At 31.8% G+C, this 57,671-nt stretch carries 57 protein-coding genes, 2 pseudogenes and 2 riboswitches (2 of these 61 cut by a window edge); of the genes and pseudogenes, 12 read left to right on the plus strand and 47 right to left on the minus strand.

Annotated elements, in window-relative coordinates:
* The 18 genes from K8M07_RS05690 to K8M07_RS05775 form a co-directional block, all read right to left on the minus strand.
* A protein-coding gene (locus K8M07_RS05690; RefSeq protein WP_223376936.1) for a molybdopterin biosynthesis protein crosses the window boundary here: on the minus strand, nucleotides 1-202 show its start. Its footprint begins 1,694 nt before the window's first position; 202 of the gene's 1,896 nt are visible here — the first part of the coding sequence; the start codon lies at nucleotides 200-202; the stop codon falls past the left edge of the window.
* 88 nt (nucleotides 203-290) lie between these two features.
* Nucleotides 291-1,517 (minus strand): gephyrin-like molybdotransferase Glp, encoded by a 1,227-nt coding sequence (gene glp / locus K8M07_RS05695; protein ID WP_223376937.1) that lies wholly within the window; start codon nucleotides 1,515-1,517, stop codon nucleotides 291-293.
* Nucleotides 1,518-2,150, minus strand: a complete 633-nt coding sequence (locus tag K8M07_RS05700) for an ATP-binding cassette domain-containing protein (protein ID WP_223376938.1) — start codon at nucleotides 2,148-2,150, stop codon at nucleotides 1,518-1,520.
* Nucleotide 2,151: 1 nt separating this feature from the next.
* Complete coding sequence (locus tag K8M07_RS05705) at nucleotides 2,152-2,850, minus strand: ABC transporter permease (protein WP_223376939.1); 699 nt, start codon at nucleotides 2,848-2,850, stop codon at nucleotides 2,152-2,154.
* A 490-nt stretch (nucleotides 2,851-3,340) separates the two neighbouring features.
* Nucleotides 3,341-4,237: a substrate-binding domain-containing protein gene (locus tag K8M07_RS05710; RefSeq protein WP_223376940.1), complete on the minus strand. Its 897-nt coding sequence runs from the start codon at nucleotides 4,235-4,237 to the stop codon at nucleotides 3,341-3,343.
* 106 nt (nucleotides 4,238-4,343) lie between these two features.
* A riboswitch (molybdenum cofactor riboswitch) is annotated at nucleotides 4,344-4,463 on the minus strand.
* The gene (fdhD, locus tag K8M07_RS05715) at nucleotides 4,432-5,214 is read right to left on the minus strand and encodes a formate dehydrogenase accessory sulfurtransferase FdhD (protein ID WP_223376941.1); all 783 of its coding nucleotides are present in this window, start codon (nucleotides 5,212-5,214) and stop codon (nucleotides 4,432-4,434) included. Its footprint overlaps the riboswitch before it by 32 nt.
* Nucleotides 5,215-5,225: 11 nt before the next feature.
* On the minus strand, nucleotides 5,226-5,831 hold the full coding sequence (locus K8M07_RS05720) for a molybdenum cofactor guanylyltransferase (protein ID WP_223376942.1): 606 nt from the start codon (nucleotides 5,829-5,831) through the stop codon (nucleotides 5,226-5,228).
* Nucleotides 5,832-5,839: 8 nt separating this feature from the next.
* The gene (locus K8M07_RS05725; RefSeq protein ID WP_223376943.1) at nucleotides 5,840-6,328 is read right to left on the minus strand and encodes a molybdenum cofactor biosynthesis protein B; all 489 of its coding nucleotides are present in this window, start codon (nucleotides 6,326-6,328) and stop codon (nucleotides 5,840-5,842) included.
* 4 nt (nucleotides 6,329-6,332) lie between these two features.
* Nucleotides 6,333-9,011, minus strand: coding sequence for a formate dehydrogenase subunit alpha (gene fdhF / locus K8M07_RS05730; RefSeq protein WP_223376944.1), 2,679 nt, complete (start codon nucleotides 9,009-9,011; stop codon nucleotides 6,333-6,335).
* A gap of 33 nt (nucleotides 9,012-9,044) precedes the next feature.
* Nucleotides 9,045-10,937 carry an NADH-quinone oxidoreductase subunit NuoF gene (locus tag K8M07_RS05735; protein ID WP_263282465.1) on the minus strand — a complete coding sequence of 631 codons (1,893 nt, stop codon included), beginning with the start codon at nucleotides 10,935-10,937 and terminating at the stop codon, nucleotides 9,045-9,047.
* Nucleotides 10,938-10,954: 17 nt separating this feature from the next.
* The gene (locus K8M07_RS05740; RefSeq protein ID WP_411741957.1) at nucleotides 10,955-11,380 is read right to left on the minus strand and encodes an NAD(P)H-dependent oxidoreductase subunit E; all 426 of its coding nucleotides are present in this window, start codon (nucleotides 11,378-11,380) and stop codon (nucleotides 10,955-10,957) included.
* 287 nt (nucleotides 11,381-11,667) lie between these two features.
* On the minus strand, nucleotides 11,668-12,975 hold the full coding sequence (locus K8M07_RS05745; RefSeq protein ID WP_223376946.1) for a glutamate--cysteine ligase: 1,308 nt from the start codon (nucleotides 12,973-12,975) through the stop codon (nucleotides 11,668-11,670).
* Nucleotides 12,976-13,014: 39 nt separating this feature from the next.
* The gene (gene ybaK, locus K8M07_RS05750; protein ID WP_223376947.1) at nucleotides 13,015-13,491 is read right to left on the minus strand and encodes a Cys-tRNA(Pro) deacylase; all 477 of its coding nucleotides are present in this window, start codon (nucleotides 13,489-13,491) and stop codon (nucleotides 13,015-13,017) included.
* A 133-nt stretch (nucleotides 13,492-13,624) separates the two neighbouring features.
* Nucleotides 13,625-14,407 (minus strand): VIT1/CCC1 transporter family protein, encoded by a 783-nt coding sequence (locus tag K8M07_RS05755; RefSeq protein WP_223376948.1) that lies wholly within the window; start codon nucleotides 14,405-14,407, stop codon nucleotides 13,625-13,627.
* A 22-nt stretch (nucleotides 14,408-14,429) separates the two neighbouring features.
* Nucleotides 14,430-16,076: a hypothetical protein gene (locus K8M07_RS05760; protein WP_223376949.1), complete on the minus strand. Its 1,647-nt coding sequence runs from the start codon at nucleotides 16,074-16,076 to the stop codon at nucleotides 14,430-14,432.
* Nucleotides 16,063-16,869: an ABC transporter ATP-binding protein gene (locus K8M07_RS05765; protein ID WP_223376950.1), complete on the minus strand. Its 807-nt coding sequence runs from the start codon at nucleotides 16,867-16,869 to the stop codon at nucleotides 16,063-16,065. The genes K8M07_RS05760 and K8M07_RS05765 overlap by 14 nt, the downstream gene beginning before the upstream one ends.
* Nucleotides 16,870-17,010: 141 nt before the next feature.
* Nucleotides 17,011-18,258, minus strand: coding sequence for a hypothetical protein (locus K8M07_RS05770; RefSeq protein ID WP_223376951.1), 1,248 nt, complete (start codon nucleotides 18,256-18,258; stop codon nucleotides 17,011-17,013).
* Nucleotides 18,259-18,353: 95 nt separating this feature from the next.
* Entirely contained in the window at nucleotides 18,354-19,028 is a 675-nt protein-coding gene (locus tag K8M07_RS05775) for a YczE/YyaS/YitT family protein (protein WP_223376952.1), read from the minus strand.
* Between the two features lie 168 nt (nucleotides 19,029-19,196).
* Between K8M07_RS05775 and K8M07_RS05780 the strand changes: the two genes are divergently transcribed.
* From K8M07_RS05780 to K8M07_RS05790, 3 genes are all read left to right on the plus strand, one after another.
* Nucleotides 19,197-19,868, plus strand: a complete 672-nt coding sequence (locus K8M07_RS05780) for a response regulator transcription factor (protein ID WP_223376953.1) — start codon at nucleotides 19,197-19,199, stop codon at nucleotides 19,866-19,868.
* A 1-nt stretch (nucleotide 19,869) separates the two neighbouring features.
* Nucleotides 19,870-21,246, plus strand: coding sequence for a sensor histidine kinase (locus K8M07_RS05785; protein WP_223376954.1), 1,377 nt, complete (start codon nucleotides 19,870-19,872; stop codon nucleotides 21,244-21,246).
* 107 nt (nucleotides 21,247-21,353) lie between these two features.
* Nucleotides 21,354-21,929, plus strand: a complete 576-nt coding sequence (locus K8M07_RS05790; RefSeq protein ID WP_223376955.1) for a GerMN domain-containing protein — start codon at nucleotides 21,354-21,356, stop codon at nucleotides 21,927-21,929.
* A 32-nt stretch (nucleotides 21,930-21,961) separates the two neighbouring features.
* Here K8M07_RS05790 and K8M07_RS05795 read toward each other — a convergent pair whose 3' ends face one another.
* On the minus strand, nucleotides 21,962-22,846 hold the full coding sequence (locus tag K8M07_RS05795; protein ID WP_223376956.1) for a LysR family transcriptional regulator: 885 nt from the start codon (nucleotides 22,844-22,846) through the stop codon (nucleotides 21,962-21,964).
* 118 nt (nucleotides 22,847-22,964) lie between these two features.
* Here K8M07_RS05795 and K8M07_RS05800 point away from each other — a divergent pair, with 118 nt between their 5' ends.
* Entirely contained in the window at nucleotides 22,965-24,155 is a 1,191-nt protein-coding gene (locus tag K8M07_RS05800) for a coenzyme F420-0:L-glutamate ligase (RefSeq protein ID WP_223376957.1), read from the plus strand.
* Nucleotides 24,156-24,178: 23 nt separating this feature from the next.
* Here K8M07_RS05800 and K8M07_RS05805 read toward each other — a convergent pair whose 3' ends face one another.
* The 7 genes from K8M07_RS05805 to dapA form a co-directional block, all read right to left on the minus strand.
* Complete coding sequence (locus K8M07_RS05805) at nucleotides 24,179-25,054, minus strand: ATP-binding protein (protein ID WP_263282466.1); 876 nt, start codon at nucleotides 25,052-25,054, stop codon at nucleotides 24,179-24,181.
* A 63-nt stretch (nucleotides 25,055-25,117) separates the two neighbouring features.
* On the minus strand, nucleotides 25,118-25,744 hold the full coding sequence (locus K8M07_RS05810; RefSeq protein WP_223376958.1) for a TlpA family protein disulfide reductase: 627 nt from the start codon (nucleotides 25,742-25,744) through the stop codon (nucleotides 25,118-25,120).
* A 17-nt stretch (nucleotides 25,745-25,761) separates the two neighbouring features.
* Nucleotides 25,762-26,454: a cytochrome c biogenesis CcdA family protein gene (locus tag K8M07_RS05815; protein WP_223376959.1), complete on the minus strand. Its 693-nt coding sequence runs from the start codon at nucleotides 26,452-26,454 to the stop codon at nucleotides 25,762-25,764.
* Between the two features lie 97 nt (nucleotides 26,455-26,551).
* A complete protein-coding gene (gene tlp, locus K8M07_RS05820) occupies nucleotides 26,552-26,800 on the minus strand; it encodes a small acid-soluble spore protein Tlp (RefSeq protein ID WP_223376960.1) in 249 nt (82 codons plus the stop codon).
* Nucleotides 26,801-26,878: 78 nt separating this feature from the next.
* Nucleotides 26,879-27,685: a zinc transporter ZupT gene (zupT, locus tag K8M07_RS05825; protein WP_223376961.1), complete on the minus strand. Its 807-nt coding sequence runs from the start codon at nucleotides 27,683-27,685 to the stop codon at nucleotides 26,879-26,881.
* An 85-nt stretch (nucleotides 27,686-27,770) separates the two neighbouring features.
* Nucleotides 27,771-29,099, minus strand: coding sequence for a glutathionylspermidine synthase family protein (locus K8M07_RS05830; protein ID WP_223376962.1), 1,329 nt, complete (start codon nucleotides 29,097-29,099; stop codon nucleotides 27,771-27,773).
* Nucleotides 29,100-29,268: 169 nt separating this feature from the next.
* Nucleotides 29,269-30,150 (minus strand): 4-hydroxy-tetrahydrodipicolinate synthase, encoded by an 882-nt coding sequence (gene dapA, locus K8M07_RS05835; RefSeq protein ID WP_223376963.1) that lies wholly within the window; start codon nucleotides 30,148-30,150, stop codon nucleotides 29,269-29,271.
* A 148-nt stretch (nucleotides 30,151-30,298) separates the two neighbouring features.
* Between dapA and K8M07_RS05840 the strand changes: the two genes are divergently transcribed.
* The gene (locus K8M07_RS05840; RefSeq protein WP_223376964.1) at nucleotides 30,299-31,309 is read left to right on the plus strand and encodes an aspartate-semialdehyde dehydrogenase; all 1,011 of its coding nucleotides are present in this window, start codon (nucleotides 30,299-30,301) and stop codon (nucleotides 31,307-31,309) included.
* 11 nt (nucleotides 31,310-31,320) lie between these two features.
* Nucleotides 31,321-32,304, plus strand: a complete 984-nt coding sequence (locus tag K8M07_RS05845) for an aspartate kinase (protein WP_223376965.1) — start codon at nucleotides 31,321-31,323, stop codon at nucleotides 32,302-32,304.
* A gap of 35 nt (nucleotides 32,305-32,339) precedes the next feature.
* Here the strand turns inward: K8M07_RS05845 and K8M07_RS05850 are convergent, their stop codons facing one another.
* The 6 genes and pseudogenes from K8M07_RS05850 to K8M07_RS12640 form a co-directional block, all read right to left on the minus strand.
* Complete coding sequence (locus K8M07_RS05850) at nucleotides 32,340-32,918, minus strand: dipicolinate synthase subunit B (protein ID WP_223376966.1); 579 nt, start codon at nucleotides 32,916-32,918, stop codon at nucleotides 32,340-32,342.
* Between the two features lie 2 nt (nucleotides 32,919-32,920).
* Nucleotides 32,921-33,751, minus strand: a complete 831-nt coding sequence (gene dpsA / locus K8M07_RS05855; RefSeq protein ID WP_223376967.1) for a dipicolinate synthase subunit DpsA — start codon at nucleotides 33,749-33,751, stop codon at nucleotides 32,921-32,923.
* A gap of 57 nt (nucleotides 33,752-33,808) precedes the next feature.
* Nucleotides 33,809-33,946: a YjbQ family protein gene (locus K8M07_RS05860; protein WP_317845476.1), complete on the minus strand. Its 138-nt coding sequence runs from the start codon at nucleotides 33,944-33,946 to the stop codon at nucleotides 33,809-33,811.
* A 1-nt stretch (nucleotide 33,947) separates the two neighbouring features.
* Nucleotides 33,948-34,244: pseudogene (locus tag K8M07_RS12840) on the minus strand (MATE family efflux transporter); the annotation flags it as partial.
* 17 nt (nucleotides 34,245-34,261) lie between these two features.
* On the minus strand, nucleotides 34,262-34,624 hold the full coding sequence (locus tag K8M07_RS12845; protein ID WP_411741958.1) for an MATE family efflux transporter: 363 nt from the start codon (nucleotides 34,622-34,624) through the stop codon (nucleotides 34,262-34,264).
* 39 nt (nucleotides 34,625-34,663) lie between these two features.
* Nucleotides 34,664-35,196: pseudogene (locus tag K8M07_RS12640) on the minus strand (MATE family efflux transporter); the annotation flags it as partial.
* Nucleotides 35,197-35,590: 394 nt separating this feature from the next.
* Between K8M07_RS12640 and K8M07_RS05870 the strand changes: the two are divergent.
* Entirely contained in the window at nucleotides 35,591-35,815 is a 225-nt protein-coding gene (locus K8M07_RS05870; protein WP_223376968.1) for a DUF896 domain-containing protein, read from the plus strand.
* Between the two features lie 118 nt (nucleotides 35,816-35,933).
* Here the strand turns inward: K8M07_RS05870 and K8M07_RS05875 are convergent, their stop codons facing one another.
* The 6 genes from K8M07_RS05875 to K8M07_RS05900 all read right to left on the minus strand — a co-directional run bounded on the left by K8M07_RS05875 (nucleotide 35,934) and on the right by K8M07_RS05900 (nucleotide 42,600).
* Nucleotides 35,934-36,929 (minus strand): ABC transporter ATP-binding protein, encoded by a 996-nt coding sequence (locus tag K8M07_RS05875; RefSeq protein ID WP_223376969.1) that lies wholly within the window; start codon nucleotides 36,927-36,929, stop codon nucleotides 35,934-35,936.
* Entirely contained in the window at nucleotides 36,930-37,913 is a 984-nt protein-coding gene (locus tag K8M07_RS05880; protein WP_223376970.1) for an ABC transporter ATP-binding protein, read from the minus strand.
* A 14-nt stretch (nucleotides 37,914-37,927) separates the two neighbouring features.
* Nucleotides 37,928-38,851, minus strand: coding sequence for an ABC transporter permease (locus tag K8M07_RS05885; RefSeq protein WP_223376971.1), 924 nt, complete (start codon nucleotides 38,849-38,851; stop codon nucleotides 37,928-37,930).
* A 15-nt stretch (nucleotides 38,852-38,866) separates the two neighbouring features.
* The gene (locus K8M07_RS05890; RefSeq protein ID WP_223376972.1) at nucleotides 38,867-39,835 is read right to left on the minus strand and encodes an ABC transporter permease; all 969 of its coding nucleotides are present in this window, start codon (nucleotides 39,833-39,835) and stop codon (nucleotides 38,867-38,869) included.
* A gap of 73 nt (nucleotides 39,836-39,908) precedes the next feature.
* A complete protein-coding gene (locus tag K8M07_RS05895; RefSeq protein ID WP_223376973.1) occupies nucleotides 39,909-41,564 on the minus strand; it encodes an ABC transporter substrate-binding protein in 1,656 nt (551 codons plus the stop codon).
* A 178-nt stretch (nucleotides 41,565-41,742) separates the two neighbouring features.
* On the minus strand, nucleotides 41,743-42,600 hold the full coding sequence (locus K8M07_RS05900; RefSeq protein WP_223376974.1) for a MurR/RpiR family transcriptional regulator: 858 nt from the start codon (nucleotides 42,598-42,600) through the stop codon (nucleotides 41,743-41,745).
* Between the two features lie 219 nt (nucleotides 42,601-42,819).
* On the opposite strand from K8M07_RS05900, the gene K8M07_RS05905 reads away from it, so the two are divergent.
* On the plus strand, nucleotides 42,820-43,095 hold the full coding sequence (locus K8M07_RS05905; RefSeq protein WP_223376994.1) for an asparaginase: 276 nt from the start codon (nucleotides 42,820-42,822) through the stop codon (nucleotides 43,093-43,095).
* 48 nt (nucleotides 43,096-43,143) lie between these two features.
* A riboswitch (TPP riboswitch) is annotated at nucleotides 43,144-43,253 on the minus strand.
* An 83-nt stretch (nucleotides 43,254-43,336) separates the two neighbouring features.
* On the opposite strand, the gene K8M07_RS05910 is transcribed toward K8M07_RS05905, so the two are convergent.
* On the minus strand, nucleotides 43,337-44,293 hold the full coding sequence (locus K8M07_RS05910; protein WP_223376975.1) for a metallophosphoesterase: 957 nt from the start codon (nucleotides 44,291-44,293) through the stop codon (nucleotides 43,337-43,339).
* Between the two features lie 255 nt (nucleotides 44,294-44,548).
* Between K8M07_RS05910 and arcA the strand changes: the two genes are divergently transcribed.
* Nucleotides 44,549-45,772 carry an arginine deiminase gene (arcA, locus tag K8M07_RS05915; RefSeq protein ID WP_223376976.1) on the plus strand — a complete coding sequence of 408 codons (1,224 nt, stop codon included), beginning with the start codon at nucleotides 44,549-44,551 and terminating at the stop codon, nucleotides 45,770-45,772.
* 169 nt (nucleotides 45,773-45,941) lie between these two features.
* Nucleotides 45,942-46,562, plus strand: a complete 621-nt coding sequence (locus K8M07_RS05920) for a DUF6143 family protein (protein ID WP_223376977.1) — start codon at nucleotides 45,942-45,944, stop codon at nucleotides 46,560-46,562.
* 880 nt (nucleotides 46,563-47,442) lie between these two features.
* Here K8M07_RS05920 and K8M07_RS05925 read toward each other — a convergent pair.
* From K8M07_RS05925 to K8M07_RS05955, 7 genes are all read right to left on the minus strand, one after another.
* A complete protein-coding gene (locus tag K8M07_RS05925; RefSeq protein ID WP_223376978.1) occupies nucleotides 47,443-47,613 on the minus strand; it encodes a hypothetical protein in 171 nt (56 codons plus the stop codon).
* 627 nt (nucleotides 47,614-48,240) lie between these two features.
* Nucleotides 48,241-49,626 (minus strand): MFS transporter, encoded by a 1,386-nt coding sequence (locus tag K8M07_RS05930; RefSeq protein WP_223376979.1) that lies wholly within the window; start codon nucleotides 49,624-49,626, stop codon nucleotides 48,241-48,243.
* A gap of 79 nt (nucleotides 49,627-49,705) precedes the next feature.
* Nucleotides 49,706-50,686 (minus strand): uroporphyrinogen decarboxylase family protein, encoded by a 981-nt coding sequence (locus K8M07_RS05935; protein ID WP_223376980.1) that lies wholly within the window; start codon nucleotides 50,684-50,686, stop codon nucleotides 49,706-49,708.
* A 34-nt stretch (nucleotides 50,687-50,720) separates the two neighbouring features.
* Nucleotides 50,721-51,365 carry a B12-binding domain-containing protein gene (locus K8M07_RS05940; RefSeq protein WP_223376981.1) on the minus strand — a complete coding sequence of 215 codons (645 nt, stop codon included), beginning with the start codon at nucleotides 51,363-51,365 and terminating at the stop codon, nucleotides 50,721-50,723.
* A 242-nt stretch (nucleotides 51,366-51,607) separates the two neighbouring features.
* Entirely contained in the window at nucleotides 51,608-53,020 is a 1,413-nt protein-coding gene (locus K8M07_RS05945) for an MFS transporter (protein ID WP_223376982.1), read from the minus strand.
* Between the two features lie 95 nt (nucleotides 53,021-53,115).
* Nucleotides 53,116-54,096, minus strand: coding sequence for a uroporphyrinogen decarboxylase family protein (locus tag K8M07_RS05950; RefSeq protein WP_223376983.1), 981 nt, complete (start codon nucleotides 54,094-54,096; stop codon nucleotides 53,116-53,118).
* A 34-nt stretch (nucleotides 54,097-54,130) separates the two neighbouring features.
* On the minus strand, nucleotides 54,131-54,775 hold the full coding sequence (locus tag K8M07_RS05955; RefSeq protein WP_223376981.1) for a B12-binding domain-containing protein: 645 nt from the start codon (nucleotides 54,773-54,775) through the stop codon (nucleotides 54,131-54,133).
* A gap of 159 nt (nucleotides 54,776-54,934) precedes the next feature.
* Here K8M07_RS05955 and K8M07_RS05960 point away from each other — a divergent pair, with 159 nt between their 5' ends.
* Nucleotides 54,935-55,081, plus strand: coding sequence for a hypothetical protein (locus tag K8M07_RS05960; protein WP_223376984.1), 147 nt, complete (start codon nucleotides 54,935-54,937; stop codon nucleotides 55,079-55,081).
* Nucleotides 55,082-55,583: 502 nt separating this feature from the next.
* Here K8M07_RS05960 and K8M07_RS05965 read toward each other — a convergent pair.
* A complete protein-coding gene (locus tag K8M07_RS05965; RefSeq protein ID WP_223376985.1) occupies nucleotides 55,584-56,408 on the minus strand; it encodes a methyltetrahydrofolate cobalamin methyltransferase in 825 nt (274 codons plus the stop codon).
* Between the two features lie 278 nt (nucleotides 56,409-56,686).
* On the opposite strand from K8M07_RS05965, the gene K8M07_RS05970 reads away from it, so the two are divergent.
* On the plus strand, nucleotides 56,687-57,671 hold the 5' portion of the coding sequence (locus K8M07_RS05970; protein ID WP_223376986.1) for a PucR family transcriptional regulator. Its footprint extends 599 nt past the window's final position; the window shows 985 of its 1,584 coding nt (coding positions 1-985); its start codon is at nucleotides 56,687-56,689; the stop codon falls past the right edge of the window.

Raw genomic sequence — 57,671 nt, forward strand, 5'->3', positions numbered from 1 at the left:
CTAATATACCATCCATTGCTGCTGCATTATAATTAGGAGAAGAAACCTTAGCATATACTGCTTCAAATGTTACTCTACTCAATGAATCTAATACATCAACCTCTTCCCAGTTGGGTTTTATATTTAATGTTTCATAACACCTAACTTTAGCCTCATCAACATCTATATTTTCTATGTAAATGTTTCTATTTCTTTTACCCATTATATCAACCCCCTTTAATTCACAATTCATAATTCTTAATAAAACAAATCATATTTAAGTTACAATACATAGCATAAGATTCACAACATCATAACAAATAAACATCTCTTTCCTCTCCCTTATACACTCCCTCTTCATGAGGTTTTATTACTATGTATCCATCTGAATTAGATAGTAGAGTTATCATTCCAGACTTCCCAAAGCTAGGAACTGCATGAATTTCCCCTTCCTTTTCTTTTAGTTTTACCATTTGATATGTTTCCTTTCCTGGTGATGAGTGAAAATTAAAGTTCATTATGGCTTTTGTCTTAGGTAAATATTCAATTGCGCCCATCTTTTCCTTTATAAAAGGCTCTACTAAGGCCTTAAATACTATCATTGATGATACTGGGTGACCTGGTAGACCAAATATAGCTTTTCCTTCTCCTTCACCTATTATTGTAGGTTTACCGGGTTTGATGGACATCCCATGGACAAATACCCCTTTACCCTTAAATGAGTTTATTACTTTAGCTGTATAATCCCTAGCGCCTACAGAACTTCCTCCGGAAATCAGTACAATGTCAGAAGTATTTATAGCTTTTTTAACTTCTCCCCTTAATAAATTATAGTTATCCTTTACAATGGCTCTGCCAACAACTTCTCCACCTAATTTTATTATAAGAGAATAAAGGGTATAAGAGTTTATATCTCTTATCTTACCTAATTCTAGTTCTTCGTCTATATCTATTATTTCATCTCCTGTTGATATAATGTAGAATTTAGGTTTTTTGTACACTTTAACTTTGGGTATTCCTAAGGCTGATAATACTCCTACTGCTTCTGAAGTTATTTTTCTTCCCTTTTCTAACGCTATTTCCCCCGTCTTTATATCATCGCCCTTTAGTATCATATTTTCATTAAAGGATATAGACTTATAAACCATTAGATTCTGTTCATCTAGTTTTTCAGTATATTCTATCATCACCACTCCATCTGCTCCTTTAGGAATCATCCCCCCTGTTGGCACATATATAGCCTCTCCAGGTTTTATGCTTTTATTTGCAATCTCACCCATTTCAACCTCTCCTACTATATTGAAAAGGCTTGGTACTGACTCACTGGCTCCATGACTGTCCTTTGACTGGATTGCATATCCATCTACAGTAGAACGATTAAATTCAGGAACATCAATATCTGATACAATATCTTCAGCCAAAATCCTGTTGGTACATTCTAATAAGGATACTTGCTCTATTTCAAACTGATACTCGTTAAAGCTTTCCATAAGCTTGTCTCCTGCTTCCTTTACAGATACTACATTGAAGAATTTCATCTAGTATACCACCTTTCCACATTCCAAATGAATAATATTATTACATACCCTTCTAGCTTGTTCTATATTATGGGTGACTATTAGCACAGTCCCCTTGATTTCTTTATTAAATCTTAATATTTCTCTTTCCATAATCTTCATTGATTCTGGATCTATATTTGATGTAGGTTCATCTAATAGAAGTAGTTCGGGTTCGAACACTAATGCTCTTGCTAAGCTCACCTTTTGAGATTCTCCTCCCGAAAGAAGATGACCTTTCTTGTCCCTTAGATCTCCTATTTCGAACCTTTTCATTATTTCTTCTACTTTTTGTTTACGAATTCTTTTATCGGTTTCCCTTATTTTTAAAGGATATTCAATATTCTCATATGCTTTTCTTCTAAATAGATATGGTTTTTGCGTTACTAAAGTCATCTTTTTATAAATATCTTCATTCAATAATTCACTGTCATATTTAATTGTGCCAATAAAATCTTTATCCAATCCAGATATAATCTTTAAAAGGGTAGTTTTACCTGAACCATTTGGACCTATAAGTCCTGTTACTGTTCCCTTTTCTATACACAAATAGTTTATATCCAATATTATCTTTTCTGAATAATATTTTTTTAAACCTGCTATATTAATCTCCATATTAATCCTCTCCACTATAGGAATAAATTACGCTGTTTATAATAAAGGATATTATCAACAGCACAAGTCCTAGAGCAATTGCCATAGAATAATCCCCCATAGAATTCATCATGGATATGGTCGTAGTCATAACTCTAGTTCTATTCTTAATATTTCCTCCTACAATCATGACAGCTCCTACTTCAGAAATAGCTCTAGAAAAAGAAGTTACCACATTTACCATTAAATCCACCTTTAATTCTTTTATAATTAAAATAATTATATCAAATTTATTGGCACCTAAAGTTGTGCCTACCTTTTCTATTTCTTTCCCTCTATTTTTTGAAAGACTATAAGTAAGTCCTAATATTAATGGTGTTACTAATAAAGCCTGTGCTATTATCATGGCTTTTGGAGTATACATTAAATCAAATGTTCCTAAGGGGCCTCTTCTGGAAAGCATTATTGCAACAACTAGTCCAACAACTACTGAAGGGATACTCATAAATGTATAAAGTAGACGGGAAAAAGCTTTTTTACCCTTAAAATTTTTAATGCCTAAGTGGATTCCAAAGGGTATACATATTAAAGATGATATTATAGTGGCTGATGTCGATACAAATAATGACAAAAATACAATTCCATATATTTCTCTATCAAATCCTATTAATAATTGAATCGCTTCTTTAAATCCTTCTATTATATAGTCTATATCAATCACCACCTGAAAATTAACGGGCAGACATAAAAATCTGCCTTTACTAGAAATAAGTTTTGTCAGCCAAGTAAGACATATTATATAAATTATGTGTCATACTTTGGTGGGACATGTGGACGCGGGGACAGGTAATTTGTCCACCGTTTATTAGCTAAATGGCGTATTTATAGGCGACATATCAAATTTTGGTGATGGTCGCAGCTTATTATAAGTGATATGTTAAACTTTCATGGCTGGTCGCGACATATTTTGAAAGAACGCCGCCTCCACTCCAAGATTTGTGCAAATATCAGACTGAGGGAAAAAATTGTTTAGGTTTGTACTGTTTGAGCGGAGCGTTTTTTGCGTAGCGAGTTTACAAACCTATTTTTCCCCGTGTCTTGATAGTTGCCAAATCTTGAATGGAGATGCCGTTCTTTATAAATAAGCCGCGACTCACCACCAAAGTTTAACGTTTCATTACAAATACCACAAAGTATGACACACTTTCCCACTAATCCGCATTAGGAACAAATAAAGGTTGTCCAAATTCTTCTACTCCATATTCTCCAATTAATTCTTGAGTTTCTTCTGAAAGCATCCATTCCATAAACTTTTGAGCACCTTCTTCATTTATCTGCTCATTCTTATCTGGGTCTACAGGTATTATACCATATTGGTTGAATAAATTATCATCACCTTCAACCAATATTTCTAATTCCAATACATCGCTCATATTCAAGTAAGTAGCCCTGTCCGTAAGAGTATATCCTAATTCTTCATCAGCCATGGTTAATACATCACCCATGCCCGCTCCTGCTTCAAGATACCATTCTCCTTCAGGCTCAATACCTGCCGCTTCCCATAATCCAAGTTCCTTCTTGTGAGTTCCTGAATCATCCCCTCTGGATACGAAGATTGCTCCATCCTCTGATATAGCAGTCAAAGCTCCAACTATATCATTTGGATAATTTTCCTTTAGCCCTGATGGATCATCTGTTGGTCCTACTAATATAAAATCATTATACATAACATCTCTTCTTTCCAATCCATGGCCTTCTGCTACAAATTCCTCTTCTGATTCCTTTGCATGAACTAAAAGAATATCTGCTTCTCCATTTCTTCCGTTTTCTAAAGCCTTACCAGTACCTACTGCTACAACGTCTACTTCTATACCAGTTTCTTCCTCAAATATTGGTAATATGTAATCAAGCAATCCACTGTCTTGAGTACTAGTTGTTGTAGATAGAATTATTCTGCCACCTGTCTTTTCTTCTGAATCATTATCTTCTACTACATCTGTACTTTCATCAGACTCTTTCACATCTTGACTATCATTCTTTGGTGTACAACCAACCAACATTGTAAAGACAATTAAAATACTTAAACTTAATGCTAAAAACCTTTTCATATTTTATCTCTCCTCCTTTATATATTTATAAATAAATCTAATCAGTGAAATATTAGATTTATTTACATAATAAAAAAACAGCCTAAGAAAGGACTGTTATAGACCTATTATGGTTTATTATTTTCCTTTCCAAACACGGGAGGCATTAGAATTTCTCCTGATACCCATCGGCTTAATCTTCATGGCTTTTAGCTTTAGAAAATTATGCTCAGAAAATTGGTATAGATATTCATTTTTTCTCCCCTTACAAATCCAATAAGGGTAATCCTCAGTTTTTCTGCCATCTCTACTGCAAGACTAGTAGGAGCTGACCTGGATACTATAACGGGGACTTGCCTTTTTGCCATCTTTATTAAGATTTCAGAGGATATTCTTCCGCTCGTTAATATTATCTTATCTTTCGTATTTATTTCATCTAGCAATACTCTTCCAAGTATTTTGTCCAACGCATTATGTCTTCCAATATCTTCTTCAAACATAATTATATCATGAACAGTACACATTGCACAACCGTGAACCCCACCTGTATTTAAGAAAAGCTCTGATTTTTTATTAAATTGACTCATCAATTTTTTGATATTATCTATTCTTACAGCTAAAAGATGCTCTATCTTCTTAGATTTAAAGGAATCTAATACATTATAAAAGAGAGTTCCTTTTCCACAGCCAGAAGTTATAGTTCTTTTCCCTCTAAGTTTTTCATTGAATTCACTTATATTGTTTATATAAACGTATCCTATCCCTTTTTGTTCATCTATTATAATCTTCTCTATATCTGAAAGAGAAGAGATAAAAGCTTCGGAATAAAGGAACCCAACAGTCAACTCTTTAAGAGAATTAGGACTGCACAGCAGAGTAATTATCTCTTTATCATTCACAAATATGGTGAATGGATACTCTATAACAACAATATCATCTTCCTCTATTACTATTTCTCTCTTTACTCTCTTTATTTTCATCTTTTTAGTATTGTCCATCTACATCAACCTCAATCTTGATTGTTTATGGTATTTCGGTAGTCATTTAATTCTTTCTTGGTATTTAAGTTCAGAAACATATCCCAATTAGGGCTAAATATTCTTGCCTCTTCTTCCTCTATATAATAAACAGGCAGTTTATGAATTAATGAATTTACAGATCTTCTATTTTGAGTCAAGTGTTTTTCTATATCATCTATCATTTCCTTTGAATAAAAGGCATTAAAAGGCTCTATCCACTTACCAAACTTCGTTATACATGCCTTTACGCTTATTTTTTCTAATCGTTTTTTCATAAATCTAATATAATCTAGATTTATATTTGGCATATCACAGGCTACAAAATACACATATTGGCTTGATGCTTCCACCAAGCCAGCATGAATTCCTGATAGTGGTCCCTTCCCTACTATTTTGTCAGTAATAATTTTATCAGTATAGCCTAGATAGTATTCAGATTTATTGGTAACCACTATTATCTCGTCAAATAGATCTCCAAGCTTCTTTCTTAAATTGTCAATAAGTCTTCGTTCATTTATTTTTAGAAGCTGCTTATCAAAACCCATTCGTTTACTCTTACCACCAGCTAAAATAACTGCAGTTCCAAATTTTTTCATAATTTCACCTACCTAGCACAGTCATGAGCTTCGCCTTTTAGTATTTCCAAACCATGATGGAGACTATCCATTGTATAGTCTAAGGATTCTCTAACAGCCTTTGGGCTTCCCGGAAGGTTAATTATTAAAGTTTCTCCTCTTATTCCTGACACCGCCCTTGAAAGCATAGCCCTAGGAGTTATACTGAGGCTATAATATCTTATAGCTTCGGCTATTCCATTAGCCATTCTATGACAAGCCTTTATGGTTGCCTCAGGGGTTACATCTCTCTTACTAAATCCTGTGCCACCTGTAGTAAATATCAAGTCTACTTTTAATTCATCTGCCATATATATCAATTCTTTATAAAGAGCTTCTTCTTCGTCAGGAAGTATTATTGACTTTTCAACCTTATATCCTTTTGATTCTACTATTTCCTTTATGGTTTTTCCGCTTATATCTACCCTTTCACCTTTAGATCCTTTATCACTAGCTGTAATTATACCAACCTTAAACATCTAATCAACTCCCTAGCTTTTCAATTCTAACAGCAGCTACCTTTAATTCTGGAATCTTTGCCGTTTCGTCCAGTTTTGTATTGGTTAAATAGTTCGCTGCTCCTTCTGCATAATGAAAAGGCATAAACAATACATCTTCATCTATTATGTCCGTTACTTTAGCAGTTGTCACTATACTACCTCTTCTGGATGTTAATCTAACCTTCTCTCCATTAGAGATATCAAATTTATTAGCTGTTACTTCATTTATCTCCACATAGGATTCAGGAGCCAGTTCATTCAATCCTTCAACTCTTCCTGTCATGGACCTAGTGTGATAATGGTAGAGTATTCTTCCTGTAGTAAACACAAATGGATATTCTGAGTCTACAACTTCGGCACTATCCCTATGATCTACTGCCATGAATAATCCTTTACCTCTAGCTACAGTTCCTTTATGAAGATACTTTGTTCCTGGATGGCTCATATCTGGACATGGCCATTGAATGCCTTCTTCTTCTATTCTATCATACGTTATTCCCCCATATTGGGGAGTTACAGTTCTGATTTCATCCATTATATCGCCAGGACCTGAGTATTCCTTATCATGCCCTAATTTACGCATTAGTTCATCTAATATTTGCCAATCAGCTTTTGCCTCTCCTACAGGTTCTATTGCCTTTCTTATCCTCTGAACTCTCCTTTCAGTATTTGTGAATGTCCCATCCTTTTCAGCAAATGATGCGGCAGGCAATACTATATCTGCTAGTTCTGCTGTTTCTGTTAGAAATATATCCTGTACTACTAGAAAATCTATATCAGTTAAAGCTTTCTTTACATGATTTAAGTCCGGGTCTGATACCATTGGGTTTTCTCCCATTATATACATGAATTTAATGTTTCCTTTTTCTGCTTCATTCATCATTTCAGGGACAGTAAGTCCTGCTTTATTTGGAAGTTTTTCTTCCCATATTGTTTCAAATTTTTTCTGAATTTCTGGCTTAAATACCTTTTGGTATCCGGGAAAGTCTGCTGGAAGTCCTCCCATATCACAGGCTCCTTGAACATTGTTCTGTCCTCTTAATGGATTTACTCCTGCTGATTCCTTTCCTACATTTCCGCAAAGTAAACTTAAGTTGGATATGCTCATTACCGAATGAGTACCTGTAGTATGTTGAGTAATGCCCATTGCATAGTATATACCTGCCTTATCAGCTTCTGCATATATACGAGCTGCTTTAATTATATCCTCTTTATCTACACCACAAATTTTAGCTACAACATCTAGAGTATAATCCTTTATAAGGTCCTTTAATTGTTCAAAGTTTTCCGTATTGCTTTGAACGTAGTTTTTATCATATAATTCATCTTCAATGATTACATTCATCATTCCATTTAAAAGAGCAATATTGGAACCTGGCTTTATCTGAAGAAATACATCTGCGTAATCAGCCAATTCAATTCTTCTAGGGTCTGCTACTATCAATTTAGCTCCTCTTTTTAAAGCTCGTTTCATATAAGTTCCAATTATGGGATGATTTTCAGTAGTATTTGAACCAATTACAAATATAGCATCAGTATTTATTATCTCCTCTATGCTATTAGTCATAGCACCGCTTCCTAATGTAGTTGCAAGACCTGCAACTGTTGAAGCATGTCAGAGGCGAGCACAATGGTCTACATTATTTGTCCCTATTAATGCTCTAAACATCTTTTGGAATAGATAGTTCTCCTCATTGGTACATCTTGCAGATGTTAATCCTGCAAAACTTTCAGAACCATATTCTTCTTTAATTTCACTTATTTTATCAATTATTAAATCATAGGCTTCTTCCCATGTAGCTTCTTCAAATTCTCCATTTCTCTTAATAAGGGGAGCCTTTAGCCTATCAGAATGGTTTATAAAGGAATATCCAAATCTTCCTTTTACGCATAATAATCCATCGTTAGGCGTTCCTCTAGCTGGCTCTACACCTACTACCTTATCGCCCTTTACTAGCAGTTCGATTTGACATCCTACTCCACAGTAGGAACAAGTTGTTTTAACCTTTCTTATCTCCCAAGTCCTATACTTTTCTTTCTTTTTAGGCGTCAATGCACCTACAGGGCATACTGCTACACAATTCCCACATGATACACAGTTGGAAGTCGCCAACCCCAAATCAAAAGGAGTAACTACTTTTGAATCAAAACCTCTATTTCCTAGTCCAATAGCATTGGTGCACTGTAATTCATCACAAACTCTAACACATTTACCACAAAGTATACATTTATTCGGATCATAAGTATAGAAAGGATTTGAATCATCTATATGGTAGTCTTTCTTTTCTCCTACATAAGTTCCTTCTTCTACTCCATATTCATAACAGTAATCCTGTAGTTTACACCCTCCTGCTTTTTCACATGTAAGGCAATCCTCTGGATGGTTTGAGAACAATAGATCCAATACCTCTTTTCTGGCATTTATTACCCTTTTATTATGAGTTTCTACTACCATGCCATCCCTTATCTTAGTAGAACAAGAAGTTTGAAGGTTTTTCTTTCCCTTTACTTCAACTACACATAATCTACATGCAGCATAAGGCTCTAACCTATCATCATGACATAGAGTAGGAATGGATATGCCTAATCTATTACATGCTTCAAGTATGGTAATACCACTATTAACCTGGTATTTTTTAGCATTTATCGTTATTTCAGCCATTGCATTCAACTCCTATCTTTTAAACAATTTTATCTATTTCTTAATAACCGCTCCAACTGGGCATACTTCCATACAAGTGCCACACTTAATACATTGTTCTGTATCTATAACATGTCTTTCCTTTAAATTTCCACTAATACATGATGCCGGACAATTATTTGCACATTTTGTACATCCTACACATTTATCTGTAATAAAGAATTGTAATAGTTCTTGACATGAACCTGCTGGACATCTAATTTCTTTAACATGAGCTTCATATTCATGCCTAAAATATTTCATTGTAGATTTCACAGGATTTGAAGCAGTTTGTCCCAATCCACATAAAGAGCTATCTGTTATGGCTTCAGATAAGGACTCAAGTCTGTCTAAATCTTCAGGGGTTCCTTTACCCTTAGTTATTCTTTCCAATATCTCTAGCATTCTCTTAGTTCCTTCTCTGCATGGAACACATTTCCCGCAGGATTCATCTACAGTAAAATCCAAAAAAAATCTTGCAATATCCACCATACAATCTGTATCATCTAATACTATCATTCCTCCAGAGCCCATTATAGAACCAATTTTACCTAATGAAGCAAAATCCACTGGAGTATCTAAAAATTCTTCTGGAATGCATCCTCCAGAAGGACCTCCTGTTTGAACTGCTTTAAATTTCTTTCCGTTTGGTATTCCTCCTCCAATGTCAAATATTATTTCCCTTAAAGTGGTTCCCATAGGCACTTCCACTAAACCAGTATTCTTTATCTTTCCACCTAATGCAAATACTTTAGTACCTGGTGAATCCTCTGTGCCAATGCTCTTAAGCCATTTCGCACCTTTTGTAATGATTGGAGGAACATTTGCTAAAGTTTCAACGTTATTGATTATAGTAGGTTTACCCCATAATCCTTTATGAGCTGTTCTATTTATTTTTGGTCTTGGCATTCCTCTCTTACCTTCTATGGATTCCATTAGAGCTGTCCCCTCACCACATACAAAGGCTCCCGCTCCAAGTCTTATTTCTATATTAAAGTTGAACTCTGTTCCAAATATATTTTCGCCTAATAGCCCTTTTTCCTTTGCTTTTTTTATAGCTGTTTTAAGTCTTTGCACTGCTACTGGATATTCGGCTCTTACATATATATATCCTTGGTCTGAACCAATTGCATATCCGCATATAGCCATAGCTTCCAACACCGAATGAGGATCTCCTTCTAGTATGCTTCTATCCATAAATGCTCCTGGATCACCTTCATCAGCATTACATATTACATATTTCTTATCTGCTTCATATTTGAATGCCGTTTCCCACTTTCGACCTGTTGGAAATCCTGCCCCTCCTCTACCTCTTAAATTTGATTTCTTCATAATATCTATAACTTCCTCTTGAGTCATCTCAGTTAAGGCCTTTGCTAAAGCCTGATATCCATCAAGGGCTATGTACTCATCAATACTGTTATAATCTATGATTCCGCAGTTCCTTAAAGCTATCTTCTCCTGTTTTTTATAAAAATCAACTTCGAACACTGGTTTTATATTTTCTTCTTTTATTGCACCTTCATTCAATAATCTCTCCACAACTTCATCTCTACATAGATGTTTTTCCACAATTTCATCTACATCATCAATCTTTACTTGACTATAAAATGTACCTCCTGGATATATTTCTATATTTGGTCCAGATTCACATAGCCCAAAACAGCCTGCTATACTTACGTTCACATCAGTTAATTCTTCCTTATCTATCTTCTGTTCAAACCTCTTCTTTAATTCATCTGCACCTGATGAATGGCATCCAGGCCCTCCACATATTAAAACGTGTTTCTTATCCGAAACGTTTTCTTTATTGATACTGGAAATTCCATTATTTTTCTTTTCTAACCTTAATGTCATGGTCTTTAATGTCTTTTTTTTTATCTCATTCAACATCTCTATAGTAATCATCATTTTTACCTCCCATTCTATCTATATTTATTCAATATTTCTTCCACATCATCTACAGTGAGTCTTCCATATATTTCATCATTTATCATCATCACCGGAGCTAATCCACAAGATCCTAAGCATCTAGTTGCATCAATAGAAAATTTTCTATCTGGAGTAGTTTCTGCTATAGTTATTCCTAAAATTTCTTCAATCTTTGCTAATATATCTTGTCCACCTTTTACATAACAGGCTGTTCCTAAACATACACCTATTACATTTTCCCCTTTTGGAATTAAGGAAAATTGAGAGTAAAAGGTTGCTACACCATATATTTCTGATAAAGGAATATTAAGTTCTTTTGAAATCATCTTCTGGATCTCAATGGGAAGGTAGCCAAATAAATCTTGGGCTTCTTGCAATATCATCATTAATGCACCCTTTTTATACCTTTTTTCCTTCATGAAGCTATTTAATTGTTCAACTCTTTCTTTATTTCCTTCCCAATTGAATTTGAATTCCATCTTATTGCCTCCTTTTGCCAAGTTATCAAAAAAGACAGCTTTCACCTATGCTGCCTCTTACTTTCAACAGATTTTTTGTTTATATTTTTCTAACTTCCTATATTCAATTCTATACAAAATAGATAATATATTATAATACTAAAATATATTATACTACTTGTCAATATATTCATAACCTTATGAATTCGTTATATTTTTAACTAAAATATAAAAACATTTAAGTAGAACTACTTAAATGTTTTTATTAACGATTTATCTAATATACAACAATTTAACGATTCCTTTTTCCCTAAATGTTCTTTTTCCCTTATTATTTCATAAGGGTTCTTTTTATCTTTTATCATTTCTTCTAGAGGTTGAATATATTTTAATTCACTAGAATTTAACCCATCCTTTGCTAATGTTATAAGCCAATTCCCTATTTCATGTATAGTTTTTTCTTTTAATTTTCCATTTAATCCCTTCTTAGAAATACTCTTATTTGCATCAATTACATCTTCCATATTTACATTCTTTACATATTCATAGATTTTAGATAAATTATCATCATTATAAAAAATTCCTTTTAATAGAACTACTGCAGCGAAGTTTAATGGATAAGGTACTGAATCCATCATACGTATTTCTATATATTTTTTAGTCCTTACATCAGGAAAGACCATAGTTAACATATGCTCTAATTCTGCAATAGAATAATTTTCTGGATCAAAAATTTCTCTTACCAGTTTCTTTCCTGTAGGATAGGTATTTTCTCCATCATATACAAATATAGGGGGTACATTTAAGATATACTCTGCGTATTTCCTGTACCCAAAGTTATTATCAAATGTTCCCGGTACTATTCCTGTTCTATCATTATCACAATTTTGCCATATAAATGATCTCAAATTATACCTTCCCCATCTTTCTTCTTCAAAATAATATCCATTATCAAAAAGTGCATATAAAACTGGTGATAGAGCATTTGCTATCTTGAATTTCTTAACATAATCCTCTTCAGATTTATAATCAATTGCTACCTGTAACGAAGCTGTACCTTTCATCATATTATGAGCATGTATACCTTTTGTTTTAAAATATTCATACATATAATCATACCGTTTCTTTGGTATTATCTTAATCTCTTGAATTTTGGATATTGGATGATATCCAACTGTAATCAATGCCTGATTTTTACTTTCTAAAATTGGGATTATGTGTCGTAAAAAACTGAAATATTCATTTTCTAAATCCTGTATGTTCTTTTGAGGATTAATACTTAACTCTATTTGGCTTCCAGGTTCAAGGGTTATAATTCTATTTTCATTGCTAAGACCTAATAGATGCTCTCCCTCATAATTGCCTACCCATCCATAGCCTTCTAACTCCTTTAAGGTTTCTTCTACTCCATTTTCTCCATAATATGAAATAGTATACAAGGTGTCCTTATCTATTATAAAGTGTTCAAATTCTACACCTACCTTAAAATCCTCTTCATTAGTTTCACTATTTTTGAAATAACTTACAAATTCCTCTATTTGTTTATCATAATTCAATTTTTATGTCTCCTCTCCTTGGCACTAATATACTTTATATTACTTAACCAGTATATCTATATTCCCTTTAGTTATCTCCCTTAAATCATCTACATCTAACTCGATTTGAACTCCTATCTTCCCACCACTTACAATTATAGTATCTAAATCTAAAGCAGATTTATCGACAAAAGTAGGATAATTCTTCTTCATACCTATAGGAGAACAGCCTCCTCTTATATAACCAGTACACTTTCTTATATCCTTTACATGGATCATCTCTATTTTCTTTTCTCTAGTTATATTTGCAGCCTTCTTAAAATCTAACTCTGCTGCTACAGGAATTATAAAAACATATATTTCTCCACTTTTACCTTTAGCCACAAGGGTTTTGAATACAGTACGTACATTCCTTCCAATTTTGTTAGCAACTGAAATCCCATCTATCTTATCATCTCTTCTATCATAGGTTATCACATTGTATTTTTTATTATGAGTATCTAGGATCCGCATCGCATTTGTTTTTGCCTTTGACATCGTAAACCCTCACTTTTCTAATTTAAAGCATGAAATTGTCTTTATTATATTATAAACCTTTAATATTCTTAAAGCAAAGTATTAGTACCCAAATCTGTGAGAAAATAAACTTTCTATCAATATTCTTTTTTGTTTATGCCAATCCAGATAATACTTTACCAATTAAGTATGCAGCAACTGCTGCAATTCCTCCAACCACAAGCATTTCCAACCCAGAAGTAAACCAATTCCTCTCAGTCACCTTCACTTTCAATGCTCCTAAAATAAAAAGTGTTACTCCTGTCAATACAATTGCCAATACAAATGTTGAATCTCCTATATCTGGTATAAAAGAAGATAATACATAAGCTATCAAAGGAATAAATCCAAAAACCAGAAATGAAAAGAATGTGACTAGTGCGTTCCTAATTGGAGATTCTTCCTCTTCTACAATTCCTAATTCTTCTACCATCATCACATCTATCCAAGCCTTTTTATTCTTCGATAATATATCCATCATCTGTTTAGCATCCTCTTCACTCATACCCTTAGCCATGTATATCTCTACCATTTCTTGCATTTCTCCTTCAGGATAATGTTCTACTTCCCAAGTTTCTCTTTCTCTCTCTACTTGCTGATATTCTACCTCTGCTTTTGTGGACAAATAATCTCCAATTGCCATAGACAGTCCATCCGCTATTAAATTAGCAAATCCCATTATTAAAACTATTCCAGTGTTAAGCGCTGCTCCTGCAACTCCAGCTACAACTGCAAATGTGGTAATTATCCCATCTAATCCTCCATATACTAAACTTTTAATATATTTACCTTGTCCTTCATTATGAGGCTCATATCCTTTATTATGAGCTTTGATTGTAGCATCAATATCTTTATTCCTATAAGCTTCTCGAGCTTTATCCAGATTCCTCGTAAGCATAAAACTCCTCCTTCAATCATATTTATCTATTATTAACTAATTTTTTGTTCACTTCAAATACCTTCTTCCAAGTGAATAGGTTTATAATAATCAATACTACCATATATATTAATATACCATATGGAATGGTCATAGCTATGAAATGAGCTAATGCAAACAGTCCTAAGAGTAACATTAAAGGTATCATTGCTAATCCACTACCGTGATTTGCAGTTTCAAAAGGTTCAGAAAAAGGTAGAGTATCATTGAGTATTTTAGAACAAATTGTAATATATAATAATATGCTTATGAATATAATAATTAAATGAATAAATACTTCACCTCCAAATACAAACATAGAAACTATGCTAATTAAGACATATAAAGGCAATATTATATTGACGAGTGAAGCCTTTACAGCACCTTTAATTATGGATAATAAGTCAACTACAGGGGCAATCTTATAGATCCATGCACCTTTATAATTACCTGAATATCCTAAATTCATTATTATATTAGGAACCATAATGCCAACAAAATATAGGCTAAGAAACATCTTGCTACCCTTTAACCAACCTAAACCTTCTGAACCAATTGCTGTTAATATGAATATAAAAGGAAATATCATGGAAAAACCTAAAGATGGATAAACTCTCAACTTAAAAACTCTTTCCTTTTTGATCATATTAGTAGCAAATCTGAAAAATGTCCTCTCTTCTTTAGACCTGCATACAATCTTAGCTAAATAGAAGTTTAGACCTTTATTTCTGGGTTTTGAATGCCCACTGGTATCATTTAGTTTCTGTAAATTATATTCAAATATTGGTATAAGCTTAGTATATATGATTATTGCTATTATTGGCATTACGACAGCCAGCGCAGTAAACATCAATATATAATTGCTGACATTTCCATTTAATATCAGTTCAAATGGCCCTCCGAACCATATAGGAGGTAATATATATTGCCACGGTTTTGGTGTAAACTCTATATTCAATAATTCATCAAAACTAAACAATCTGCCTAACAATTGATATCCTACAGTTATGGTTATAGTCAATATTATTTGAAAATAATTAATTATATCCTTTAATTTTTCCCCATCGAAAAATTTAAGGATTAACAGATATAACAATGCTGTCAACACTATTATTAAAAGATCCATAAGTATTATTTCAATAAAAAATATCATCGAAAATAACAATCCATGCTTAATGAATCCTGCTATAAAACCAGGCCCTATAAAAGCAATAGTAATATAGAACATATAAATAGTAATATGAATCATCTTTGCTATATTCAACGTCTTGCTATTTATTGGACGAGAAAGTATTATATCCTTATCTTTTAAATCCAACAATACTGTTGAAAAATCTGATACTAAAGTAATTGTCATCATAAACATTATTACTCCAAATACAAAACTCATCTGAAATAGGTAACTTTCACCTAGCACTATAAATGGAATAAATACAATCCCTAACAATATATAAAGGCCTAGTGATTTTATTAAATTATTCCCATCTTTCTTTTTCTTGTTAGATGAATTCAACATAGTTGTAGGAGTTCTTCTTCCATCTAAAGTAAGTTTTACTTTTAATATTTTTCTCATTGTATCATAATCTATTCCAAATTTTTGAAACATCCCATCAAATATATCTAAAAACTTTAGTATTCTAAATTCCTCCATATCTATTTGCCCCTTGAACTATAGATACAAATTCTTTTGCAATCTCTTTATGGTCATTAAATCCAGTGAGCTGGTTAAATATGTCCTCAAGTGAACCTTCCATAGACTTCCCTTTTAATTCTTCAAAGCTTCCATCTGCAACGATTTGCCCATCATTGATTAGAACTATTCTGTTACTTATCTTCTCTACCACTTCCATTATATGAGATGAATAGAATACGGTTTTACCTTGTAATTTAAGCTCTTCTAATACTTCCTTAATAACCATAACACTATTTGCATCTATACCACTTAAAGGTTCATCTAAAAATAATATCTCCGGATCATTTATTAAGCTAGAAATTATCAATAACTTTTGTTTCATTCCCTTTGAATAAGATGATATTCTAGAATCATATACATTTTTTAGTCCAAATAGTTTCATCATCGATTTTGCTTTTTCATTAGCTTCATTGTAATCAATGTTATGTAATTCTCCTATAAAGGTTAAATACTCTCTTCCAGTTAAATTATCATAAATATCCGCCGTTTCTGGAACATAACCTATTTTCCTTTTATATTCTACTTTTCCGCTACTTACATCTTCTCCTAAAACCTGTACATCTCCTGTATACTCGCCAATTAATCCAAGCATTATCTTAACTGTAGTGCTCTTCCCGACACCATTAGGACCTATATATCCTATTATTTGTCCTGGATATACATCTAAATCTATTCCCTTTAGTACTTTTTTATTTCCAAAGCTTTTTTCTAAATTTCTTATATTTATCACTGATTGATTAGATAATTCCAATTATTTCACCTCTTTAGTCAATTTGTATATAATATTATCATATATATTTAAACAAATAAACGGTATAACTAATCAAACCTTAAATAGTTATACCGTATCCTAAATTATCTTATTCTCATATCATAACTTTATTCACTGATTCTAATGTCTCTGTTGAATATGGACATCTGTTACTCTGTCTGTCCCACCTATTGTTGATGTTGTTACTGATTCTTTCATTTGCTTATTTAACATCTTATAATAATTTATAGAATTATTTTCATCTACTTCAGGCATATCGATTTTTATATCTTCGTTAATATTTTTAATCTTTGTATTATAATTAATTCCTAATTTCAATACACCTTTTATTTGTTCTGCCTCTTCCGATACATTGTTTCCAATGATTTTTGTTATGGTTTCTAAATCTATTATCATATCAATAATACCAGCTTCATGAACAATATATCCATCACTATTAATTCCATATTCTATAACTATTCCTTCATCTCCTATTATCTGTACATCCTTTGTAGAATCCATAAATTCATTAAATTTCTTTTTAAATTCTGGAAGCTTCTTATCTAAGTTATTTGATTCGTTATCAACTTCATCTTTTACTAGTTGTTTTTCTTCTGGAACTTTCATCATGCTCGTTACTGCATTCATATATTCTTTTATAAAATCTATAGTATCTTTATCATTTAGACTATAGTTCACTGCATATCTTAAGAATTCCTTAAAAGATTTATCATCTAACTTCAATTCATAAATAGATAATGATTTCCCATTTACAGTTCTAGTCCCCTTATATTTTATTACTTCAACTTCTGGGTCGAAATTTTCCTGATAGCTTTTTAATAAGTCTGTAATTTTAGGTTGCATTTCTTTGCCGAACTTCATTAGCTCATTAAAGTCAATTTGTTCTTCACTTTCACTCATCAATTCTTCAAAATCGTATACAATATATTCTTTAGCTGAAGCTTCTGGAATCACTTGAGCCATTTGAGCCATCAACATTGGTGGCATTTTAATGATTTCTATTAACTCAGGTTTCTCACTTGACATATCTGTATCAACCCATACTGATAGTGGCATACTCATATCCCCAATATTTAAATTCATATCTGCAAATGCTGTAGCAGCCGTCCTATCCTCATTTTGTATCATCTTTTGATATATGTTGATATCTGAATCTTTTAACATACTAGTTGTCTGATCTATTACTTGTTGTTGCTCTTTTGCAAATCCCTCAGCCTCTAGTGTAAAATTAAGAACTGTATTACTTTCCATAGAATCAATATCTTGAGTCCTTTTATAAGCATTGTAAAATCCTAACTCATTATTAGTGCAGCCTGTAAAAGCCAATGAAAGTATTAATATTAATACTGCAATTGATATTTTTTTCATAACTTCCCTCCATTTTTTAGTTTATTAATATAATTATGTATCATACATTGATTATACAACATGTATAGTTAACTATAAGCAGATTATTTTGGATTTTAATCTTCAGCATTTGATTTTATGTCCTCTAACTTTTTCTTTATGTATTTTACATCATCTTCTATAAACCTATGTTTAACTTGGCTAACATCAAATTTTGCTAATTTAAAAGCAAACTGTGTAGCATACCCTCCTACAATAGCCATAATCAAAGTTCCTATACCTACATGCCCTCCCAGAATATATCCAACAGCAACTGCAGTAATCTCTTGAGTATTTTTTACTAATCGTACTGACTTATTGGTTTTCTTCACAAACCCTATCATCAAACCATCTCTCGGCCCTGATCCTAATCCAATACTAATATATAGGTAACATCCAAAACCTAAAACCAACATTCCTAGAAGCATCATAATGAAACTTAGTATAAATCCATCAAATACAGGAACTAAATTATTCAACATAAGAATATCAATAAATATACCTATAAATATCATATTAAATAATGTTCCCCAACCTACTTTTTCTTCAAGTATACTGTTCAATATCACTATACTAACTCCAACTAAAATATGAGCTTTTCCCATTGTGATTCTAAAAACATTAGAAATTCCTTGGTGGAAAACATCCCAAGGTGCTAATCCTAAGTTTGCGTTTATGGTCATAACTATACCTAAAGCACATACAAAATATCCTAAGAATAATTTTAACACTTTAAGAGCCCATTTTTTCATTACGCTACCTTCTTCTATTATTTTCCTTTATACTATTATAACATTATATTTCCTTTTTAGAAACTAGAATTGGACTAATATTTTATATGTTCCCTTCTAGTGTATGAAAGAATCATGTAAAATGATATAATGAAATTGATTTAATTTATTACATAAGAAGGTGATAAAGTGAATATTTTAGTAGTTGATGATGAAAAGCTTATTGTAAAGGGCTTAAAAAAAAGTTTAGAACAGCAAGGCTACAGTGTCTCTACTGCTTATAATGGTGAAGAAGCTCTTATAGTTTTACAGACTAAAAATGTAGATTTTATCATACTGGATTTAATGCTACCTGATATAGACGGTATGATGCTATGTAAAAAAATTAGAGAAATTCATGATATGCCAATATTAATGCTCACAGCAAAAGATGGTGATTATGATAAAATATTAGGGTTTGAACTAGGTGCAGACGATTATATGACTAAACCCTTTAATGTATTCGAACTAATAGCTAGGATAAAAGCTATAACAAGAAGATCTACAGTAAATAAAAAAGATATTGTATTATCCTTTAAAAATTTAATCATAAATTATCAAGAAAGAAAAGCCTATAAAAAGGATGAAGAAATAAAGCTTACAGCAAAAGAGTTCGATATGCTATATTTATTAGCAAAAAACCCAGGAAGAGTATTTACTCGGGAAGAGATTTTTAATCATATTTGGGAAGAAGAGCCTATGGATGTAAGGACCATTGATGTGCATATTAAAAATCTTAGAGAAAAAATTGAAACTGAAATTAGAAAACCGAAATACATTCTAACCAAGTGGGGGGTAGGTTATTATTTCAACAAGAATTAAAATGATAATTATATATAGCTTAATAACTATATTAGCGTTTTCAGTGTTTAGTATACTAATACTGAATAATTATAAAACTACCCAGATAAGAAATAATGAGATTAGATTATTCCAAACTGCTAATATTGTAGCTGAAGTCTATAAGAAGAATATAGATGACATCATATTCGCTAGAATGATGGTAAGAAGTTACGGAAAACAAGCTAACTCTAGAATTTTAGTCTTGAATTCCAATCAGAAAGTTCTAATTGATAATTATCATAGTTATATTAATGATACTATTAATAACCAGGAAATTAAAAGCAGTCTTACTGGCAAATCCAAATCCACTTTATATGATTTGAAAAATAAAGAGGTACTTCAACTTTCTGTCCCTATAACATTAAATGAAGCTGGAGAAACGCGCATAATAGGTGCAGTCCTTATATCTGCAGATATGAATTTAATTAATAGAAATGTAAAAAGCTTAAAGAATGATATGTTTAAGATTGCATGTTCTGCATTAATAATTACGCTATTATTAACAATTGTTGTTACAAATAATTTAACCAAACCTTTAAGGGATTTGACCTATGGGGTTGAAAAAATTTCATCAGGAGATTTAGGATATAGTATTAAAAGAAAAGCAAAAGGAGAAGTAGGCAAACTAATAAACACCTTTAATAATATGAGTAATACTTTGAATAAAGTAGAAAAAAATAGGAAAAATTTTATCAATAATATTTCTCATGAGTTAAAGACGCCTCTTACTTCCATAAAGGTGCTGATAGAATCTCTTACTATGGCAGATAATAACATAAAAACCTATAAAGAATATTTAAAGGACATATACAATGAAACAGATAGAATGGAAAAATTAGTTAATTATTTAATGACTTCAATTAAACTTGAGGACATAGTATTAGATATGAATGAAGAAGATTTAAATGAAATATTGGATGACACTGTTAAACTAATAACACCTTATGCTAAAAAAAATGATGTTTCAATAACCCTTGTAAACACAGAGAACATTAATGTTAGATGTGATAAAGATAGGATAAAAGAAGTACTTTTTAACCTAATAGACAATGCTATAAAATATAGGGATGATAAAAAGGCAAATAATTATATCTCAATAACACTTAAAAAATATCAAAATAAGGCAATAATAGCTATAGAGGATAATGGAATAGGTATAGATGAAAAAAATTTAGAAGATATATTTAAAAGAAATTTTAGAGTATTAGAAGGTCCTACCCAGTCACAGAATAAAATAAAAGGCTATGGCATAGGACTTACAGTAGTTAAAAATATCATAGAAAAACATAATTGGAAAATTCGAGTAGAGAGTTCATTGGAAAGAGGAAGTATTTTTACAATATCTGTCCCCCTATAATAATTTATAATTATTTTTTCTTTCTTAATAGTTTCTTAACATTTTTTCTCTCTTTCTTAATAAATATAATGTATAATATATATAAATAGAGGAAAGGACGTGGAACCATGAAGAAGTTCATTGTAATATTTTTAGTGATTATCTTGTCTTTAAGCCTTGTGGCTTGTAATAATACAGAATCTCCTGAAGATGAAAATCCAATAGAAGAACAGGATAACGCCGAAGAAAATGATGATGAAATAGTGGAACCTACTCCTAATACAGATGAAGTAGAAGTAACTCTTTACTTCGCTAATAAGGAGTATGTAGAAACTGGAGATGAAAGTTTAGAAAAACTTATTGCTGAAAAAAGAACCGTTGAATATGGAGATACATCACTTGAAGAAACTGTTGTGAAGGAATTAATAAAAGGCCCAGAATCTGAGGAATTAAGCACTATAATACCTCAAAGTATAAACCTATTAGGAATTGAAATAGCTGATGGAACAGCCTTTGTAAACTTCTCTCAAGAAGGTCTATATGGAGGTTCTATGCAAGAAGGTTTTACTATATCTCAAATAGTTAATAGTTTATTGGAATTAGACAGTGTTGATAGAGTACAATTCTTAATAGATGGAGAAAAGGCAGAATCATTAATGGGTCACATTTCAATAATGGATCCTTTTGAAGAACCCAATGAATAATAAGATAGGCAGATCTAACCCTGCTTATCTTATTATCCTTTTTTCAATTTTTCAACAAACTTTGTCGTAGCAGGAGAAAGTGTTACACTCTTTAAAGAACAGACACCAATATTTCTATTAGGTATATCTTCATCTAGTTTAATCTCATATAATTCTCCATTTTGTAAATATTCTTGTGAAAATTCTCTGATAACACAGGATATTCCTAAATTTATTTTTGCAAATTCTAATAATAGATCATGAGAGCCTAGTTCAATCTCTGGTTCAATTTTAATCCCTTTTGATAACAAATACTTTTCTACATACTGTCTAGAGTTTGATTTAGATTCAAGCAATATCAATGGAAAATTTATTATTTCGTCATAGCTCATAGATTTAGTAATCTTGTTCTTATACTTTTCTCCACAAACAAAGATATCATGAATATCTATCAGTTTTCTTATATTCAATGATGAATCTTTAATTGGTAAATTACAAATACCAATATCAACTTTTCCGGATTTTATAAGACTACAGAGTTCAAAAGTTGTACGATTAATTATTTTCAACTTAATGTTTGGATATTGGTTATGAAATTCTTCTAAAAAAGGCAACAGATAATAACGCGAAATAGTATCACCGACGCCTATACGTAAGTTACCTGTCGTTAAGGTCTTTGACTCAATTATCTTTTTTTCTCCAATATGAATTAGATTAATAGCAGAACTTATATGCTCAAATAAAATCTCTCCCTCATCTGTGAGAGTTACTCCTCTAGAAGTTCTAGTAAAAAGCCTTATCCCTAGTTTTTCTTCAAGTTGCATAATTGCTTGGCTAATAGCTGGCTGTGTCATATACAGTGCTTTCGCAGCACCTGAAAAACTTTTACGCTTAGCTACTTCAGAAAAAACTTTGTATAAATCAAGTTTAATATCCATATAAGCACTCCTTATATATATCATTACATCTATTTATTTTACTTATATCATAATATAGTATATATTAAAAGTAAAAGAATATTTATATCTACTAAAATGATTTTAAGGAGAGATTCTAATGGAAAGAGTTGTTGGAACTGTAATTAGAGGCTTAAGAGCTCCAATTATGAAAGAGAAAGATAATTTAGTTGAAATAGTAGTGGATACCATACTAAAAGCTTCAGAAATTGAAAACTTTCCTATTAATGATAGGGATATAGTTGCAATAACTGAGTCAGTAGTTGCACGTACCCAAGGAAATTATGCATCTATTGATACAATTGCTAAAGATGTGAACTCAAAATTTAGCAAAGATACGATCGGTGTTATATTCCCAATCTTAAGTCGTAATCGTTTTGCTACTTGCCTTCGTGGTATTGCGAAAGGAGTTAAAAAAATTGTTTTAATGCTTCAATATCCATCTGATGAAGTAGGAAATCCTTTAATAGACATGGACAGTATTGACGAAAAGGGTATAAATCCATGGACAGATGTCTTAACAGAGGAAGAATATCGTAAAAATTTTGGATATAAGAAACATCCTTTTACAGGCGTTGACTATGTTGATTATTATAAATCTATAATAGAAGAATACGGAACTGAATGTGAAATAATCTTTTCAAACAATCCTAAAACTATTTTGGATTATACTAAAAATGTCCTAACCTGTGATATCCATACAAGAGTTAGAACCAAAAGAATTTTAAAGCATAATGGTGTCGAAAAGATTTTTGGTCTTGATGATATATTGACAAAATCCATTGATGGCAATGGCTATAATGAAAAATATGGTCTTTTAGGTTCAAACAAGGCGACAGAGGATAAAGTTAAACTCTTCCCACGGGATTGTCAATCTATTGTTGACGATATCCAGTCTTTAATAAAAGAAAAAACAGGTAAAAACATTGAAGTAATGATCTATGGAGATGGCGGTTTTAAAGATCCAGTAGGCAAGATTTGGGAGTTAGCTGATCCTGTTGTATCTCCTGGCTATACTAGAGGACTTGAAGGTACACCAAATGAAATAAAGTTAAAATATCTTGCAGACAATAATTTTTCAGACCTAAAAGGTGAAGAATTGAAAAAAGCTATATCAGAACATATCAAAAACAAAGAATCTGATCTTGTAGGAACTATGGAAACCCAAGGTACAACTCCTAGAAGACTAACAGATCTCATAGGCTCTCTTTCCGATTTAACTTCAGGAAGTGGGGACAAAGGCACTCCTATTGTATATATTCAAGGTTACTTTGATAACTATACAAATTAAGACCACAAAATGTGGTCTTAATTTTATTCATCATATATATCTAAAAAAGAATACTTTTTATCGTCTTTTTTCCATCCTAATATGCAGTCCATATTTACATTTTCAGCTGCTCTAAATATAGACATATCTACATTAACAAACTTTTCTTTTAATTCTCCTATTAATTCTTTTATTTCAAAGCGTTTGTTACCAGTTTTTTTAGCTGATACCATGCATGCACAGTTCAAAGGTGAAATTCCACTATAGTTAATAAATTTTTTTATATATTCTTCTTCTATATGATAAAGTGGCCTTATAAGCTCAATCCCTTTATAGTTTTTAGATTTTAATTTTGGCATCATAGTCTTAAAGTTCCCTGAGCACAAAAGATTTAGCATTGTAGTCTCTATTACATCATTAAAATGATGTCCTAAAGCCAATTTATTACAACCTAGTTCTTGAGCCTTACCATATAACGCCCCTCTTCTCATCCTTGCACACATATAACAGGGATAATCACCAGCAATCCTATCTGCCACTTCAAATATTCCTGATTCAAATATATGTATAGGAATATCTAGATACTCACAGTTATCTATCAACAGTTGTTTTATATTAGGATGATATCCAGGATCCATTGCTATAAACTCTAATTCAAAATTTGAATTTCCGTGACGATGTAATTCTTGGAACAATTTAGCCATCAATATGCTATCCTTACCTCCAGAAATAGCTACGGCAATTTTGTCCCCATCTTGTACTAATTCATATTCTTTAATGGCTTTAACAAATTTACTCCACAAATGCTTTCTATACCTCTTTATTATACTTCTCTCTATTTCAGCTAAGGGCTTTCTATCCTCTTCTGGAACTAATGCTTCACAGCCAGTTCCTGCTAACTTATTTTCTTCCTCAGTCAATTACATCACTCCAAATTTATAGTCTTTTATTATTATATCATCATGATGTAAAAAGTGAAGACTCTATTCATCCTTTCTGAAATCATCCAAAATCTGATTCATTTGTTCATATGTCATCATCCCAGGTATTCCTCCTAATAGATTCCCTTCTTTATCCACAAAATATGAAGTAGGAAAACCACTTACTAAATATGTTCCAGCTATCTCGCCCTCTTCGTCAAAAACTACAGGAAAGCTATATTTACCTTCTTTAATATAATCTTCTACAATGCTTTTTTCTTCCATAACATTTACTGCCAGTACCATCAAATCATCATTTTCATCATATAATCTTTGAAGATCGGGCATCTCCATATCGCAATATTGACATCCTGTATACCAGAAGTTTACCAGCACATACTTCCCTCTATAATCGGATAGTGATACTTCTTCTCCATCTAGGTTAAGAAGAGTAAAATCTGGTGCTTCTTCTCCAATAGCTATATCAGGTGTTATTTCGTCGCTAGCTTTCTTGTCCTGCATACCTTCATCTGATGTCTCTGAATCCGTTTCACTGTCATTTTCCTCAGAGACATTTTCTTCTGATAAGTTATTTTCATTTGGTTTTTCATCTTTTCCAATGGTAAAATAATATAGCCCTACAGCCAAAACTACAACAGCTATTATTATTGCTAAAATCTTTCTATTCACTATATCTCTCCTCTTCATTATAATAATCTACTTATATCCACAACCTTATTAAAGAATACCAATAATCCAAAGATTATCATAATAATGCCACCAACTTTAGGCAAATATATCATAACCTTTTGAGTTCTTTCAAGAAACTTGCTAAATATATTAATAAATAAAGCTGTTAATATAAACGGTATCGCCATGCCTATAGAATAGACTAGTAACAGAAATACTCCTTGAGAAACTGTAGCTGTTCCTCCTGCCATAATAAGTATTGAAGCCAATACTGGACCAAAGCAAGGTGTCCAACCAGCTGCAAAAGCCATCCCCATCAATATTGAGCTAAACCAATTCTTAGTTTGTCTAGGAATACTTACTTTTCTTTCCATACTTAAAAATTTAAAATTAAAAATTCCCATCATACTTAAACCAAAAATTATTATTAAGATTCCACTTATCCTTAAAAATATTTCTCTATTTCTTATAAATATTTTCCCTAAAAAACTTGCAGATGTTCCCATTACCATAAATATAATCGTAAATCCTATTATAAAACCAATAGTTCTAATCAATGCAGTAATTTTTCTTTTCCTTAATTCGCTTTCCATACTAGCACCAGTCATATACATTATATACACTGGGATCATCGGAAGAACACACGGAGAAAAGAATGATAAAAATCCCGCTCCAAAAGCAATGGGTGTTGAAACATCATTAAGTATCATAATATAACCTCCTAAAATATTATATACCCCCTATCCCTATAATTATAACTGATATTTTTATAAAATCAAATAAAAAAGAATCGTAAGTAAAATAAATTCACTTACGATCCTTATACCCTTTTTCTTTGGCTATTGCTTCATCTCTTATTTCATGCCTCATTGATTTGAGAGATTCAAGTCTTCTTTTATTTTTCTCCTTTAATTCCTCTTTTGTCTTTTCATCATCTGTTTTAGCAATCATCTCTTCTGCTAACTCATAATTTTGGATTGTTTTATTAATTTTGAACTGAATTTTGTCTACATTATCTCTTCTATCATCTGGATTTGACTTGGGACTCTTTTTCATTATCAACGTCTCCTTTTACAGTATAGGGTTCATACTTATTATAACTAATGGTATAATAATTATTCCCTAATTACCTACTTATACAAGTAACAATATACTTAATGCCATAATGATCATTCCACCTATTAATCCATAAATTGCAATATGATGTTCTCCATACTTTTCTGCTGTTGGAAGTAATTCATCCAAAGATATATAAACCATAATTCCAGCTACGGAAGCAAATACTACTCCAAAAATCATATCATTCATGAATTTCATCAACACTAGATAAGCCAATAAAGCACCTAGTGGTTCTGCAAGTCCCGAAATAAAGGAATATTTAAATGCTTTTTTTCGATTCCCGGTTGCATAAAAAATTGGTACTGAAACTGCAATCCCTTCTGGTATATTGTGTATAGCCACAGCTAAAGCTATGCTTAATCCTAATCTTGAATCTTCCATTGCACTTATAAAAGTAGCTATACCTTCCGGGAAATTATGAATTGCTATTGCCAAAGCCGAAAAAAGACCCATTCTCATCAAAGTTGCATTTTCTGAATCCTTTTCTTTCATTTCCTTAACATCATACATTTCGTGAGGGTTTTCTGCACTTGGAACAAATTTATCTATTAAAGCAATTATTGCCATACCTCCAAAAAATGCTATAGTAGTAATCCAATATCCTTGAGTTTGACCATATGTCACTGCTAAAGAAGCTTTAGCTTCTGCAAATATTTCTACAAATGAAACATATATCATTACTCCTGCTGAAAACCCTAATGCAGCAGATAAAAATTTCTTATTTGTCTGTTTAGTATAAAATGCTAGTGCACTACCAATACCGGTAGATAATCCTGCAAATAATGTTAAGCCAAAAGCTAATAATACATTACTTGTATCCAAGTTTATCATCCTTTCAACTTCTCAATACAATCATTATCATTGATTCTATGCACCATATATACCCTCTATTCATATTTGTTGAAATTTATTTTCTCTCATTTACTAAAATATTTGGTAAAGTATAATATTCTGTTAACCCAGATATTATATTGCTCTTACCAACTCTAGTATAAAGACCTGCAAGTCTTTCATTGTATATAAATAATCCAATAATGGTTCCAAATTCCTCTACGAAAGTCTTATTATCTTCAAATGCTACAAATTTCCTAGTACATGGTTCAATAAATTCTTGGTAAATATAATCCTTATCCCATACTTCTTTTAGTCTCTTTCTCCATTCATCTTTACTAAAATCTCTGCCTACAAATACTCCTCTTGAACCGTTTAAATCAAGAGGTTTCATAATATATTTATCTTTATTATTTAATACTTCATTGAAAACCCCTTTATCTCCCTTAAATAATTCCGTATATGGAACATGTTTTTTTATAAATTCCCTCTCCTCTTGAGATAAAAATTTTAAGGTATCCTCATCATGTAGAACTTTAAATATTATCTTATTATGCACTACCTGTGACCTAATAGAACCAATTGTACACATAGCTTCGTTTTTATAAGCCTGTATAAAATCTTGTATTTCTTCTGCCCTTTCTATGAGTTCAAATGTAACCATTCTTCTATAAACTAAATCAATCCTATAATCATCAAAATAAAGCTTTCCATCTCTATAGCTTAAGTCTCTAGGATCAGCTATGATACAATTATACCCACTTCTGATGTAAGCACTTTTAAACTCTTCAAATTCCTTAGAAGTACCACTCTCAGTAAAATCAATTATTGCAACATTAGGTTTAGAGTTGGATGAATCATATTTTCTATATATATCTATACTATCCTTTACCCATTTATCAAATAACTCAAATAAACTCAACTTATACTTTTGTCTAAATTGTTTCATGGCTTTTGTTTCTAACAGTATTCGTCCTAATGTATTGTCTTCATTCATTGCAGAAGAACCATCTGTATTTAATTCACAAAACTTAAAGTCCTCATAATCCTTATAGAATACATCGAATCTTCCTATGGGTACATTTATATCATAGCCATTGTCTAATAGTATTAACTCTTCAAGCAAATTTGAAAATCCAAATTTCTTTCTAAAACTTCCATCCTCTATATATCTATTTATAACCTTATTAGCAATGGAAATCATCATATCTCCAATTTTTCTAAAATTATCTACATCTTCCTCTGTAAAAAACATCGGATGATAGAGAAATGGTACAGGTTTTCCTTTATATATTGCATTTGAGTTGGCAGCCTTTTCTAATGTTACCTTATAGTCCTTTAAATATATTTCTGCATCTTGAACAACCAGCTTTATGTATTCATTGTTTATCTCTGTTGACTTCATTAAATCACCTCATAACCAATTACTTTTCTTTCAATAGCTAAAACTTTTCTCATTGATATTGTTATAAATATATTATATAACATAAGTTCTATAATTTTATAATTTATTTGAAAATATAGCAGAAACCCTAAACTCATTGAATTTAGGGTTTCTCTTATTCATTCATAGTTTACTGTACACTTGTTCCCAATTTCTCTAATTCATCTCTTACAATACTTTTCACATCTTCGCTTGCTTCTGTTAATGGCAATCTTAATCCTCCCACTTTAATTCCACTCATATTTAATGCTGCTTTAACGGGAATTGGATTTGCAACTACAAATAGCTTGTTAAATATGTCTAGTAGTTTTAAGTGTATTTTCATTGCTCTTCTCGTGTTCCCTGATACAAAGGCATCTATCATCTCCTTCATATCTTTACCTACTATATGAGCAGCAACACTGACTATCCCATATACACCAACTGCCATACCTGGCAATGTCATGGAATCATCACCTGAATAGATTAGGAAATCTTCCGGTGTTCTCTTTACCATCTCAGACATCTGATTTATATTTCCGCTTGCCTCCTTCAATGCTACTATATTGTCTATTTGAGCTAACTTTGCAACTGTTTCAGGTAATATGTTGCAGCCAGTTCTTCCTGGTACATTGTACAACATAATTGGAGCATCTACAGCTTCTGCAACTTTTTTGAAATGTACATATAAAGACTTCTGGTCAGGCTTATTATAATAAGGTGACACTACAAGAAGTCCATCTGCTCCTACTTCAATTGCACTTTTAGCATTTTCTATAGTAGCTTCAGTGGAGTTTGTACCAACTCCTGCAATTATTGGCACGTCTATATTCTTCTTGATTTCTTTGTATAGTTTTATCTTTTCATCAGAATTTAGCGTTGGTGATTCTCCTGTAGTCCCTGTTACTACCAAAGCTGTATTCCCTTCTTTAATTAAGTATTTTGCCAATAGAACTGCTGATTCATAATCAACATTCAAATTCTCATCAAAAGGGGTAACCATTGCTGTAATTAATCTTCCCCAATAAACCATCAAAAAACCTCCTTTTAAAATTTATCTATTACATAATATGAAAACCTATTAAACATGTTCTTAAATTAAAATTTAACCATTTAAAGTAGTACTGAATATGATGTAACTATCTAAGTTTAAAAGAATATTTGTTTAGGAGGAGATATCTTTGAAAGCGTACAATGTAGCCATAGTTGGTCCTTTAGGGACTGTAGGAAGAAAGATAATAACTATACTTAGTGAACGTAATTTTCCTATTAATAAAATTAAGTTTTTAGGGACACCAAAAAACAAAAATAAGGAAATCATTTTTAATGGTGAAAAATTCTTTACTGAAGTCGCAGAAAAAGGTGATTTTAATGATATAGACATAGCATTTTTCTGTGTTGACAGGAGTATTAGTAAATACCTTGCACCTATTGCAGTTAGTAAGGAAGCTGTAGTCATAGATAACAGCAACGCATGGCGAATGGATGATAATGTTCCTTTAGTAATTCCAGAAGTAAATTCAGAAGATCTTGTGCACCACAAGGGGCTTATAGCAAATCCAAATTGTTCCACAATACAGATGCTAGTGCCTTTAAAACCATTACATGATGTTTATAAAATAAAACGAATCGTTGTGTCTACCTATCAGGCAGTATCTGGAAGTGGTAAAAATGCCATAAAAGAGTTGACAAATCAAATAACAGATTATTGTTCAGATAAACCTATATCAAATTCTGTTTATCCATATCAAATTCTGTTTAACGCTTTACCCCATATAGATGAATTCTTAGAAAACGGCTACACTAAAGAAGAAATGAAAATGGTTAACGAGACTAAGAAGATACTGGATAAAAATATTAAAGTATGCTCTACTACAGTTAGAATTCCAGTCATTAACTGTCATTCAGAATCAGTTAACATACAGACTGAAAAACCTATTTCTGCGGATGAAGCAAGAAAAATATTAAGTGAATCTAAAGGAATTAAAGTTGTGGATGATCCTAAGTCTGAACTGTATCCTATGCCTATTGATGCTAATGGTAAGGATGAAGTGTTTGTAGGACGAGTCCGAAATGATTTCTCAATAAAGAATGGTCTAAATCTATGGATAGTCGCAGATAACCTTCGCAAAGGTGCAGCTCTTAATTCAGTGCAAATTGCTGAAACATTAATAGAAAAGAATCTATTGTAGCAGGTGATATTATGGGAATTATTGTACAGAAATTTGGAGGAACATCACTTAGAAATCTTAACAATAAACCTAGTATTCTAAAGCATATAAAAGAGTGCATAAATAGCAGTAACACTCCCGTAATAGTAGTGTCTGCAATGGGCCGAAAAGGTGATCCGTATGCCACCGATACTTTAATTAGACAATTGGAACAGATAAATAATAGAATAGACTCTAAGAAAAAGGATTTAATAATGTCCTGTGGTGAAACAATATCAGCATCAGTAGTATCTCATCTATTAGAAGTAAATAACATTCCTTCTGAACCATTAACTGGATTTCAGGCTGGAATACTAACAGATGATAATTTTAATTCTGCTGAAATAATGAATATTGATGTATGGACTGTAAAGAAATATATAAGAGAAGGTAAAGTTGTAGTAATAGCAGGATTTCAAGGAGTAACTAAAAATAAGGAGATTACAACATTAGGAAGAGGTGGTAGTGATATTACAGCTATTGCCTTAGGTGGCCATTTAAAAGCTGAAAGAGTTGACATATTTACTGATGTACCTGGTGTTGCAATTATAGATCCTAAAATAGTTCCTTACACTCGCTATATTAAAAAAATATCCTTTGCTGATATGTACAATTTAACATCAAACGGAGTTAAGGTGATGCATCCAAAAGCAGTAGAAATTGCAAATAAATTTAATATTCCCGTTAGGGTTACGTCAGCTTATTTAAATTTACCTGGTACTCTTATTTCAAATGAAAATAGTAATGAAAAAATAATTGGAATAGCTATAAATCATAAAGAAGAACATGTTATTTTTACTACTTTTTTTAACATAGAATGCAGGGATACTATCACGAAGGATTTTAAAAATTTTTACACTGCTAATAAGAAAGATATTGTGGATATGCTATACGATAATAGGAAAATATCCATAATAACAAATACTAATAATATTCCACATTTCGCCCAACAGCTATATAATAATCTAATTAAATAACCACTTTAAAACAGAGACCTTAATTGAGTCTCTGTTTATTCTAAAATCGGTTGAATTTGTTTTTCCAATAAAGCTTCCTTAATAGTTGGTTCAATCTTTTCAAAGTTTGCTATCATTGAATTAGGTTTCCCTGTTGGATTATCTTGTTTAAAAGGAACAAAATACACATTTTTCATGTTCAAAAGCATGCCTATGTTCTTAGCATTGGCTCCCAATGCATCATTAGTTGCAATAGCTAACACTAAAGGCTTCTGATTTCTTAAATGTGCTTTACATGCCATAGTTACTGGAGTATCTGTTATAGCGCTAGCTAATTTAGCTAATGTATTACCAGTACAAGGCACTACTATCATTATGTCTAACTTTAATTCAGGTCCAACAGGCTCTGCATCTACAATAGTTGAAATTAATTCCTTACCAGTTATTTTACTTAATTTGTTTTTCCATTCATCAGCTTCGCCAAATCTTGTGTTAATAGAATCTACATTATATGAGATTATTGGATATAAATCGGCTCCTTTACCAGCAAGTCTCTCTATCTCTGGAAATACATATTGAAAATTACAGAAGGATCCTGTTAATCCCAATCCTATTTTAATCCCTTCCAATGTCATCTTTATATACCCCTTTCTTCAATAATATTATATATGGTTTCCTTAATGACCATAGCAGCAGTTACTGGAGCAATCTTCCCTGGTAATCCTAAAGCATGAATTGTTTTTATTCCTAATTTATCTGCTACATCAAAATCAACTCCTCCCGGTTTTGAAGCTACATCAATTACCAAAGTTTCTTTCTTTATATGGCTTAATGTATCCTTGTTGAGTACCAGAGATGGAATTGTATTGAACACTACATCCATATCATGAATATGTCTATCCAATTCTCTAAGCAATATAGGTGTATACCTTAAACTTCTAATCCATGCCATATCACTATACTTTCTTGCTGCTACATAAACATTGGCTCCTATTCCATAGAGCATACTAGCCAAAGTTTTGCCTATCCTTCCAAATCCTAATACTAAAGCATTAGAACTATGTAAAGTTATAGGCATACGTTCTAATGCAATTTTAATAGCTCCTTCAGCCGTTGGAATAGCATTTAAAATCTGCATTTCTTCTCTCTTAAAATAATCAATAATAGTAATACCATATTCTTTTGCTTTTAGAATATGGTTGTCATTTATTTTCCCAGCTATAAAAGGCTGGTTGCTATCTATTTTCTCTAAAACTGTTTCTATTGATATTTTTTTATCGTGAAAATGTGCATTTAATGTTTTATTGTCATATGAAAGAGGCAGCGGTCCAATTATTATTTCAGAATTTCTAAAGTCTAAACCATGAATATGTGACTTTAACACATTGTGTCCATCCTTATCAAGAAGACTTGCTAGTTCTAAATTGCGTTCATCCCCTCCTAATACCATAAAATTCTTCTTTTTCATGTAATCCCTCCAATATGAAAAATATTGACGACTAATATATATACTATGTCAAAAAATTTATGGTGTTACATAAATTCCCTGCCAAGTTCCAAGCTTTAATTCCCCATTTTCGATTATAATACTACAGGATGAACCTGTTAGGGAAGCCTTTATATGTGCATGGGAATTACTTATCCTTTTAAATATCAATAACAAATTAATATATATCTACGTGCTTCCATTTTCCTTTTTTGAAAATATAATACGACATTAATCCAGAAATAAACGCAGATGCACTAATAGCAATCCATACTCCTGTAGATTGTAGATTCAACACAAGCGCTAAAACATAAGCAAGTGTAACTCTAATTATCAGCCAGGATATAAAAGTTACCCAAAATGGAACTTTCGTATATCTAGCTCCTTGCATAGTTCTAGATAAAGTAATTGTTACTGCATGTAAGGGCTCGGATATTCCAATTATTATAAGAAAAGTCCTTCCTATTTCTAAAACATCAGGATTTGCTTCATCTAAAAAAACTTAATAAAAGGTGTTGAAAAAACTGCAAATATAAATGCAAGACCTCCCATTAAACAAGCTGCTAATATAGCACAAGCTCTACCACTTCTTTCAGCACATTTCAACTTATCTGCGCCTATATTCATACCTGACAGTGTTGCTGCAGCAACTCCTACGGTTAATCCAGGCATTAATGCATACTGATTTAAATTAGTCCCTATAACATAGGATGGCACAGCCGCGTCTGCCCTAACTGTTCTTGCCAATATAGCAAATAATAAAAATCTACTTATATTTCTTGAAAGTCCTTGAAAAGCAGCAGGTATACCAATGTTTACAATCTGTTTTGATACACTCCAAATAGGTTTTATCATGTCTTTAAATTCAACTTTTATAACAAACTTTCCACTAAGTAGTGCACCCCATTCTAAAGCACTTCCTACAAGACGAGAAATACCTGAGCCTAAAGCTGCACCCATAACTCCCAGCTCAGGGAATATCCAAACACCATATATGAATAGATAATTTCCTATTATATTTACAATATTCATTATGATGTCTATTATTAGTGGCGTTTTTGTATCTCCAGCACCTTGAAATATGGCTCTACCAATAAAATGTAACAGAAAAAATGGCATACATAAAAAAAGACATTTATATACTGTTGTGCTAAGAGTAATACATTGTTACTAATACCTAAAAGCTGTAATATTGATTTATTAGTCAGAAGACCGAACGGAATCATGAAGGCCGCTCCTAAAAGACATAGAAAAAATGATTGTCCTGCACTAATGGACGTACTCTTCTTATCACCCTTGCCCATTGCACGAGAAACCATTGCAATAGTACCTGTAGATACTGCCATTACCGGCACCATTATTAACATAATAACATTCCTACCAGTCCCTACTGCAGAAATAGCATCTACTCCTATAGAGCTTACCATCTTTATATCTATTGTTCCAACAGATACCTGCAACAACGATTGTATAACAATAGGCCAAGCTAAATACACAGTATTAAAATACAAGTTGTCATTGTTTAGTAAAAATTCTGTCTTTTTGTCATGTACTTTGGTATTCAATTTAAGTCTCCCTTATCTAGCCACATTATAACATTTTGATACTGTAATATCTAGGAAGCCGAAATAATTATTTTATGATTTTAGTATCATATATATGTATGAGCAAATATTTTATATTAATACAAACCACTATATTTAGTAAAAGGCAAAAAACCTCTCTATATTTTTTACAACTAATGAAAATACCCATATATTGAATAATATTAGTCTTCATGTTAAAATCATATAAACAATTAATCTAGATTGGAGAGATTATATGAAAGACTTGATAAAGAGAATAAATGAACTTGCACATAAATCTAAAACCGTTGAATTAACAAAATCAGAAAAGGAAGAACAACAAAAATTACGACAACAATACTTGAACACATTCAGAAAAAATATGAAAAAGACTTTAATGAATGTTAAAGTTATGGATAAAGAAGGAAACGATGTTACTCCTGAGAAAGTAAAATATGAACAAAAAAAATATAATAATTAAGTAACAATACATTTAATCTTTCTATACACAACAAAAGCAGAAGATAAAATTTCTTCACTTCAAATCTTGCCTTCTGCTTCATTATATATTAAAATCTGGTGAATCCCATCCCTCAGATTTAGTATAGATGACACAATACAAAATGTCCATTTTCCACTTCCCTTTCTGTGGGCATCTTCTCCATACATATTTGTTTTGCATAAGGACACCTATCATGAAAATAGCATCCTGAAGGTAAATTGATAGAACTTGGTATTTCTCCCCTTATACCTTTAGAATTTTTTAGATTTGTACCAGACAACTTAGGTACAGAAGAAAATAAAGCTTTAGTATAAGGATGTAGAGGATTATCAAATATATTAACTTTGCTTCCCTTTTCTACAATCTTACCTAAATACATGACCCCAAGATCATCACTTATATGTTTCACTACTGAGAGATCATGGGCTATAAATAGGTAAGAAAAGTTATATTCCTTCTTTAAGTCCATTAATAGATTCAATATTTGTGCTTGAATAGAGACATCAAGAGCGGAAACTGGCTCATCTGCAATTATAAACTCTGGTTCAACTGCCAGTGCTCTAGCTATACCAATTCTTTGCCTTTGGCCTCCACTAAATTGGTGTGGATATCTTGTTGCTTGTTCAGGCCTTATCCCAACCTTTCCTAAAATATCCAAAGCTTTTTCCTTCGCTTCGCTTTTTGAAGCTGCAACTCCGTGAAATAACATAGGTTCAGTAATTATATTTAATACTTTTTGCTTGGAATTTAATGAAGCATATGGGTCTTGAAATATCATTTGCATTCTCTTTCTGTATTTAAGCATTTCTGTTCTAGTAAGGTCTGTTATATTTTCTCCCGCAAACTCAACAGTACCACCTTTAGGTTCGATAAGTTTAATTATTGTTCTTGCAGTTGTTGACTTTCCACATCCTGATTCACCAACTAAACTAAAGACCTTGCCCTTATCTACGCTAAACGATATATCATTTACGGCACGTACAATACGTTCTTCCTTTACAAACTTACCATTTTTAAATTTAATCTTACCTAAAATTCCTTTATCAAGTTCAAATCTTTGTTCTAAATTTTTTACTTTAAGAATCGTATTCATTTATTTCTCGCCCCCTTTTAATGGGAAATGACATGCAATATAGTGACTTTGACCAACTTGTTGAAGTTCTGGTTCTTCTTCCTTACATATTTGTTTACAATATCTACACCTTGGGGAAAAATTACATCCTTCAGGAAGATCAAACATATTAGGTACGATACCTGATATTGATTCCAACTTCTTTTTATCTTTATCAAGATCTGGAATAGAATTTATCAATCCTTCTGTATATGGATGCTTATACTCTTTTATAATATCTTTTGTGTTCCCTGTTTCAATGATTTTTCCGCAATACATAACATTTATTCTATCCGCTATTTCTGATATAACAGCTAAATCATGAGTAATAAGCATCAATGCACATCCATGTTCTTCTACAAGATTTTGCATAAGTTTTAATATTTGAGCTTGTATGGTAACATCTAGTGCTGTTGTAGGCTCATCTGCTATTATAAGTTTTGGGCTTGCAGCAAGAGCAGTAGCTATTACTACTCTTTGCCTCATACCCCCACTAAATTGATGAGGATAGCTTTTCATTCTGCTCTCAGGGTTTGAAATACCAACAGATTTTAATAATTCAATACATTTTTGTTTTCTTTGGCTTTTTGTTAAATCTTTCTCATGTAATAATAATACTTCTTCTATTTGTTTTCCTATTGTATATACTGGATTTAGTGATGTCATAGGATCTTGAAATATCATAGAAATATCTTTGCCTCTGACTTTATTCATTTGATTTTCTGATTTTTTCATTAAATTTTCACCGTTGTATATTATTTCTCCAGTTTCGATTTTACCAGGTTCTTCTATAAGACGTATCACTGAAAAACCTGTTACTGATTTTCCTCCTCCAGATTCTCCAACAACACCTAATATTTCTCCTTCATTTATATCAAAACTTACATCATCTACTGCTTTTACTGTTCCCTTAAATGTATGAAAATAAGTTCTTAAATTTCTCACTTCCAATATCTTTTTTGCCATTTCTTCACCCCTTTTTATTTCAATTTAGGATTTAATTCATCTCTTAAAAAATCACCTAATAAATTAATGCCAAAAACAATAAGCATAATATATAATCCAGGGAAAATTGTTACCCACCACATTCCACTATACAATACATCAAATCCGTTGCTACATAACATGCCTAGAGAAGGTCTAGTGATAGGAACTCCTAACCCTAAAAAACTTAATGTAGCTTCAGTAAGTATATTGCTACCTACTTGCATCGTTACTAATACTATGATAGATGTAAGAACATTTGGGAAAACATGCTTAAGTATAATCTTCAAGTTTGGCAACCCTATAACTTTAGTCGCTTCTATGTATTCCTGTTTTTTTACAGATAAAACTTCTCCCCTAACAGTTCTTGCAAATTTTACCCAACCTACTATAGTTAGAGTAATTAATATGTTAACTACACCTCTTCCCAATACGGACATTACAAACAAGGCGATTAACATAGTGGGAAATGAAAGCATAACATCTGCTATACGCATAATTAGTGCATCTACTTTTCCTCCAAAATAACCTGAGATAATACCTAACGCTATTCCTAATACACTAGATAATAATGTGGATACAATCCCTATAACCAATGAAACTCTACTCCCATAAACTATAGCACTGAACATATCCCTACCTTGCTGATCTGTTCCTAATATAAATGTTGATTCACCACCTTCAATCCATGCAGGAGGCGTATATGCATTATTTAATTCGATTTCGGACATATTATATGGATCTTGTATTGTAAATAATGGCCCGAATATTGCAATTAAGATAACTGAAATTATAATAATTGATCCAATAATTGCTAGAACTGACCTTTTATAGTTATAAAAAAACTCTGATTTTAAAAATAATTTCCATTTACTGTTCTTTGTCCCTATATTATTAATAGTTTGAGCTTCAGTTTTCATGTTATCACCTACCTTTTATTGATTTAAATCTATTCTAGGATCTATAATTGTATAAAGTATATCTACGACAAAGTTTATAAACACGAACATAACTGCAACAAACAATATGTATGCTGCAATAATGGGTCTGTCAGCACTATTTATTGCATCAATAAGTAATTTCCCCATCCCAGGCCATGCAAATATTGTTTCAGTTATTGTTGTAAATGCTATAAGTGAACCAAGCTGCAAACCAAATACTGTAACTACTGGTATTAAAGTATTTTTTAGAGCATGTCCAAACAATACTTTTCTTGTTGGAACACCTTTAGCTCGTGCAAATTTTACATAATCTTGTCTAATGCTTTCTTGCATTCCACCTCGGGTTAAACGGACTATTTGTGCTATATTACCTATTGCAAGTGTTATTGCAGGTAAGATTACGTGTTTCAACCCATCAATAGTTGCAAGACTAGTTTCAATACCTAAAAAAGTTCCCATCTCTCCTCTACCTGACACTGGAAGAACTCCCAAAGTTAAACTGAATAAAATTATCATTACCATACCAATCCAAAATGAGGGAAGTGATATTCCTGCTATGGATAATGTCATAACTATTTTACTAAAAAGTTTCTTTGAGTATGCTCCTGAAAACACTCCTAACGGAATACCTATAGTTATTGCCAGAAACATAGCAAGTAGAACAATCTCCAATGTAGCAGGAAACCTTTCCATTATTAAACCTAATGCCGATTGATGATACATATATGACATACCAAAATCACCTTGAAGAGCATTTCTGATAAATACACCGTATTGTACATAGATAGGTTTATCTAACCCAAGATATTCCTCAACGACTTTAATTTCTTCTTCCGTTGCATCTTCTCTAACCATCAGGTATACGGGATTTCCCATAACACTTGTGAATGCAAATATTAGTACGGATACTAAAAACAATACTAGAACTAGCTGAAATATCCTCTTTATAATATATTGAAACATCCTTTCACCTCCATGATTAATTAGAAATATAGTAAGAGAAAGAAATTCTTTCTCTTACCTATATTATTATTCTTTAGTTTGTAAATTCTATGTCCCAAGCATATATATAGTTATCTTTTCTTGGATGATATATTATACTATCATCATGAGCATATATATCATTTTGGAAGTGTAATGGAATATAGGATATATCATCTGCTGCAATCTTCCATACTTCTTGCATTATGCTATCTCTTTCTTCTGGATCAACTGTTGCTATTGCTCTATCGATTAGCTCATCAGTTTCAGGATTTTGATAGTAGCCTCTATTTACTCCACCGTAACCTTCTTTTATATAACCGTCTTGCGACATACTATAAACAAGGTCTAGCCCCATGAGAGCACTCTCTCCACCACTATCAGCCCATCCAGTCATACAGAAGTGAGTATTATCTCCCTCTCTATTAAGTCCAGCTATATAATTAAAGAATATAGATCGTGACATTAAGTTTAAGTTAACTTTAATACCAACCTTTTCTAAGTATCCAGCAACTGCAGTTGCAATTTCAGCATCATTTATATATCTATCATTGGAAGAATCCAAAGTGATTTCAAATCTATATCCATCATCTTGCCTTGGATATCCAGCTTCATCTAATAACTTTTCTGCCAGTTCAGCATCATAATCTAATCTTTTTATATCTGGATTGTATCCATTATATCCTTCTGGAATATAAGTTGCAGCAGGTGTAGCAAAACCATTCATTACATTTTCAATAATTTCATCTTCATTTATTGCACGATAGATAGCTTCTCTAACCTTTATATTCTTAAATGGATTTGAACCATCTGGAGATTTTAAAGGCATGTCCGCATCTGGGCTTGGATTGTCTGTCCATCCTGCTAAATTAAGATATATTACCCTTAAACTTGGTTGAGTTATAATATTAATACTATCATTTGATTCAAGTGATTCAACATCTCGTACTGGTACATCAGTTATGAAGTTAACCGCACCAGAAACCATATTTGCTGTACGTGTACTTGCATTAGTTATAGGCTTAAATACAACCTTCTCGGCTTCTGGTGATTCTCCCCAAAAATCTTCATTTCTTTCAAATATTATCTCGTCACCCCTTCTATGTTCTACAAACTTATATCTACCTGTTCCATTAGGATTTAGAGCAATCCATTCATCTGTTTGTCCTTCACAAGTTTCCTTATCCAAAATCATAAGGTCCTTTAGGTGTGCAAGAAGTAACGCATTTGGTTCATTACAAACAACTTCTATAGTATAATCATCAACTTTTTTATAGCTTTCCACTGTAGATAGACAATACTTAAATGCTGATACTTCTTCTAATGATCTATCAAATGAATAAATAACATCATCTGCTGTAAAATCATTTCCATTGTGGAATTTAACACCTTCTCTCAAGTAAAAAGTCCAAGTTAAAGCATCTTCTGACACTTCCCAATCTTCGGCAAGAGCAGGTTGTATTTCTAAATCCCTATTAGGTACTACAAGTTGATCATATAGATGATTGTTTATAGCATTAGTAATTGTTTCATTCAATACATATGGATCTAAAGATTGTGCATCTCCAGCTAATGCTATTACTACTTCTTTTGAACCATTTCCATCTGTTGTGTCAGAGTCACTACTAGTTTTAGTATCGCTACCACAGCCTGTTAGCAAAGAGACTAGTAGTACCATGACTAAAAAAATTACAGTTATTTTCCTTCTCATATTCATTCCTCCTCATATTTTTTTTAAAAAAAATACCACTTATGGGTATTTTAATGACTGTGTGTGATAATCTAAATAATAGACAAAATATTTTGATAATTTTACGTGGTCAAACGATTAAGAAATGTATGTAAAAGTAAAATAATTTTCCTTATCGAACAATAAATATGAAATATGCTCAGTTATTCTTTACCTGTTTTTTTAGTGAAGAACGAATCTGTTCTAACTTTTCTAGATACATCATTAAGTTATCTCTCATATTAAAGCTAATCATAACTAGCAATATCTCAATTAAACAAGTAGTAGCTGAAATAAAATTTAGGAAGACAAGCGAACTACTATTACATCTTAAAATATATTTTGAACCCTTGGCTATTGGAGATTCATCACTATCCGTTATAGAAATAAAGGTATAATTATTTTCAATTAGATATCTGCTAAGACCAATAACATTATGAGAATATTTGGGAAAAGATATTAAAATAAAACAATCTTCCTCTGTCGCCCTTGAAAAATCTAAACTTGCTGATATTATATCTCCCACTTTTACTATTCTACTATCGATGTTTATTAACTTTAATCTACTGTTAAGATACTCAGCAATAACTTCTGACATTCCCTGCCCACATATGTATACTTTTTTAGTCTTACTAATTACTTGTGATATTTCTTCAAGATCACCAATACTATTATCTTTAATGATTCTTTCATGATTAAATCTTTGTAATTTTATAGTGTTGTTGTAAGCATCATATGAATTTTTAATCTCCTTGAGTGACGATTTTACTTTAATTGGAACATCAAACTGTCTTGTAATTAACTCTTGAAAAAGTTTTTTTAACTCTGTAAAGGAATCTATGCCAATATTCTTACAAAAATTTAATATAGTCACTTCAGAAACATTAATCTCTTCACTAATTTCTTTTAAACTCATAAAACCGATTTTATCGCTATTATTTATAAGATATTGAGCAATAATCTTCTGTTTATTAGTTAAATGTTCCAAATTGTCAGATATAATACCAACAATTTCCAAATGCATCACTCCTTTTTTAAATATTACTATAATATTTTAATAAAGTCAACATATTTTTCAGAATTTTATATTTAATACTTTAATTTATAATCTTATATATATTTTATTTATTCACTATGTAAATTGCATTTTTAAAAGTATACTAGATAATATAAATTAGTTTAAATATTTAAACTTTTGAAATGAATAATAAAATTTATGATATAATGTGAAAATCGACTGTTTACTAAATCAGGTGTATCTGCATATTATGCCACTGGATTAAAAAAAAGAGGTATAGAAATAACATTTAAAATTGAAGATGAAAACTCCAAAATTATGCCAGCAATAATACTGGAAAGATTAAGAAAATTAGAAATTATAACAGATGATGAACTTAGAAAATTGGCAAAATATTATGTTATGAAGATTAGAAATCACAAGCAAGAAATAGTTGGTGAGACAAAATTAGAATTCAAACTGATAAAGAATACACCAGTTATGCAAAAATCATAGAAGGGGCTGTTTCAAAATAAAAAGCCCCTTATTAACATAATAAATACATTACAAATAGCCTATAATCCCTACAGTAGCATTATCTACATCAGGTTCCAAGGGTTTAGGACTTATAGTCCAATCTCAGCACATAAATATTGGCTCCCCAGAATAGAAAATTAAATAATTAAGTTTTTGCAATTCTATTATATCAATTTTTAATAATAAATTAATCATTTACTTTGCCAGCTGTACATGAATCTCACATAACTGAAGTCGTGGAAGTGTGTGTCGAATCTTCAATATTCTGTTCACTATATTTACTATTTTTATTAAAGTAATCTTTTAGCTTTCTTGGTCCTGACAGTATTTCTCTATCTATAAAAAGTGTGCCATCACTCTTTGTTTTAATACACCATTTTATTAGCATAATAAACCCATTTACAATTTCTATACCAGTTATACAACGGTGATGTACACAACTTCCATCGTTAAAATAAGCAGGTTCATCTACTCCAGGAAACATAGATCTATGATTATGTCCAGTAATAAGCAGATGTTTTTCCCTTATTACCCATTCTGTAAGTCTCCTAGCTACCCTATCTTTCTTCTTATAATTTTTAGCTGTTCTGATTGGATCATTTACACCAAATAGCTCAAGAGGCCTCCACAAATATCTAACAAAAAATCTGGATAACCTCCATAAACTATTATTTAATAATTCTACCTGATGTCCATGTGTTAGAAAAATCTTATTGTTTGTTCCTTTATAATTTAACACTAATCCTTCATGTATTTTTACATTTGGAAATAAAGGTACATATCCCTTTTTTCGTTCATCATAACATTGATATAAATTATTCTTTACAAACTTTTTATCCCTCTTCACCATATCATGATTCCCGAATATTAAATAGAGTCTATTCTCATTAAAAAATCTGGACATATTCCAAAATGTATCCTTATGAGCTTCATAAATATCAGAAAAACTTCTATTTTCCCATAACTCATCTCCATCTCCAATTTCAATATACGTATATCCCTTATTATAATAATAATCTAAGGCAGTAAAGAAAAGATTTTGATTCTTGAAAAAGTCATCCGCCCAGCTTCCATCTCCCCTATGGCAGTCACTCATCATGATAATTTTTGAAGAATCATCAATATAGATTTGTTCTGCTGATTGGAAAACTTTAGATATTCGCTTTAAGCCTAACATAAAGATTCACTCCATTAATATTATTTATACCATAATATTAATGAAAGACATTTTTGATTCATTAATCTTTTAGTTATATTAAGATCTCTCATATTATCTCCTTTTTCTATAGAAAGCATTAGATCTTACAAGGAGAGATATATCATGCCATGTGAACTTATAAAACAAGGTACTAAAATATTTTTTATTTAAGCATAATGAAAATTTAATAGGAAAAGACTATAGGTTAGAATACATATGGAAAGGATGAACAATATGTCTTCAAACCATAGCATATATATTTATAGTGAAATAGGAAAATTAAAATCAGTTTTACTTCATTGTCCAGGAAAGGAAGTAGAAAACATAGTCCCAGATTATTTGAGAAGACTTTTATTTGACGAAATTGTATATTTAGAACAAGCTCGTAGAGAGCATAATCAATTTGCCGACATTCTAAGAAACGAAGGAATAGAAGTTGTTTATCTCACAGATTTAATGGCAGATATTTTAGAAGATACAAAAGTCAGAGAAGAATTTTTAATGGAATTTATGTATGAAGGGAAAATTATTACAGAGGGGCTCCAAGAGGCCATAATAGAATTCTTTAATACTTATTCTCCAAAAGAGTTCGCAATAAAATGTATAGAAGGAGTTAGGAAAGAGGAGCTTAATCATATTAAACCTAAGTCTTTGGGTGATATGGTAAAAACCCCATATCCCTTTTATCTTGATCCAATACCTAATATGTACTTTCAAAGAGACCCCTTTGCATCTATAGGAAAAGGGATTTCCTTAAATGTAATGGCAAATGAAACCAGGAATAGAGAGACTATATTTGCAAAATATATTTTCAAATATCATCCTAAATTTAAAAATGTTCCTAGATGGTATAACAGAGATAAAACTCATTCAATTGAAGGTGGAGATATATTAGTTCTTTCTGATAAAGTTTTAGCTATAGGAATTAGTGATAGAACTGATCCAGTAGCCATTGAAAGAATAGCTCATAGTCTTTTAAATTCCGAGCAATGTTTTGAAACGGTTCTAGCTTTTGATATCCCGAAGGCAAGAGCGTATATGCATTTAGATACAGTATTTACTATGGTTGATTATGACCAGTTTACAATATATCCGGGAATCGAGGATCCTTTAGATGTATACAGCATTACAAGAGGAAAAAATAATGATATTAATATTAAATATGAGAGTAACAGCTTATCTAGTATATTGAAACAATACTTAAATCTACCATCAGTAAATTTAATAAGGTGTGGAGACGGTGATCGAATTGCAGCTAGCAGAGAACAGTGGAATGATGGAAGTAATACCCTTGCTATATCACCAGGAAAGGTTATTTGTTATAACCGTAATTATGTAACTAATAAAGCTCTAAGGAGAAATAATATAGAAGTATTAGAATTTGATTCCTACGAATTATCTAGAGGTCGTGGTGGACCAAGGTGTATGAGTATGCCGTTAATAAGAGAGGATTTATAAGCCCATTATTAACATCTTGGTTACAAAAATTATGTCTAAACAAGTTTTTTAAAGTGTTACATTTATGGGGACTTTATGAAAAAGTCAACAAAACTAAATATAACCATCAAACACTCCCTTTTAGAAAAAACATATAATAAAGTGAAATAGAGGAAAGGGGGTATATCTTATGTATAATTATTTTAATGAAAATTGCTATATGCAATATCCAAATCAAACTACCCATATATGTTCTAATCACCTTCAACCGTCAATAAATGAACCTTCATTAGGCTATACTGTTTCCGTACCAATTAACTTAGCTAAATCTTTGGAAGGAAAATACTTCGTCGGTTATGCTGATAATCTAGCATTTGGAAAAGGTACTAGCGCTTGGGCAAGACTATATAATCCTATAAATTCAGGAGTAAACTTACATGTAACAATCTGGACTGTTACAGATATATCCGAATCTGCCTTCCGAGCGCAAATTTGGTTTAACACTAATCCTCCTGGAACACCTCAGGAGTCCACACTAGTAACCCCTACAAACTTAGCACTTTGTCCTTTACCACGTGCTAAAATAAGACTTCAGTATGCAACAAATGTAGAAGGAAATCCATCAGGAGGGGTTAAAGCTTTTGTCCGCCGTGGACAGCCTGAAACTACATTGGTAGATGATGAACAAGGAAAATTTATATTTCCACCTGGAGGTTCTTTTCTCATCTTTTTATCTAACCCAGAAGCACCAGATTTATTAGTTTCAGGCAGAATTGCATTTGGTTGGTGGCAAGAACCTATATGTAAATGAGAATCACAAAACCAATAAAAATAATAGCGTTCTACTCTATCGTAGAACGTTTTTCTTTTAACTATGTTTAATTATTCAATGTAATAAATCATAGTTGACAAAATGAAAACAAATGAAATGTCAGTCTATATTTACTAACATATAACACCATACACTACAATATTGAATAACCTATAGTAGGAGGTGAACCAATATGCCTTGGCAAAGGACTATACAGTATTTGATAAATAAACCTGTAGGCGTCTCTCTAATTGACGGTACAGGTGTTTCAGGTGTATTATGTAGTATAACTAATAATGAAATATACTTGATGGAATATTTATATCATACTCAGTTTGCATTAAAACACTACCCCCTAAACCAAATCCGAGATGTACTTCCATTTCCACCATGTACAATTCCATCTCCACCACTTTACTAGCTTCACTAAATATGTGATTGTCTGAATGGAATGGATTGGCTTAAATATATATCTGATTCTCCAAATCCTGGATATTTGCAAAACAATGCTTTTATCTTTAATACCAGTCTTGTATTTCGGGATGTTTTTCTATAAGTCTTTCATTCATTTATAGTAATTTTTTCATAATAATCGTTATACGCTAAACTTAATTTTACCATAGCTGGTATAAAAATATCATAATATCTACTAATTTCCCCAAGTTTTCTAAACAATTTCCTCAAACGTGCTACATCAGATTCTCTATATTCTTTAGTCTTCTTATATTCAATATATTGTTCTCGTATTTCTTGATTCTCATTATAATAAGCATCAAAATCATTTACAGCATCTGTTCATTCACTAGATATCTTATATACATTTGCATCATCCACATCGATCAAGGTAAATACTAATAAATCTTCCATAATACCCCTATCTTCACCTTGGATTAATCATTCCAATAATTCTAATTTTTTTCTCGCTATTATGTTCTATTTCCTTTTTATACTTTATTTCGCATAAAACAGTATTAGATAATTGACTACATAAAAGTTTATTGATTTTTTCAATATTTAATGCCAAATCAATATAAAATTTTGTTGTATCCATTTCGAAAGTCCATTATCTGGTCCCTCTAGTCAACATGGATATGATAATGTAATCGACAATTCTATTATAATTATTACATCATTACCAATATAAACTACGATTTTAATTAATATTTTTAAAATATCATAAACAATATACATAATATGGATATAAAATAGCTTAACATTATAGCTTTCTAGTTACATATAATATGAAGAATACAGCATAAGCAAACGATTAAAGACTGCCTCTACATATGTTAGGTTTATAACTATCTATTCAATCCATGCATATTCATAATACAATATTATATAGACGACCTTTGATCTCACCCGTTGCATGGCATAACATCCTACTTATGATACGGTTCTCCGTATCGACTTGATGCACAAAATAGATAGGATATATTTAGTAGCTGATATATATTACCAACATCAAAACTTATTCAAAATTAAAGCAGTAGGTTTCATTACACAGAACCTACTGCTTTAATTTTAATATTAATAGAAACTTAAAAAATTAATTTACTGCCTATTATAAACTTCTCATCATACTTCATTTAAACTTCATTGATATCGGATTACCTTAATTTATATAAATTTAGAAGCTAAATTAGTATACAACTATTTAAACTATTAAAATATCTCACTATCTCGCATAATGCCTGTGGTACCTTGCCGCTTTCTCTGCATTTACTTTTGCATACACAGCTGCATCTTCGTCAGTTATCTTGTATCCTATTAGCATTATTGCAGCTCCTGCTAAAGCAAATATTGCCGGTGCTCCAGCAAACACCCACATGAACTTAGATACAAATTCAGGAGTAGGTGTTATTCCTGCTGTATATCCAATAATGTCTAAACCATATCCTGCGAGAGTACCACCGATCATAAACCCTACTTTTATAGGCATATTATACATATTTATTGCTATTGCACGATTATCTTTTCCTGTTTTATAAAAGCCATATTCACCTGCATCAATTGCATAGTTAGGTCCAAAACCAAAGAAAAAGTACATCCCTAATTGATTAAGACAAGCAAAAAATATATAAACGATCAAAGATTCTTTGGCAAAAAACGTCATTAAGAAGAATGCGGCAGCATATATTGATAATCCTGTTACCATGGCATTCTTCTTTCCTAACTTTACACCAATTTTGGGACCTATTGTGCTGGCAACTACTGCAAATGCCTTTGTAATAGTCAAAGCAACTGACATCATTAAGAAATCGCCCAATACATACGTAAAGTAATATGCCATAGCACTTTGATTCAATACCATAGCTATAAACTGCAATGAACTTGACGTCAAATAAACTAAAAGTTGATTATTAATGACTACAGATTTAGCCATCTCTTTTATAGTTGGAGTCGGAACTTCTGAAACTGTATTTTTTGAATACGGAGGATCATAAGAAGCAGCGGTTCTTGTTAAAGCTGTAGCACCAATTAGAAATAGCGAACCAAATAATATTGATACAACAAAATATGAATTTGCTCCTACCATAGGAGTAAAAAAATTAATTAGAGGAATTATTGTAGCAGAAGCGATGATACCAGCTGCTGCCATAGCCTGACCGTTTCTAATTGCCAATGTATTTCTAGCTTTCAAATCTACACCTGACATTAATGAAAGTATACTAAATTGTGATGTTTGAAGAAAAGCCATTGAACAATGTAGCAAAATATAGCCTATAATAGTAACTGCAATTTTACCCCCAGTAGAAAATGTAGAAGTATTAGCAAATAATAATGCAGAACCTGTAAATACTGTAAAACGACAAATCATAGTCCAAGAACGGTATTTACCCCATTTTAACTTTGATTTCTCAATGATTCCTCCAGCTATTAATGCAACTATAAAGTCAACTATTCGACCAATCAATAATGTAGTTCCCATTAATGCCGCACCATAAAGTAGATAATCAGTCATGAATATGTTTGTATAATTCATGGACACTGCACTAAATGTCGTTAATGCAAAACCATAAAAAGTAAAAGCACCTATTTCGGACTTCTTTAATTTAGACATAGCATAACCTCCAAAATGTTTAATTTTAACAAAGGCAACAGATTGCAATCTGTTGCCTTTGTTAACCTTCTAAACATGTCTAAAACATAACCTTACTCATTTTATCAATTTCTTCACTAGCATTCTCATACACACCTTCAAAAGAACTATAGTCTCCTCCTTGAGTTAAGCAAGGAATATAATATAATTTCCCACATCGTCTGCAACTTTCCTCTACATATTTAGCAGTATTCTCAGGTGTCCAATCTGGAAAATCAACTACTCCACTGTCAATATCTCCCATAAAACTTATTTGTCCACCATATTTGTCTATAAGTTCAGGAGTATTATTAGTTGACATAGTTCCTTGCCATATGTCAATTCCCATCTCTATCATATAGGGAACCAAGGTTGCTGCATAACTGTCACAATGGTGGACAATGAGCTCAACGCCATTATCTTTATAATATTTATATATCTTTTTATATCTTGGTACAAAAAACTCTTCAAACATCTTCGGAGAAATAAATGTAGAGGTTTGACTTCCCCAATCATCATGATGAAAAATTGCATCAGGCTTAAGATACTTTATAAGTTGCTCTGCATATTTAAGCTCATACTCCATTAAGTAATCAAGTAATTCGTGCATTTTCTCAGGTTCTTCATAATAATTCATTAAAGCGTTTTCCATTCTCATAAGGTGGTGTGTCATTTCAAAAAGACCTGGTGCTACAAACCCTGTTACAAACTTTTCCTTTCGATTTACAGATTCTGCATGTTTTACAGCTACTTGCCATTCTTCTTCTGAAAATATAACAGAAGGTGCTTTTACGTACTTTTTCCATTCCCTAACATCTTTTAATACAATATGTTCCTCATCATGTACGGGGAAATCTCCAAGCTGTCCTTTTGGCCATTTAAAGGTTATACCCCATTCATTTTTAATTTCCTCACCTGGTTTAGGCTTTATCCTTTTTATAGGGACTTTATCTATAATTTCAAGAAATTCATATTGCTTCACAAATCTATCAGGATTTCCACCTTTTATAGTTTCAAGCAAGTTTTCTCGTATCGTTAACATATTGATAACCCCCTTTGCTTATTTTAAGGCATATTTACGCAATTGCCAATTCCTTTACCAATTCTTTTGCTTTTGTGGCCGCACTACCCGCATCTGACGAATATCCATCTGCGCCAATTTCCATTGCAAATTCATTTGTTATAGGAGCACCACCGACAATAACCTTAAAACCTGTCAAATCGCTTTCTTTAAGAGCCTTAACAGTTTCTTTCAAAGCCGGCATTGTTGTAGTAAGAAGTGCAGAACAGGCGACCAATTTAACATCATCATTTTCCTTAACTGCATCGATAAATTTTTCCTTCGGCACATCTACTCCAAGGTCAATTACGTTAAATCCAACACTTTCAATCATCATAGCTACTAGGTTTTTGCCGATATCATGCAGATCACCTAGCACTGTACCTATAATACATGTGCCCAATGACGACGAGCCTTCACCAGTCAAATGTGGTTTAAGAATCTCAACACCACTTGCCATTGCTTTTGCTGCTAGAAGCATTTCAGGCACAAAAATTTCACCTGCAGAAAATCTATCTCCCACAACGTTCATAGCTTTAATCATTACCTCAAGAATATCCTCAGCTTTTTCTCCTTCATCCAATACCTCTTGCACAAGGCTAGGCACAATCTTAGTCTTACCTTCTTCGACATTAACTTTTACTTCTTGAATTTTGGACATATTATTACCTCCTATATAAATTAATATATTTTCTATACAATTAATATGTTTTCGAAAAGTTCAAAAACTTTAATTTATTTCAGGGTTGAACATTAAAGCTTTGTTCCTACTTTTTTGATAAAAAATATATAAAATGACATTTAACTGCAATTGCCCTACTTACGGAAGGTATAGAACCATTAATTTACTCTCCTATTATGATAGTGTTAAATAATTATTTGAAACAATTATTTGACATTATATTATACTTTAACGCCTATTTCCTCTTGGCATTTATTGATTTGATCGGTGGTTAGCTTATAGCCAAAGATAAGAAATATTACTCCAATAACTAAGAAAATAGCAGGTACTAATGAAAATATAGCCGCAGAACCTCTTTTTATAGTTTCTGAAGCTTGCGTAGGATCTATATTTGGATTAAAATTCATCATGGCAAGGGCAATATTTAATATAACAGATTTTCCCAAAACAGCTACTTTTAGTGGAAAGTTTTGTAGTCCCATAATGAACCCTTGTACATCTTTGCCAAATTTCCATTTTGCATATATAGCAGTATCTGCATAAAGAACTGGTGTACAAGCAAAGCTAACTCCATAACCCATCTGAACTATACTCATAAGTATTATTACTAAGATAACATTCATATAAGAAAAAAAAGCTAATACCATAACGCCAATCATTATTATATAAGTTGCTATTAATGTCTTACGACTTGAAAATTTTTTAATCAATGCGCCAGCTATAAAGGAACCTACAACAGCAGCAATATTTGAAATAAAGATATAGGGTCCTTGTAATCCTTCACTTTGTGCTACATATGTAAAATAGTATATGGCAGCACCAGAGACAACAAATTTAATACTCATTTTTGCAAAATCTACTACTAATAGTGCTAGCAATGGTGGACTTTTTAATAATACTTGCACCATGTCTTTGCCAGTAAGTTTTCCTTTAGTTTTTGCATCTGCCTGTTCCTCTTCTCCAGTATCCTCATAACCATCTGTCATCTTAAAGTGTGCATAGTATCCAACTACCATTACTAAACTTAAAGCAAATGCAAGAGCTGCAAACTTATTTCTTTCGCCTACCACCTGTGCAAGTAAATTGGCTAATGGAAGTCCTAAAAATGAAAATGTAACAGCTGAAAGATTAGTCCATGTACCACGAGATGAAGATAAAATCCCACGCTCTTCAGGTGTTTGTCCTATAACACTTACCATAGTAGCATTAGCAGTCCATGGAAAGTTCCAAAGAATATGGCTAGATAAAGCACCTGCAATTACAATTACTGATGAAACTACGCCATTGCCAACCTTTAAAAACTGAAGGGCATACAAGAATGGTATACACCAAGGTATTATAATCAACCACGAGCGATAACGGCCCCATCTCTTTGGTTTAGCTGCATTAATAATGCCACCATAAATTCCCGATAAAACTGCGTCTACAATTGCAATAATCGAAGCAATGGTACCAACTACAGCTAATGGAAACTTAGCAATATTGGTTAGAAAAAAATTGAAATAAAAAGTCTCAACGCTTGTCATCAACGAGAAACCAAAATCCCCCATACCAAAGAATCTACGCAATGTAAATGTTAAAGGCTTGATACTTTTTTCATTTTTGAGCGTTGTACTTCTGTTCTCCGTTGACATAGTAGTAACCTCCTTAAATGCAATCTTTAAAACATTTGATTATTAGAAAGACAACAGGATATATTCTGTTGTCTTTCTAAATCTGTTAAAAATATTTAAAACATGATTTTACTCATTCTATCAATTTCTTCATTGACATTCTCATATACGCCTTCATGATAGCTAATGGCTAATCCATGGGTTACACAAGGAATATAATATAATTTCCCACATCGTCTGCAACTTTCCTCTACATATTTAGCAGTATTCTCAGGTGTCCAATCTGGAAAATCAACTACTCCACTGTCAATATCTCCCATAAAACTTATTTGTCCACCATATTTGTCTATAAGTTCAGGAGTATTATTAGTTGACATAGTTCCTTGCCATATGTCAATTCCCATCTCTATCATATAGGGAACCAAGGTTGCTGCATAACTGTCACAATGGTGGACAATGAGCTCAACGCCATTATCTTTATAATATTTATATATCTTTTTATATCTTGGTACAAAAAACTCTTCAAACATCTTCGGAGAAATAAATGTAGAGGTTTGACTTCCCCAATCATCATGATGAAAAATTGCATCAGGCTTAAGATACTTTATAAGTTGCTCTGCATATTTAAGCTCATACTCCATTAAGTAATCAAGTAATTCGTGCATTTTCTCAGGTTCTTCATAATAATTCATTAAAGCGTTTTCCATTCTCATAAGGTGGTGTGTCATTTCAAAAAGACCTGGTGCTACAAACCCTGTTACAAACTTTTCCTTTCGATTTACAGATTCTGCATGTTTTACAGCTACTTGCCATTCTTCTTCTGAAAATATAACAGAAGGTGCTTTTACGTACTTTTTCCATTCCCTAACATCTTTTAATACAATATGTTCCTCATCATGTACGGGGAAATCTCCAAGCTGTCCTTTTGGCCATTTAAAGGTTATACCCCATTCATTTTTAATTTCCTCACCTGGTTTAGGCTTTATCCTTTTTATAGGGACTTTATCTATAATTTCAAGAAATTCATATTGCTTCACAAATCTATCAGGATTTCCACCTTTTATAGTTTCAAGCAAGTTTTCTCGTATCGTTAACATATTGATAACCCCCTTTGCTTATTTTAAGGCATATTTACGCAATTGCCAATTCCTTTACCAATTCTTTTGCTTTTGTGGCCGCACTACCCGCATCTGACGAATATCCATCTGCGCCAATTTCCATTGCAAATTCATTTGTTATAGGAGCACCACCGACAATAACCTTAAAACCTGTCAAATCGCTTTCTTTAAGAGCCTTAACAGTTTCTTTCAAAGCCGGCATTGTTGTAGTAAGAAGTGCAGAACAGGCGACCAATTTAACATCATCATTTTCCTTAACTGCATCGATAAATTTTTCCTTCGGCACATCTACTCCAAGGTCAATTACGTTAAATCCAACACTTTCAATCATCATAGCTACTAGGTTTTTGCCGATATCATGCAGATCACCTAGCACTGTACCTATAATACATGTGCCCAATGACGACGAGCCTTCACCAGTCAAATGTGGTTTAAGAATCTCAACACCACTTGCCATTGCTTTTGCTGCTAGAAGCATTTCAGGCACAAAAATTTCACCTGCAGAAAATCTATCTCCCACAACGTTCATAGCTTTAATCATTACCTCAAGAATATCCTCAGCTTTTTCTCCTTCATCCAATACCTCTTGCACAAGGCTAGGCACAATCTTAGTCTTACCTTCTTCGACATTAACTTTTACTTCTTGAATTTTGGACATATTATTACCTCCTATATAAATTAATATTAGCTTATTGTAAAATTTTACAATTCGTATAAATACTATATTAAATTTATTAAAATGACTAGGTTTCCCCCGTTTTTGGATACACATACATTGAAAAAATGTTTATAACTTAAAAAACAAAAGGAGAAACTTATGCCAACTTCAGCTAAACAATTAAATTTTGGTGATATTTCTACTGATTTTGATAAGTTTTTTAATCAAAATCAAGATAACTTACTTTCTTTATTAAGTGAATTCATTAGTATTAGTGATTTTATTCCATTTTTCGTTTTCGTCTGAATTATATAAGTTTCATGACTTTTTAAAAGTTCTTGATAAATCTCAGTTTTCTAGGTTTAAATCCAATTTCTTTAATGTCCTTAATGATTTATTTAATAATTCAATTCATTATACTGAAGATATTCCTGAAAAAATCAATCCTTTAACTGCCTTTACACTTATGGTTAAGACAGAAAATCATGATAATCCTCTTGCAATTAAATTTTTAGTTGCATAAGCTAATTTTAACTGTTCAATTAAATAATTATTTTTTAAAGGTTTATTAAGTCTTTATTTTGCTATGTTCTTTTTCACATATAACCTAAATACTTATATAGTTTTATGAAATATCCTCACCTTCTGTTATAGATAACCTTTCATAATTTTAAAATTACATTAATCTATTTTATTTCAGGGGCCATCATTAAAACTTCGTCCCTACTTTTTGATAAAAAAGATATATAAAATGACACCATTTTCAAACAACATTTAATTATAATTATTAATTGGACTATCTCTTACATTATCTTGTCGATAATTTTTTCGCTTTTGATTTACCTATAACTCCATCGCGATGTGCTTGAATATACTCTAGACAATAATCATCATTCTTAAGCAATGCATTTGTAGCATAAATTATACCTAACATATCACTGTTTGTAGGATCTAAAATAGCACTATCCATCCCAGCTTGCATTGCTAAAACTAAAAATGCTTTATTAATATGTTTTCTTCTAGGAAGACCGAAGGAAATATTAGACAACCCACTAGTAAGATGGATATCAGGATAAGCTTTCTTAATCCTCCTGCAACATTCCGCAAAGGTCAACAAAGCATCTTGATCTGTCGATAGCGTCACTACAAGCGGATCTATATAAAGCCTTGAAGGATCAATACTGTATTCTTCTGTTTTAGTCATAATCTGCTCAAAAATTTCCATACGGTCATCAACTGAATTAGGAATACCATCGTCTCCACACAACAATGCAACGCATCCCCATTCAGTGTTCGCAATTCTAGGGAAGATTGTATCTATTTTATCTCCCTCCATAGAAACCGAGTTAACAATCCCTGGCTTATTACAAAACCTTATTGCTTCGACACATGAATGCTGACTTGGACTATCTATACAAATAGGCAAATCTGTAACTTCTTGAATACAATCAATTAACCAGTTCAAAGTCTCTACTTCTTCCTCTTCCTCAACTGAGGCACAACAATCAATGTAAGAAGAATTGGATTCTGCTTGCAACCTGGCTAATTCCTTTATAAACTGTGAATCACGATTTGCAATTGCCCTACTCACAGAAGGTATAGAACCATTAATTTTCTCTCCTATTATAATCAATTTGACACACACCTCCATATTCGATAAAATATGTTTACAATATATTCTAAAAGTTCCGAATTTAGTATATCATCAAATAATTCGGAATTCTATCCACAAACTGTTGATATCCTAATTATTTTTTAATACATTTTGTTCAATTTAAAGCATATTTAAAATCTCATAGGCATAAACTGAATAAATCCCAAGATAACACCAATGGAAAAACACTTTTTAAATTTAAAATATAGTGTCTTTCAGTTCAAAAATAAACAACAAAACTATAATGGAGGTTAACTATGAAATTAAGCTCTATCTTTGTAATTGAACAATTGCAAAGATATTATAAGATTTCTGTCCCCAGTGAACTTTCTGCGACTCCATGTCTAATTCACCCAACACTTTACACTCCAGGGATGAAATTACAAGACTATATAGTATATGTTGTAAACAAAATAGGATTAAATGACTTGGAAGCTTATGGAGAATTTCCAGAGCATTGTTTGGTTATCGTTATCGGAAGAAAACCGAATTATAAGTCTTTTAATGTGTGTACCTTATATGGTACCAATAATGCATTGATAGTTTTTTCACAAATTCAGGAACTATTTAACATTTATGCTACCTGGCAAGAGAATTTGATACATACTTATCTTAAAGATAAATCAATCCAAACTATGTTGTCTATAAGTATACCGGTATTAAAAAATTCATTGTTTGTAGTAGGAATGGATTTTACCATTTTAGCTGCCGCATTTATAAATTCCCCTAATTCCTATGAGGATGTATTCGGTTCTTCACAAAATACTCATTCATACGTAACCGCTTTAAAAAACAGTGAATTATTTCATCAAGTTAAAGAATTAAATAATGTTTTTTATTTTCCATCAACTGTAACAGGATTAGCCTCCCTCTGTGTAAATATCAAAAAGAATGACAAAACTACTCACCGTCTTGTGATGCTGGAAGATAACCGAAAAATAGGAAAAAATGAAGGATTTCTTTTAGAGTTTTTAGCTCTTCTAATACAACGCATGCTCAATTCTAGTTTAGTAAAACATTTGAATCCAATAAATAATGGTTATGAATATTTAACTAAAATTTTCTTGAACATTTTAAACAATAAAAACGTAGATTATCTGGACATAGGTCAAAAACTTAATGCTGAAGGCTGGTTATCCAACCACGAATATATTTGTATTTGCATTAAATTAACCAAAATAGACAAACGAAATTATACATATTACCCTATTATCCTCTATCTAAATAAAATTTTCAGCAACT

This window comes from Schnuerera sp. xch1 (genome assembly GCF_019931165.1).
Taxonomy (GTDB): domain Bacteria; phylum Bacillota; class Clostridia; order Tissierellales; family Tepidimicrobiaceae; genus JAIOUP01.

Excerpts from the sequence above, each read along its gene's own strand:
- K8M07_RS05790 (WP_223376955.1), top strand. The coding sequence starts at position 21,354 with ATGAAGAAGTTCATTGTAATATTTTTAGTGATTATCTTGTCTTTAAGC.
- K8M07_RS05720 (WP_223376942.1), bottom strand. The coding sequence starts at position 5,831 with ATGAAAAAATTTGGAACTGCAGTTATTTTAGCTGGTGGTAAGAGTAAA.
- K8M07_RS05870 (WP_223376968.1), top strand. The coding sequence starts at position 35,591 with ATGAAAGACTTGATAAAGAGAATAAATGAACTTGCACATAAATCTAAA.
- K8M07_RS05925 (WP_223376978.1), bottom strand. The coding sequence starts at position 47,613 with ATGGATACAACAAAATTTTATATTGATTTGGCATTAAATATTGAAAAA.
- K8M07_RS05700 (WP_223376938.1), bottom strand. The coding sequence starts at position 2,150 with ATGGAGATTAATATAGCAGGTTTAAAAAAATATTATTCAGAAAAGATA.
- ybaK (WP_223376947.1), bottom strand. The coding sequence starts at position 13,491 with ATGTCAAAGGCAAAAACAAATGCGATGCGGATCCTAGATACTCATAAT.
- K8M07_RS05885 (WP_223376971.1), bottom strand. The coding sequence starts at position 38,851 with ATGAAAACTGAAGCTCAAACTATTAATAATATAGGGACAAAGAACAGT.
- K8M07_RS05875 (WP_223376969.1), bottom strand. The coding sequence starts at position 36,929 with ATGAATACGATTCTTAAAGTAAAAAATTTAGAACAAAGATTTGAACTT.
- K8M07_RS05930 (WP_223376979.1), bottom strand. The coding sequence starts at position 49,626 with ATGTCTAAATTAAAGAAGTCCGAAATAGGTGCTTTTACTTTTTATGGT.
- K8M07_RS05785 (WP_223376954.1), top strand. The coding sequence starts at position 19,870 with ATGATAATTATATATAGCTTAATAACTATATTAGCGTTTTCAGTGTTT.
- K8M07_RS05760 (WP_223376949.1), bottom strand. The coding sequence starts at position 16,076 with ATGGAGGAATTTAGAATACTAAAGTTTTTAGATATATTTGATGGGATG.
- K8M07_RS05740 (WP_411741957.1), bottom strand. The coding sequence starts at position 11,380 with ATGAAGGAAAAAAGGTATAAAAAGGGTGCATTAATGATGATATTGCAA.
- K8M07_RS05945 (WP_223376982.1), bottom strand. The coding sequence starts at position 53,020 with ATGTCAACGGAGAACAGAAGTACAACGCTCAAAAATGAAAAAAGTATC.
- K8M07_RS05940 (WP_223376981.1), bottom strand. The coding sequence starts at position 51,365 with ATGTCCAAAATTCAAGAAGTAAAAGTTAATGTCGAAGAAGGTAAGACT.
- K8M07_RS05770 (WP_223376951.1), bottom strand. The coding sequence starts at position 18,258 with ATGAAAAAAATATCAATTGCAGTATTAATATTAATACTTTCATTGGCT.
- K8M07_RS05815 (WP_223376959.1), bottom strand. The coding sequence starts at position 26,454 with ATGATACTTAATGATGTTTCAACACCCATTGCTTTTGGAGCGGGATTT.
- K8M07_RS05950 (WP_223376983.1), bottom strand. The coding sequence starts at position 54,096 with ATGTTAACGATACGAGAAAACTTGCTTGAAACTATAAAAGGTGGAAAT.
- K8M07_RS05960 (WP_223376984.1), top strand. The coding sequence starts at position 54,935 with ATGCCAACTTCAGCTAAACAATTAAATTTTGGTGATATTTCTACTGAT.
- K8M07_RS12845 (WP_411741958.1), bottom strand. The coding sequence starts at position 34,624 with ATGATAAAACCTATTTGGAGTGTATCAAAACAGATTGTAAACATTGGT.
- K8M07_RS05955 (WP_223376981.1), bottom strand. The coding sequence starts at position 54,775 with ATGTCCAAAATTCAAGAAGTAAAAGTTAATGTCGAAGAAGGTAAGACT.
- K8M07_RS05910 (WP_223376975.1), bottom strand. The coding sequence starts at position 44,293 with ATGTTAGGCTTAAAGCGAATATCTAAAGTTTTCCAATCAGCAGAACAA.
- K8M07_RS05845 (WP_223376965.1), top strand. The coding sequence starts at position 31,321 with ATGGGAATTATTGTACAGAAATTTGGAGGAACATCACTTAGAAATCTT.
- K8M07_RS05880 (WP_223376970.1), bottom strand. The coding sequence starts at position 37,913 with ATGGCAAAAAAGATATTGGAAGTGAGAAATTTAAGAACTTATTTTCAT.
- K8M07_RS05920 (WP_223376977.1), top strand. The coding sequence starts at position 45,942 with ATGTATAATTATTTTAATGAAAATTGCTATATGCAATATCCAAATCAA.
- fdhD (WP_223376941.1), bottom strand. The coding sequence starts at position 5,214 with ATGGACAATACTAAAAAGATGAAAATAAAGAGAGTAAAGAGAGAAATA.
- dapA (WP_223376963.1), bottom strand. The coding sequence starts at position 30,150 with ATGGTTTATTGGGGAAGATTAATTACAGCAATGGTTACCCCTTTTGAT.
- dpsA (WP_223376967.1), bottom strand. The coding sequence starts at position 33,751 with ATGAAAAAGAAGAATTTTATGGTATTAGGAGGGGATGAACGCAATTTA.
- K8M07_RS05735 (WP_263282465.1), bottom strand. The coding sequence starts at position 10,937 with ATGATTACTATAGAGATGTTGAATGAGATAAAAAAAAAGACATTAAAG.
- K8M07_RS05800 (WP_223376957.1), top strand. The coding sequence starts at position 22,965 with ATGGAAAGAGTTGTTGGAACTGTAATTAGAGGCTTAAGAGCTCCAATT.
- K8M07_RS05725 (WP_223376943.1), bottom strand. The coding sequence starts at position 6,328 with ATGTTTAAGGTTGGTATAATTACAGCTAGTGATAAAGGATCTAAAGGT.
- K8M07_RS05895 (WP_223376973.1), bottom strand. The coding sequence starts at position 41,564 with ATGAGAAGGAAAATAACTGTAATTTTTTTAGTCATGGTACTACTAGTC.
- K8M07_RS05755 (WP_223376948.1), bottom strand. The coding sequence starts at position 14,407 with ATGCTTACGAGGAATCTGGATAAAGCTCGAGAAGCTTATAGGAATAAA.
- K8M07_RS05795 (WP_223376956.1), bottom strand. The coding sequence starts at position 22,846 with ATGGATATTAAACTTGATTTATACAAAGTTTTTTCTGAAGTAGCTAAG.
- K8M07_RS05890 (WP_223376972.1), bottom strand. The coding sequence starts at position 39,835 with ATGTTTCAATATATTATAAAGAGGATATTTCAGCTAGTTCTAGTATTG.
- tlp (WP_223376960.1), bottom strand. The coding sequence starts at position 26,800 with ATGAAAAAGAGTCCCAAGTCAAATCCAGATGATAGAAGAGATAATGTA.
- K8M07_RS05710 (WP_223376940.1), bottom strand. The coding sequence starts at position 4,237 with ATGAAAAGGTTTTTAGCATTAAGTTTAAGTATTTTAATTGTCTTTACA.
- glp (WP_223376937.1), bottom strand. The coding sequence starts at position 1,517 with ATGAAATTCTTCAATGTAGTATCTGTAAAGGAAGCAGGAGACAAGCTT.
- K8M07_RS05935 (WP_223376980.1), bottom strand. The coding sequence starts at position 50,686 with ATGTTAACGATACGAGAAAACTTGCTTGAAACTATAAAAGGTGGAAAT.
- K8M07_RS05850 (WP_223376966.1), bottom strand. The coding sequence starts at position 32,918 with ATGACATTGGAAGGGATTAAAATAGGATTGGGATTAACAGGATCCTTC.
- K8M07_RS05830 (WP_223376962.1), bottom strand. The coding sequence starts at position 29,099 with ATGAAGTCAACAGAGATAAACAATGAATACATAAAGCTGGTTGTTCAA.
- arcA (WP_223376976.1), top strand. The coding sequence starts at position 44,549 with ATGTCTTCAAACCATAGCATATATATTTATAGTGAAATAGGAAAATTA.
- K8M07_RS05775 (WP_223376952.1), bottom strand. The coding sequence starts at position 19,028 with ATGAAAAAATGGGCTCTTAAAGTGTTAAAATTATTCTTAGGATATTTT.